Source organism: Burkholderia sp. RF2-non_BP3, from assembly GCF_001522185.1.
Taxonomy (GTDB): Bacteria; Pseudomonadota; Gammaproteobacteria; order Burkholderiales; family Burkholderiaceae; genus Burkholderia; species Burkholderia diffusa.
Genome location: NZ_LOSU01000015.1, coordinates 1 through 57,671 on the forward strand (window position 1 = coordinate 1; position 57,671 = coordinate 57,671).

Annotated in this window: 46 protein-coding genes (1 of these 46 running past the window's edge); 25 read left to right on the top strand and 21 right to left on the bottom strand. The window is 68.5% G+C overall.

The window, feature by feature from the left end:
• Nucleotides 1-111: 111 nt before the first annotated feature.
• Together WS45_RS06435 and WS45_RS06440 are read right to left on the bottom strand one after the other, a co-directional pair.
• Entirely contained in the window at nt 112-279 is a 168-nt protein-coding gene (locus WS45_RS06435) for a DUF1427 family protein (RefSeq protein ID WP_059534375.1), read from the bottom strand.
• A 169-nt stretch (nt 280-448) separates the two neighbouring features.
• Nucleotides 449-1,135 carry a hydrolase gene (locus tag WS45_RS06440; RefSeq protein WP_059534377.1) on the bottom strand — a complete coding sequence of 229 codons (687 nt, stop codon included), beginning with the start codon at nt 1,133-1,135 and terminating at the stop codon, nt 449-451.
• A 308-nt stretch (nt 1,136-1,443) separates the two neighbouring features.
• Here WS45_RS06440 and WS45_RS06445 point away from each other — a divergent pair, with 308 nt between their 5' ends.
• On the top strand, nt 1,444-1,725 hold the full coding sequence (locus WS45_RS06445) for a XapX domain-containing protein (protein WP_059698890.1): 282 nt from the start codon (nt 1,444-1,446) through the stop codon (nt 1,723-1,725).
• Nucleotides 1,726-1,878: 153 nt separating this feature from the next.
• Entirely contained in the window at nt 1,879-2,787 is a 909-nt protein-coding gene (locus WS45_RS06450; RefSeq protein ID WP_059698892.1) for a LysR family transcriptional regulator, read from the top strand.
• 28 nt (nt 2,788-2,815) lie between these two features.
• Here the strand turns inward: WS45_RS06450 and WS45_RS06455 are convergent, their stop codons facing one another.
• Nucleotides 2,816-4,279: a mechanosensitive ion channel family protein gene (locus WS45_RS06455; RefSeq protein ID WP_059698894.1), complete on the bottom strand. Its 1,464-nt coding sequence runs from the start codon at nt 4,277-4,279 to the stop codon at nt 2,816-2,818.
• Nucleotides 4,280-4,452: 173 nt separating this feature from the next.
• Nucleotides 4,453-6,246: an ATP-binding protein gene (locus tag WS45_RS06460; RefSeq protein ID WP_059698896.1), complete on the bottom strand. Its 1,794-nt coding sequence runs from the start codon at nt 6,244-6,246 to the stop codon at nt 4,453-4,455.
• A gap of 497 nt (nt 6,247-6,743) precedes the next feature.
• Between WS45_RS06460 and WS45_RS06465 the strand changes: the two genes are divergently transcribed.
• Nucleotides 6,744-7,385 carry an HD domain-containing protein gene (locus tag WS45_RS06465; protein ID WP_059698898.1) on the top strand — a complete coding sequence of 214 codons (642 nt, stop codon included), beginning with the start codon at nt 6,744-6,746 and terminating at the stop codon, nt 7,383-7,385.
• A 29-nt stretch (nt 7,386-7,414) separates the two neighbouring features.
• On the opposite strand, the gene WS45_RS06470 is transcribed toward WS45_RS06465, so the two are convergent.
• Nucleotides 7,415-7,840 (bottom strand): DUF3331 domain-containing protein, encoded by a 426-nt coding sequence (locus tag WS45_RS06470; protein WP_059698900.1) that lies wholly within the window; start codon nt 7,838-7,840, stop codon nt 7,415-7,417.
• A gap of 557 nt (nt 7,841-8,397) precedes the next feature.
• Here WS45_RS06470 and WS45_RS06475 point away from each other — a divergent pair.
• A complete protein-coding gene (locus WS45_RS06475; RefSeq protein WP_179949138.1) occupies nt 8,398-9,219 on the top strand; it encodes an alpha/beta fold hydrolase in 822 nt (273 codons plus the stop codon).
• Between the two features lie 128 nt (nt 9,220-9,347).
• Here WS45_RS06475 and WS45_RS06480 read toward each other — a convergent pair whose 3' ends face one another.
• Complete coding sequence (locus tag WS45_RS06480; RefSeq protein WP_059698978.1) at nt 9,348-10,928, bottom strand: MFS transporter; 1,581 nt, start codon at nt 10,926-10,928, stop codon at nt 9,348-9,350.
• A gap of 44 nt (nt 10,929-10,972) precedes the next feature.
• Here WS45_RS06480 and WS45_RS06485 point away from each other — a divergent pair, with 44 nt between their 5' ends.
• Both WS45_RS06485 and WS45_RS06490 read left to right on the top strand, forming a co-directional pair.
• A complete protein-coding gene (locus tag WS45_RS06485; RefSeq protein ID WP_082721859.1) occupies nt 10,973-12,040 on the top strand; it encodes an HlyD family secretion protein in 1,068 nt (355 codons plus the stop codon).
• Nucleotides 12,037-13,461, top strand: coding sequence for an efflux transporter outer membrane subunit (locus WS45_RS06490; RefSeq protein ID WP_059698902.1), 1,425 nt, complete (start codon nt 12,037-12,039; stop codon nt 13,459-13,461). Before WS45_RS06485 ends, WS45_RS06490 begins: the two co-directional genes overlap by 4 nt.
• 74 nt (nt 13,462-13,535) lie before the next feature.
• Here WS45_RS06490 and WS45_RS06495 read toward each other — a convergent pair whose 3' ends face one another.
• From WS45_RS06495 to WS45_RS06505, 3 genes are all read right to left on the bottom strand, one after another.
• Entirely contained in the window at nt 13,536-14,192 is a 657-nt protein-coding gene (locus WS45_RS06495; RefSeq protein WP_257129939.1) for a response regulator transcription factor, read from the bottom strand.
• 118 nt (nt 14,193-14,310) lie between these two features.
• On the bottom strand, nt 14,311-14,682 hold the full coding sequence (locus WS45_RS06500) for a response regulator transcription factor (RefSeq protein WP_059534390.1): 372 nt from the start codon (nt 14,680-14,682) through the stop codon (nt 14,311-14,313).
• 55 nt (nt 14,683-14,737) lie between these two features.
• Complete coding sequence (locus WS45_RS06505) at nt 14,738-16,225, bottom strand: winged helix-turn-helix domain-containing protein (RefSeq protein WP_059698904.1); 1,488 nt, start codon at nt 16,223-16,225, stop codon at nt 14,738-14,740.
• Nucleotides 16,226-16,571: 346 nt separating this feature from the next.
• On the opposite strand from WS45_RS06505, the gene WS45_RS06510 reads away from it, so the two are divergent.
• Nucleotides 16,572-21,656 carry a trifunctional serine/threonine-protein kinase/ATP-binding protein/sensor histidine kinase gene (locus tag WS45_RS06510; RefSeq protein ID WP_059698907.1) on the top strand — a complete coding sequence of 1,695 codons (5,085 nt, stop codon included), beginning with the start codon at nt 16,572-16,574 and terminating at the stop codon, nt 21,654-21,656.
• Nucleotides 21,657-21,694: 38 nt separating this feature from the next.
• Here the strand turns inward: WS45_RS06510 and WS45_RS06515 are convergent, their stop codons facing one another.
• Nucleotides 21,695-22,960, bottom strand: coding sequence for an NAD(P)/FAD-dependent oxidoreductase (locus tag WS45_RS06515; RefSeq protein WP_059698908.1), 1,266 nt, complete (start codon nt 22,958-22,960; stop codon nt 21,695-21,697).
• Between the two features lie 205 nt (nt 22,961-23,165).
• Here WS45_RS06515 and WS45_RS06520 point away from each other — a divergent pair, with 205 nt between their 5' ends.
• The 14 genes from WS45_RS06520 to WS45_RS06580 all read left to right on the top strand — a co-directional run bounded on the left by WS45_RS06520 (nt 23,166) and on the right by WS45_RS06580 (nt 38,157).
• The gene (locus tag WS45_RS06520) at nt 23,166-23,438 is read left to right on the top strand and encodes a ubiquitin carboxyl-terminal hydrolase 14 (protein WP_059698910.1); all 273 of its coding nucleotides are present in this window, start codon (nt 23,166-23,168) and stop codon (nt 23,436-23,438) included.
• A gap of 134 nt (nt 23,439-23,572) precedes the next feature.
• Nucleotides 23,573-24,055 (top strand): VOC family protein, encoded by a 483-nt coding sequence (locus WS45_RS06525; RefSeq protein ID WP_059698913.1) that lies wholly within the window; start codon nt 23,573-23,575, stop codon nt 24,053-24,055.
• 1 nt (nt 24,056) lies between these two features.
• Nucleotides 24,057-25,283 (top strand): FAD binding domain-containing protein, encoded by a 1,227-nt coding sequence (locus WS45_RS06530; RefSeq protein ID WP_059698915.1) that lies wholly within the window; start codon nt 24,057-24,059, stop codon nt 25,281-25,283.
• A gap of 90 nt (nt 25,284-25,373) precedes the next feature.
• Nucleotides 25,374-25,733, top strand: coding sequence for a DUF485 domain-containing protein (locus WS45_RS06535; protein WP_059698917.1), 360 nt, complete (start codon nt 25,374-25,376; stop codon nt 25,731-25,733).
• Nucleotides 25,730-27,409 (top strand): cation/acetate symporter ActP, encoded by a 1,680-nt coding sequence (gene actP, locus WS45_RS06540; protein WP_059698920.1) that lies wholly within the window; start codon nt 25,730-25,732, stop codon nt 27,407-27,409. Before WS45_RS06535 ends, actP begins: the two co-directional genes overlap by 4 nt.
• Nucleotides 27,406-28,551: an amidohydrolase family protein gene (locus WS45_RS06545; RefSeq protein ID WP_082721861.1), complete on the top strand. Its 1,146-nt coding sequence runs from the start codon at nt 27,406-27,408 to the stop codon at nt 28,549-28,551. The genes actP and WS45_RS06545 overlap by 4 nt, the downstream gene beginning before the upstream one ends.
• 167 nt (nt 28,552-28,718) lie before the next feature.
• Nucleotides 28,719-29,843 (top strand): FAD binding domain-containing protein, encoded by a 1,125-nt coding sequence (locus WS45_RS06550; RefSeq protein ID WP_059534500.1) that lies wholly within the window; start codon nt 28,719-28,721, stop codon nt 29,841-29,843.
• Nucleotide 29,844: 1 nt separating this feature from the next.
• Nucleotides 29,845-29,997 carry a hypothetical protein gene (locus WS45_RS35585; RefSeq protein WP_179950358.1) on the top strand — a complete coding sequence of 51 codons (153 nt, stop codon included), beginning with the start codon at nt 29,845-29,847 and terminating at the stop codon, nt 29,995-29,997.
• Nucleotides 29,998-30,295: 298 nt separating this feature from the next.
• A complete protein-coding gene (locus tag WS45_RS06555; protein ID WP_059698981.1) occupies nt 30,296-31,576 on the top strand; it encodes a cytochrome c in 1,281 nt (426 codons plus the stop codon).
• Entirely contained in the window at nt 31,573-32,073 is a 501-nt protein-coding gene (locus WS45_RS06560) for a (2Fe-2S)-binding protein (protein WP_059534405.1), read from the top strand. Before WS45_RS06555 ends, WS45_RS06560 begins: the two co-directional genes overlap by 4 nt.
• Complete coding sequence (locus WS45_RS06565; protein ID WP_059698922.1) at nt 32,073-34,334, top strand: xanthine dehydrogenase family protein molybdopterin-binding subunit; 2,262 nt, start codon at nt 32,073-32,075, stop codon at nt 34,332-34,334. The genes WS45_RS06560 and WS45_RS06565 overlap by 1 nt, the downstream gene beginning before the upstream one ends.
• A 70-nt stretch (nt 34,335-34,404) precedes the next feature.
• Nucleotides 34,405-35,322, top strand: coding sequence for a LysR family transcriptional regulator (locus WS45_RS06570; RefSeq protein WP_059690260.1), 918 nt, complete (start codon nt 34,405-34,407; stop codon nt 35,320-35,322).
• Nucleotides 35,323-35,665: 343 nt separating this feature from the next.
• Nucleotides 35,666-36,883: an MFS transporter gene (locus WS45_RS06575; protein WP_059534411.1), complete on the top strand. Its 1,218-nt coding sequence runs from the start codon at nt 35,666-35,668 to the stop codon at nt 36,881-36,883.
• Nucleotides 36,884-37,044: 161 nt separating this feature from the next.
• Nucleotides 37,045-38,157, top strand: coding sequence for an alkene reductase (locus tag WS45_RS06580; protein WP_059698924.1), 1,113 nt, complete (start codon nt 37,045-37,047; stop codon nt 38,155-38,157).
• 77 nt (nt 38,158-38,234) lie between these two features.
• On the opposite strand, the gene WS45_RS06585 is transcribed toward WS45_RS06580, so the two are convergent.
• The 3 genes from WS45_RS06585 to WS45_RS06595 form a co-directional block, all read right to left on the bottom strand.
• Nucleotides 38,235-38,906 (bottom strand): hypothetical protein, encoded by a 672-nt coding sequence (locus tag WS45_RS06585; RefSeq protein ID WP_059698926.1) that lies wholly within the window; start codon nt 38,904-38,906, stop codon nt 38,235-38,237.
• Between the two features lie 95 nt (nt 38,907-39,001).
• Nucleotides 39,002-40,882, bottom strand: a complete 1,881-nt coding sequence (locus WS45_RS06590; protein WP_059698928.1) for an amidohydrolase — start codon at nt 40,880-40,882, stop codon at nt 39,002-39,004.
• A 120-nt stretch (nt 40,883-41,002) separates the two neighbouring features.
• Nucleotides 41,003-43,894: an ATP-binding protein gene (locus tag WS45_RS06595; RefSeq protein WP_059698983.1), complete on the bottom strand. Its 2,892-nt coding sequence runs from the start codon at nt 43,892-43,894 to the stop codon at nt 41,003-41,005.
• A gap of 417 nt (nt 43,895-44,311) precedes the next feature.
• Between WS45_RS06595 and WS45_RS06600 the strand changes: the two genes are divergently transcribed.
• Nucleotides 44,312-45,220, top strand: coding sequence for a helix-turn-helix domain-containing protein (locus WS45_RS06600; protein WP_059698930.1), 909 nt, complete (start codon nt 44,312-44,314; stop codon nt 45,218-45,220).
• 272 nt (nt 45,221-45,492) lie between these two features.
• On the opposite strand, the gene WS45_RS06605 is transcribed toward WS45_RS06600, so the two are convergent.
• Nucleotides 45,493-46,143: a DsbA family oxidoreductase gene (locus WS45_RS06605; RefSeq protein ID WP_059698932.1), complete on the bottom strand. Its 651-nt coding sequence runs from the start codon at nt 46,141-46,143 to the stop codon at nt 45,493-45,495.
• Nucleotides 46,144-46,247: 104 nt separating this feature from the next.
• On the opposite strand from WS45_RS06605, the gene WS45_RS06610 reads away from it, so the two are divergent.
• Entirely contained in the window at nt 46,248-47,153 is a 906-nt protein-coding gene (locus WS45_RS06610; RefSeq protein WP_059534422.1) for a LysR family transcriptional regulator, read from the top strand.
• A gap of 18 nt (nt 47,154-47,171) precedes the next feature.
• On the opposite strand, the gene WS45_RS06615 is transcribed toward WS45_RS06610, so the two are convergent.
• From WS45_RS06615 to WS45_RS06625, 3 genes are read right to left on the bottom strand one after another with little or no spacing between them, the layout of a single operon-like run.
• Nucleotides 47,172-48,614, bottom strand: a complete 1,443-nt coding sequence (locus WS45_RS06615) for an alginate export family protein (protein WP_059698985.1) — start codon at nt 48,612-48,614, stop codon at nt 47,172-47,174.
• 14 nt (nt 48,615-48,628) lie between these two features.
• Nucleotides 48,629-49,570, bottom strand: a complete 942-nt coding sequence (locus tag WS45_RS06620) for a hypothetical protein (protein ID WP_059534424.1) — start codon at nt 49,568-49,570, stop codon at nt 48,629-48,631.
• Nucleotides 49,571-49,619: 49 nt separating this feature from the next.
• Nucleotides 49,620-50,345, bottom strand: a complete 726-nt coding sequence (locus tag WS45_RS06625) for a YoaK family protein (protein WP_059534426.1) — start codon at nt 50,343-50,345, stop codon at nt 49,620-49,622.
• 366 nt (nt 50,346-50,711) lie between these two features.
• Between WS45_RS06625 and WS45_RS06630 the strand changes: the two genes are divergently transcribed.
• Both WS45_RS06630 and WS45_RS06635 read left to right on the top strand, forming a co-directional pair.
• Nucleotides 50,712-51,431, top strand: a complete 720-nt coding sequence (locus tag WS45_RS06630; RefSeq protein WP_059698935.1) for a TetR/AcrR family transcriptional regulator — start codon at nt 50,712-50,714, stop codon at nt 51,429-51,431.
• Nucleotides 51,432-51,721: 290 nt separating this feature from the next.
• Nucleotides 51,722-52,864 (top strand): FAD binding domain-containing protein, encoded by a 1,143-nt coding sequence (locus WS45_RS06635; RefSeq protein WP_059698937.1) that lies wholly within the window; start codon nt 51,722-51,724, stop codon nt 52,862-52,864.
• Nucleotides 52,865-52,887: 23 nt separating this feature from the next.
• On the opposite strand, the gene WS45_RS06640 is transcribed toward WS45_RS06635, so the two are convergent.
• From WS45_RS06640 to cblC, 4 genes are all read right to left on the bottom strand, one after another.
• Nucleotides 52,888-54,057 carry a CfaE/CblD family pilus tip adhesin gene (locus WS45_RS06640; protein WP_059698939.1) on the bottom strand — a complete coding sequence of 390 codons (1,170 nt, stop codon included), beginning with the start codon at nt 54,055-54,057 and terminating at the stop codon, nt 52,888-52,890.
• Nucleotides 54,058-54,333: 276 nt separating this feature from the next.
• Entirely contained in the window at nt 54,334-54,516 is a 183-nt protein-coding gene (locus WS45_RS36050) for a CS1 type fimbrial major subunit (RefSeq protein ID WP_059698941.1), read from the bottom strand.
• Nucleotides 54,516-55,682, bottom strand: a complete 1,167-nt coding sequence (locus WS45_RS06650) for a CfaE/CblD family pilus tip adhesin (RefSeq protein ID WP_059698944.1) — start codon at nt 55,680-55,682, stop codon at nt 54,516-54,518. The genes WS45_RS36050 and WS45_RS06650 overlap by 1 nt, the downstream gene beginning before the upstream one ends.
• 75 nt (nt 55,683-55,757) lie before the next feature.
• A protein-coding gene (cblC, locus tag WS45_RS06655; RefSeq protein ID WP_059698946.1) for a cable pilus usher protein CblC crosses the window boundary here: on the bottom strand, nt 55,758-57,671 show its 3' portion. Its footprint extends 789 nt past the window's final position; 1,914 of the gene's 2,703 nt are visible here — the last part of the coding sequence; the start codon falls outside the window, past its right edge; it ends in the stop codon at nt 55,758-55,760.

Sequence of the window (57,671 nt, forward strand, 5' to 3'; positions counted from 1 at the left end):
GCGACGGAGGTCGCGACGGGGTTCGTGCGGTCGAGGGTCGTGAATCTTCCGTTATGGAGGATCAGATCCGGTTGGGTCCCGGTTGCGGTCATGTGCATCACCTCGCTTCGATCAGAAGCCAAAGAGCTGTTTGAGGGTGGGGATGGCCTGCACGCCGATCACCATGCCGAGCAACCCGACCAGAGCAATCAGCGGCGGCGCGGGAGAGCGGACCTTGATTGCGCTGTAGATGACACCGATCAGCACGCCCGCACCAAGGGAAACCAGATAAGGTTCCATACGATCAATCTCCCGGACAAGTTGAAATGCAGGCCCTATGTCCTGGCAAACGCCGGGCGGACGGCATCGTGAATCATCACGGTTCGCCGTCCGCGTCGACGTATCGCCGAAGCGGCGCGTCCAGATCGGACACGCCGCTTCGGCAGCGACAGTCGAGGACTGTCCGCGCTTACTTCGCCGGGACGGCCGGGATCGACTCGTGCGGCGTCGCGGTGCGCTGCGCGGCCTTGTGGACCATCGTGTACGCGTAGTCGACGCCCATGCCGTACGCGCCCGAATGCTCCTTCGCGATCGCCATCACGGCGTCGTACGTCTCGCGGTGCGCCCAGTCACGCTGCCATTCGAGCAGCACTTGCTGCCAGGTGACCGGCACGACGCCCGCCTGCACCATCCGCTGCATCGCGAAGTCGTGCGCGGCCTGCGTCGTGCCGCCCGATGCGTCGGCGACCATGTAGATTTCGTAGTCGCCTTCGAGCATCGCGCAGAGCGCGAACGTCGTGTTGCAGACTTCCGTCCACAGGCCCGACACGACCACCTTCTTGCGGCCGTTCGCGGCCAGCGCGTCGCGCACCTTCTGGTCGTCCCACGAGTTCATCGACGTGCGTTCGAGCGTCTTCTGGTTCGGGAACACGTCGAGCAGTTCGGGATAGGTGTGACCCGAGAAGCTGTCGCTTTCGACGGTCGTGATCGTGGTCGGGATGTTGAATACCTTCGCGGCCTTCGCGAGACCGACGACGTTGTTCTTCAGCGTCTGGCGATCGATCGACTGAACGCCGAACGCCATCTGCGGCTGCTGGTCGATGAAGATCAGCTGGCTGTTGTGCGGAGTGAGTACTTCAAGCTTCGGGTTGCTCATGGCGGTGATGTCCTTTGACGCGGAGAAAAATGAGGCTCGCCTCGCCGACGAATCCGCGAGGCGTCCGATGCGCTGTGTCGGGAGGTTCGACAGCCGGCCCGCATCATTCAATACGCAAATTCGCGATCGCGCCAATTAATCGTTCTGATCATCGCGATCCTCGAAATTCAGGCTTAAGAGATCTGAATCTGGTTGAATCGACACGCGACGAACGCACAGACCTGATAGGCTGAACCGAGACTTTCGGATCGACGCCAGATCGGTAGTTATCCAGATTTTTCACCCGGTCGTCACTCCATTCCAATTCCATGAAACCGTACACTGCTTCGCTTTTCGCCGGCATGCTCGCCGGCATCGTCTACGCGCTGATCGGCGTGCAATCGCCGGCGCCGCCGACCGTCGCCCTGATTGGCCTGCTCGGCATTCTGGCCGGCGAACAGATTCTTCCCGTCGCGCGGCGGATGGTCGGCGGAATCCGCCTCGGAACCGCGTGGAGCGACGCGAAGTGCAGCCAGCACATGTTCGGCGCGCTGCCGGGCGCCCACGCGTCCGACGCTGCCGCGAAGCGCCGCGAATCGACACCGACCTGACCGGCATGCGCTGACCGGATGCGGCAACGCGTGTCGGCGCGCACGCTTGCGCGTTCCCGGCATGTCGGGCGATGCCTCGCCCGATCCGTATTGGATTCGGTGCCGCTTGACGCTAACATGACAGCCCGATGCCCTTCCCCCGTGGAATTCGCCATGAAGCTGTCCTTCGAAGCGCTCGAAGCACTGGACGCGATCGACCGCACCGGTACGTTCGCCGAAGCCGCGGAACTGCTGCACCGCGTACCGTCCGCGCTGACTTACCTCGTACAAAAGCTCGAGAGCGACCTCGACGTCGCCTTGTTCGACCGCAGCGGACGCCGGGCGCGGCTCACGCACGCGGGCCGCGTCGTCGTCGAGGAAGGCCGTCGGCTTCTGCATGCCGCCGAGCAGCTCGAACGCAAGGCGCAGCGCGCGCAGCAAGGCTGGGAAACCGAGGTCCGCATCTGCGTCGACGAGATCCTGCCCTTCGAGGCGATGTGGCCGTACGTGCATGCGTTCTACGATCTCGAGATGGACACGCGGCTGCGACTCTCCACCGAAGTGCTCGGCGGCACCTGGGATGCGCTGATTTCGCGCCGCGCCGATCTGGTCGTCGGCGCGTCGGGCGAACCGCCGGAGCTGCCCGACATCGTGACGCGGCCGATCGGCACGCTCAGGCACGTGTTCGCGGTCGCCCCCGACCATCCGCTCGCGGCGCTGCCGGAACCGTTGTCGATGGCGTCGGTCGTCGAGCATCGCGGCGCGGTGATCTCCGATACCTCCCGCGAACTGCAGCCGCGTTCGGTCGCCGTCGATGCCGGGCAACCGTATCTCGCGGTGCCGACGCTCGCCGCGAAACTGGCCGCGCAATGCGAGGGACTCGCGGTGGGCACGCTCCCCGACTGCATCGCGGCACGCGCGATCGCCCAGGGCAGACTCGTCGCGCGCGAGGTGACCGGCATGCGCGACACGACCCATTGCTACATCGCGTGGCGCGGCGACGAAGCCGGACGCGCACTGCACTGGTGGGTCGAGCAACTCGATCGCCCCGACCTCGTCGACCGGTTCACCGCGCTTGCCTGAATCCGCGGCCGCACGCCATGAAACCGCGTCAACCGAACGCATCGTGCAGGCGCTTCATCTCCTTCTCGAGCCACTCGATCAGATTGAACGACGCGTGAGCCTTCGCGGCCGGCGGGATCAGCATCCTTTCCTCGGTCGCGATGTGCTCGGTCAGCGATTCGCACATCAGCCTTCCCAGTTCAGGCTTCCTGGCGATCAGCGGCGACAGGTCGCGGCTGCTCAATTGATAGGCCGTCACGGCGGTCACCGCGTAGACGCTCGCATGAAGCCGCGTGCCGGCGAGCACGACGGACTGGCCGATCGCGTCGCCGGGCGCCATGCGCCTGACTTCGATGTCGCCGGCCGCGCCCGGCACGAACACCGACGCGACGCCGCTGCCGACGATGGTCAGCAGCCGCGCATCGGCATTCGACGCGTAGATCACCTCGCCCTTGTGGAACACGCGTGACGCCAGCGCGTCGGCCAGCACCGCCAGATCCGCGTCGTCGAGCTGCCGGAAGAGTTCGACCGCGCGCAACAGGCGCTGCCCCCGCGAAACCGCGCGATGCTCCGCGACGGTCCCGGCAAGCGGGCGCAACGCGACGTCCGCGGCGGCCAGGTGCCGATGGGTCAGATCGTAGAGGCGGTTGCGGACCTCGATCTTCTTCTGCAACGTGTCGACGTAACAGATGAGCTCGTATTCGATCGAGTTGGTCCTGAACGCCTTGACGACCGAGACCGGCGCGGGGCGCGTCAGCACGTCGAGCGAACTCGCGGCGGCGCGATCGAGCGCATCGACGACCACGGCGGGCCGCACGCCGGGATCGATCTCGATCGTCAGCGTCACGCCGTGCACGCTCGCGGGCTCGCTCAGGTTGACGATCGTCGCCTTGGCCGCCGCGCTGTTCGGCACGACGACCAGATTGCCGAGGCCGTTGATCATCTTGGTCGCGCGCCAGTTGCTTTCGACGATGCGACCTTCGAGCTCGCCGATCGACACCGTGTCGCCGAGGCGAAACGGCTGCGTGGTATTCAGGACGAGGCCCGAGAACACGTCGTTCAGCGTGTTCTGGAGCGCGAGGCCGAGGATGACCGCCACGGCGCCCGACGTCGCGACCACCCCGCTCAGCGGCAACCCGAGGACGTAGCCCAGCGCCGCGACGGCCGCGGCACCGAACACGGCGCCCGCCGCGATGTCATGAAACAGCCGCTGGTTGCGCCACGCACGCGGCAACAGCAGATGATCGAGCAGCAGACTGAACACCAGCGCGCACTGCAGCCACCACGCGACGGCGATCGCCTGGATCGCAAGGCGGTCGAGGCGGTCGGGCGACGACGGCACCGCGAGCGGGCTCACGCCGGTCGAGAACAGCGCATAAGTCAGCGCGGCGAACGACGCGCAGCGCCAGATCGCCTTCGTCGTCGAACGGCCGGCCCCAAGCAGCCGCCAGGCAATCAGGTCGGCAAGAACGATCGGCGCGCCGTAGGCGACCGTGTCGGACAGGTTCGGCATGCTGGAATGGGCTGAGGGCGCGCTTCGCGACGGGCGGGGACCCTGCGCCGGCAGTCAGTGGCGTCGCGACAGCGATGAGCGGACAGTCCCCGCGCATGCAATATAGACGCGCCGGCCGGCCAGGTCCTGTATTCGGTCTGAAATGTTCTGAATGTGCCGTCGGCACACGGGCACTACGCGTCGCGCGGCGACACCTCGGCCTCGCCCGCCTCGAACCCGAGCGCATGCACGGCCGACCATGCGTCGTGCGCGATCTGCGTCGGCCGCGACGTATGGGCGAGCGCGGCCGCATACGCGGCCAGCAGCCGCACGCGCGCGTCGGCGTGCTCCGGTGTGTCGTCGAGATCGCGCATCGCGTCGAGCGCCGTGCGCGCCCGTTCGCGACATTCGTCCACGAGCGACAGGTCGAACAAGCACGGAACCGCGACCGCCGCCAGCGCGATGCCGACCTGCACGTCGCCGTTCGGCGAAAACGCCCAGTCGAGCGCCGCGCGCAGATTGCCGAGCTCGCGCCGGATCACGTCGAGCCGCGATTCGGCGAGCTGCCCGCCATCGTCGATGGGCGCGAGCCTGAACAGCGTGTGGAAGTAGTTCGCATGCGCAAGCGCCGCGGCCGCGCATTCGCCGTTGTTCTCGAGCTGCTGCAGCGCATAGGCGCGCGTCGTCGTCAGCAGCCGGTAGCGCGGCGTGCCGTGCGCGCCCTCCAGGCTCAGCAGCGATTTCGACACCAGGCCGGCGATCGTGTCGAGCAGGTCCGCGCCCGCCAGCCCCTTCGTGCCGACGATCTCCCGCACCGCGTCGATCGAGAAGCCGTCCCGGAACACGCCGAGCCAGCGCAACAGCAAACGCTCCGCGTCGCCGAGCAGGCGGTAGCTCCAGTCATACATCGCCTGCAGCGTCTGATGACGCGGCAACGCCGTGCGAAAACCGCCGGTCAGCAACCGGAAATGATCGTCGAGATGCGCGGCGAGCACGTCGATGCCGAGCACGGCCGCGCGGGCCGCGGCCAGTTCGATCGCGAGCGGCAGGCCGTCGAGACGCCGGCAGACCGACGCCATCAGCGTCAGGCTGCGTTCGTCGAGCGGAAAGCGCGGGTCGGCGGCGCGGGCGCGCGCCGAAAACAGCTGCACGGCGCTCGCGTCCACGATCGCGCGTTCGTCCGCGCCCTCGTCGGGCACCTCGAGCGGCAAAACCGGACACAGTCGCTCGCCCTGGATGCGCAGCGCCTCGCGGCTCGTCGCGAGCACGCGAATGCCGGCATCCGCCTCGGTCAGCGCGGTCGCGATCCGCGCCGCGGCGTCCAGCAGATGTTCGCAATTGTCGAGCACCAGCAACATCCGCCGATGCGCGACGCTGGCGAGCACCGCCTCGAGCGTCAGCGATCCCGCCGGCTGCGCGAGCTCGAATGCGCCGGCCAGCGCGTCGGGCACGAACTGCGGGCACGCCACCGTGGCGAGCGACACGAACGCGGCGCCGTCCGGAAAGCTCGCCTCGGCGCGCATGGCCGCTTCCAGCGCAACCCGCGTCTTGCCGATGCCGCCGGCGCCGACCAGCGTCACGACGCGTGCGGTGTCGAGCGCGGCCAGGACCTCGGCGACCGTCTGTTCCCGGCCGATGAGTTCCGTCGGCGCCTGCGCGAGCCGCGACGTCGCGGGACGCACGGGCGCCGCGCGCTCGGCTTGCCCGCCCACCAGCCGGTAGCCGCGCCCCGGCACCGTGACGATCAGGTTCCGGTCGCCGCCCAGCGCCTTGCGCAACGCGGCGACATGCACCTGCAGGTTGTTTTCCTCCACGACCGTGTGCGGCCACACGCGCTGCATGATCTCGTCCTTCGACACCAATGCGCCGTTCGCCCGAATCAGGAGTTCGAGAATTTCGAATGCGCGACTGCCGATTCTCAGCAGTTTGCCGTTCGAGCGAATTTCACGTCTGTCGAGAAAGACGTGAAGCGTTCCAATCCGGATCATGTGAATTCTTAATCGTTTCCATTCGTCGATGCCCTGTCGAAAATGACACCGCTACCGTGCCAATGCTACGGCATTCGCTTCGAACAATGATTCAAATTATCAGAACACAATGCACAAATTTTTTGAATCGATGAAATTCACGAACGCCGCCGACGGGACGGCCTTTGTTCTCGCACCCGCGCAGGATCGCGCATCACGGCGTCCGGCTGCACCGTCGATACGCGAAATAGTGATTTACCGATGAATTCTTTTCGGGCTGCAAAACCCGGTTATTCCGGCTTCGCTTTGGCAACCCGTCGTTTGCCGTGGCGAATCGAATGAATTGCGTTAATGTTCCGGAAAAGATGACTCGCGGCATTTTGGTGAAACCGATTCCCATCCCGCCGATCGGGCGATTTTTCCTTTCAGAATGATTCAGGCCGCGCTCAAGACAATCGGCGGCGCGGCGCGAGACGATGGGCACCGGACAACCACCGTCACGCCGCGAGGAGGCGACCATGGGCCACCGCATCGCCGGCATCCTGATTCCCGACAGCGCGATCGCGCGCGAAGCGGCCGCGATCGCGCGGGCCGGCGAGCCTGAACTCCTGTTCCGGCATGCGATGCGCGTGTTCGCCTTTGCATCGGTCATCGGCACGCGTCGCGGCATCGCCTTCGATTCCGAGCTCCTGTACGTCGCCGCGCTATTCCACGACATCGGACTGGCCGAAGGCCACCGCGACTCGCACCGGCGCTACGAAATCGACGGCGCGAACGTCGCGCGCGGCTTCCTCGACGGATACGGCGTTGCCGCCGAAGACGCAGCCGAGGTATGGCGCGCGATCGCGCTGCACACGTCCTTCGGCCTTCATCCTCACATGACGCCGCTGACCGCATTGCTCGGCGCCGGCATCGAGACGGATCTCTTCGCGCGCCATCTCGACGAGGTGAGCTGCGCCGAACGCAACGAGATCGCGAACGCCTGGCCGCGCGGCCCGTGCTTCAAGGAGCTGTTCCTCGAGGCGCTCGCCGCGGGCACCGCGCATCGCCCCGAGACCGCGTTCGGCAACGTATGCGCCGACGCGCTCGAGCGTTGCGACCCGGACTATCGTCGGACGAATTTCTGCGGCCTGGTGCTCGGGTCGAAATGGGCGGACTGAGCGCGGCCGTCAGGCCGTGCCCGCCGCGGTCATGAACGGGGCAGCCTGACGATGAACCGGTCCAGCTCGGACGCGAGGATCGCCTCCCGATAGTTCGCGGGACGCTTGGCGCCGCGCCATTGCGGTTTGTAGATCGCGTCGCCGGTGCGAATCGTCGTGCCGGTCAGCGCGCAGCGTCCGGCGCTGCGCGACTTGGCGCTGATCCAGCGCTGCTCGTCGTAGCGGCAGCGCGTCGGATCGCTCCACGATATCAACACCGACGAATCGGTCTGCCGCTCGACCGCGACGATCGCGCACCGGCGACGCGCATCGCCGCTCGACGCGGGCGGCGCCTCGTCGCGATGGCGGCGGCGCGCGGCGTCCGCGTCGCGAAGCTGCGACAACGCGTTGCGACTCACTGCGGGCGACGGGTCGAGCAGTGTCATCACGTGTTCCCAGCGATTGAAGGCGTTCATGGCAACGTATCCAGGCAAATGGCGACGGGCCGGACGCATCACACCCGGGCACATCGCGGTCGTCATCCGCCGCCGCGAACTGGCACGATCCGCGACACGATGACCTGACCTTGACGATAGCGGGCCGCCGCTAAAGAGTCTTGATGCCCGGCTTAATTTTTCTGACCGGTGCATTCATGCGTTGCGCGACACGCGCCGCGGCCGCATTCATGACAATTCAGCGCGATTTCAGTACAGGACGCGGGGCCGCGCGATAGGCTCCTGTCCGCATTCGTTCGCTACGTTGCGCGCCCGCGGGCGCGAACGCGAACGCATGCCGGCTGCCGGCGCGATCGCCGCAGGCGGGCAGATCCGACCCAACCAACCAGCGCGGCACCGTTCCACCGCACGTTCAAGGAGTTCCCATGCGTCCCGCAGATATCGACGCCGTTCCCTCGGCGCGTCGCCGAGACATGTTGCTGGCCGGCGCGACCGCCGTTGCCGCCGCCACGCTGCCGGCCGCCGCTGCCGCCGCCGCGCCCAAACACGCCGCTTCCGCCCATCAAGGAGCCCATGCGATGAACACGATCACCACGAAAGACGGTACCCAGATTTACTTCAAGGACTGGGGCAGCGGCCGCCCGGTCGTCTTCTCGCACGGCTGGCCGCTGTGCGCCGATGCGTGGGACGCGCAGATGCTGTTCCTCGTGCAGCACGGCTTCCGCGTGATCGCGCACGACCGGCGCGGTCATGGCCGCTCGAGCCAGCCGTCGCAAGGCAACGACATGGACACGTATGCGGACGATCTGGCGGCGCTGATGAATGCGCTGGACCTGCGCGAAGCCACGCTCGTCGGCCACTCCACCGGCGGCGGCGAAGTCGCGCACTACATCGGGCGCCACGGCACGAAGCGCGTGTCGAAGGCCGTGCTGATCGGCGCGGTGCCGCCGCAGATGGTGAAATCGGCCTCCAATCCGGGCGGCCTGCCGATGGAGGTATTCGACGGCATCCGCAAGAACGTCGCCGAGAACCGTTCGCAGTTCTACAAGGATCTCGCCGTGCCGTTCTTCGGCTACAACCGCCCGAACGCCAAGGCGTCGCAAGGCACGATCGACGCATTCTGGGCGCAGGGCATGATGGGCGGCGTGCATGGCCAGTATCTGTGCGTCAAGGAATTCTCCGAGGTCGACTACACCGAGGACCTGAAGAAGATCGACGTCCCGACGCTGATCCTGCACGGCGACGACGACCAGATCGTGCCGATCGACGATTCGGCGCGGTTGTCCGCGAAGATCGTGAAGCACGCGCAACTGAAGGTGATTCCCGGCGGATCGCACGGGATGTGCGTCGTCAATGCCGACCTGATCAACGCCGAACTGCTCGCGTTCCTGAAGGCGTAAGCGTCGCGGCACGGCGCGCCCGGCCATTGCGCCGGCGCGCTTCAGCAAGATTCAGGATTTTTCAGGCCGGCACCATCTCGTTGCGGCGAGCGCGATCGCCAAGATCGTCGCTGCGTGATGGCGGGTGCTTACGGCGCGCGCGCCGGCCTGAGCAGCATGCCGATCATCACCCCTGCAACCGCGACCGCCATCGCGACCCGGAAATTGTCGGCCAGCGCGAGCGTGGTCGCCTGGACCCGGACCGCCCGGTCGAGCAGCGCATAGGCCGCCTGGTCGCCTGCCGCGAAGGTGGCGCCGTGCGACACGAGCGACGCCGCGCCGGCCCGCAGGCGGTCGAGCGTTTGCGGATCCGACAGCGTGACATGCAGACCGACGAGATTCGAATGGGTAGCTTCCATGATGCGCTGGATCACCGCGATCGACGTCGTGCCGAGCTGCCCGCTCAGCAGGCGCGTCGTCTGCACGACGGCGCCGAACGTCAGCGCGTGCTCGACCGTCACGTGCTTGCCGAAGAAGTAGATGACGGACGTGAGCGCCATCGTCTGCCCGAGCGCCTGGAGCAACTGCGACGGGATGAAGTCGGGTTCGGCCCAGGCGGACGTGAGACGCGCGCCGAGCGCGAACGCAACCGCCACCATCAGGAAGCCGGCCACGATCATCCGGCGCGGATCGACACGCTGCAGCAGCCACGCGACGCACGGCGCGAACAGCAGTTGCGGAATCGCGATCCAGCGCAGCGTATCGCCGATCTGCAGCGGACGCAGTCCGTAGGTGCTCGCGAGAAACACCGACGGGATGAAGCTCGTATTGAGCACGGTGAAGCGCACGAGGCCGACGAGCACGATCAGCCATGCGATGTTGGGCCGCGCGAGGTAGCCGAGATCGATCCCGGCGCGCCGGGACGTGAGCTCGTGAATCAGGAACGCGGCAACCATCAGGATGCCGATACACAGCAGCGCGACGATCAACGGCGACTGGAACCAGAACAGCCGTTCGCCCTGGTCGAGCGCGATGCACAGGCACGTGAATCCGCCGGCGCCGAGCAGCATGCCGCGCGTGTCCATACCGGACGCGAAACGCTTGATCGGCTCGTTCGACAGCGACAGCAGCAGGCAGACGATGAACGGAAGCGTCAGCAGCGCGTTTTGCCAGAACAGCCAGCGCCAGCTCAAATGTTCGCTGTACCAACCTTCGAGCGTCGCGGACAGGTTCAGCGACATCTCGAGGTTCATCGCATACGCGGCGATGCCGAACGGAATGAGCCGCGGCGGCAGCGTGCGGACGACGAAGCCGACGGTCAGCGGCACGAACACGCCGGACGCGAAGCCGGCGAGGCTCTGGAACACGATGAACGTGCCGAAGTTCGTGCACAGCGGCAGCACGCTTTCGACGACGAGAAACACCGACGCGCCCGCCAGCAGCACGCGGCGCGTGCCGAACACGAAGGCCGCCGCGATCGCGAGCGGGCCGACGAACATCTGCGATGCGGTGAACGCCGTGTTGATCCACGCGCCTTCGTCGAACCCGACGCCGAGCGCGCCGCGCACGTCGGCGAGCCCGAGCGACGTGATGCGCGACGTCAGCGTCGCGATGATCGCGCCGAGCAGCACGGACGCGATCGCGGCGATCGAGCGAAACGTCGGTATGTCGGTGGCCGGCGCGGCGGCCGGCCCCGGTGTCGCGCCGCCGGGGGCGAACGTGGTGTTCATCGTCGAGTGGTTTCCACACATGAGGCTCGCGCAAGCATAGCGCGATGCGAAAAAAATCGTCTGTTCGATGGAGTATCCCGACCGTGACCCCGAACCCGCCGGACGCATCGTCCCCGCCCGCCGCGCGCTCACGCACGTGGCCGATCGTCCTGATCGCCGGTTGCGCGCTGCTGCTCGTCGCGCTGCTCGTCTACGAATTCGATGCGCATGAGCGCGGCACCGACGACGCCTACGTGACAGGGCACCTGCACGTGATCTCGCCGCGCGTGGCGGGCACGGTCGAGCGCGTGCTGGTGGACGACAACCGCTTCGTGCACGCGGGCGAGCCGCTCGTCCGGCTCGACCCGCGCGACTTCGACGTGCGCGTCGCGCTGCAGCGGGCGCGCGTCGCGCAAGCACACGCCGACGCGAGCCGTGCGAAGGCGCTGGTCGAGCAAGCCGAGGCGACGCGCGTGTCGGCGCACGCGGACGCCGAGAAGGCCGAACTCGATTACGCACGCGCACGCGAGCTGACCCGCGAAACGCCGCGTGGGTTGTCGCAGCAGGAATTCGATGCCGCCAACGCGGCGCGCACGTCCGCCCGCGCGCGCGTCGCCGCGGCCGACGCGCAGCAGCGCGGCGCGCAGGCCGCGTGGCAGGCCGCCACCGCCGTGTCGAACCAGAACGACGCCGAGCTGCGCGACGCGGAGCTTCAGTTGCAATACACGACGGTCGTCGCGCCGTCGGACGGCTACGTCGGCAAGAAGACCGTCGAGACCGGCGAACACGTCGCGCCCGGCCAGGCGCTGCTGACGCTCGTCGAGCCGCACCCATGGGTGGTCGCGAATTTCCGCGAGACCCAGCTGCGGCACGTGCGCACCGGCGACGTCGTGCAGTTGCGCTTCGACGCGCTGCCGGAGCGGACCTTCAGCGGACACGTCGACAGCCTGTCGCCCGCGACCGGCGGGCAGTTTGCCCTGTTGCCGCCCGACAATGCGACCGGCAACTTCACGAAGGTCACGCAGCGGGTGCCCGTCAAGATCGTGCTCGACGGTCAGGCGTCGAGCGAACCGCGCATCCGGCCAGGCCTGTCGGTCGTCGTCACGCTGCAGCGCGAGCGCACTCGGCCATGATCCGCCTCGCCGCCTTGTTCGCCGCCGGCCTGCTCAGCGCGTGCACGATCGCGCCGCGGCCGATCGCACCCGTGCCGGTCGGATCCGACCGGTTTCGTCACGCGGATGCGGCGCGCGAACCCGCAACGCCGCTCGCCGAATGGCCCGCGTGGTTCGACGCACCGCCGCTCGTCGCGCTCGTCGATGCCGCGCTCGCCGGCAATCCCGACATCCGCGCCGCCGCGGCGCGCGTCGATCAGGCGCAGGCGCTGCTCGGCGTGCGCGAAGCCGCGTTGGCACCCACCGTCGGCGTCGCGCCGTCGTTCAGCCGCGCGCGCGTGTCGGGCACGGTCGACAACGCATTGCCGAAACGCACGATGCACAACTGGTCGGTGCCGTTCAACGCGAGCTACGAAGTCGATCTGTGGGGGCGCCTGCGCGGCGATGCCGAGATCGGCCGGCAGAACGTGCTGCAGGCGGATGCCGATCGCGCGGCGGTGCGCCTGCGCGTCGCGACCGACGTCGCGGCCGACTACCTGACGCTCCATTTCGTCGAACAGGATCTCGCGACGCTCGCGCGCGCGATCGAGCTGCGGCGCACCGCGCTCGACGTGATCGCCGCGCGCGTGCGGGCCGGCGCGGCGAGCGATCTCGACGCGCTGCGCGCATCGGCCGATCTCGATACGGCACGCGCCGATCTCGCGGACAGCAGGCGGCTGCGCGAAAACCTCGTCGACGCGCTCGCCGTGCTGACCGGCGTGTCGCCGACCGCATTCGCCGTCGCACCGACCGCATCGGCCGTTCGCGTACCGGACGTGCCGCCCGGCCTGCCGTCGACCCTGCTCGCGCAACGGCCGGACGTCTACGCGGCCGCGCGCCGTGTCGACGCGGCATCGCTCGACATCGGCGTCGCCCGCACCGCGTGGCTGCCGACGTTGACGCTGACCGCGCAGGGCGGTTTCGCCAGCCGCGATCTCGGCACGTTTCTCGATCGCAACAGTTCGCTGTGGGGACTCGGCGCGAGCGTCGCCGAAACGCTGTTCGACGGCGGCAAGCGCGACGCCGCGGTGGCCGCCGCGACGGCGGGCGCCGACGTCGCCGACGCGAACTATCGCGCGACCGCGCTCGGCGCGCTGCGCGAGGTTCAGGATGCGCTCAACGACATCGCCGCGCAGAAGGAGCGGATCGTGCGCTACGACGGCGCGGCGCGCGCCACCGAGGCGGCGGCGCGGTTGTCGCTGAGCCGTTACGCGCACGGCTACGTCAGCTATCTGGAAGTCATCGACGCGGACCGCGATGCATTGAGCGCGCAGCGCCAGCTGATTCACAGCCGTCAGGCGCTGGCCATCGCGACGGTCGGTCTCGTGCGCGCGCTGGGCGGTGGGTGGACGCCGCCGGCGTCGGCGCCGGCGGGCGACGCGCATCGCGCCGGGCTGTTCTGAAAATGCCTGAACGTGCGTTCCGCCATCGCTGGCGCACGCCGATGCCGTCGCGTCGAACGCCCCGACGCGCCCGCTCAGTCGCCCGCGCCGGCCGGACGCACGCCGAGCGCCTCGGCCTGGCGCACGAGATCCGGCAGCGTGCGGACCTGCATCTTCTTCATCACCTGCGCACGATGCACCTTCACCGTGATTTCCTGCAGTCCGAGATTCGACGCGATCTGCTTGTTCATCAGGCCCGCGATCACCTGGCTCATGACTTCGCGTTCGCGCGGCGTCAACGACGCATAGGCCTGCCGCACCGCATCCAGCGCGCGCTCGCGCGCGAGGCGTTCGCCGTCGCGGGCCAGCGCGCGGCCGACGGCATCGAGCATCGTCTCGTCGTCGAACGGCTTCGTCAGGAAATCGAGCGCGCCGCCCTTCATGGCCTTTACGGTGGTGGGTACGTCGCCGTAACCCGTCATGAACAGGATCGGCACGTTCAGGCCCGCGCGCACCGCTTCCTCCTGAACGGCGAGCCCGCTCTCGTCGGCAAGGCGCACGTCGAGGATCAGGCAGCTCGGCACGTCGGGCCGCTCGAAGGCGAGGAACGCGCGCGACGTCGCGAACGTCTCGACGCGAAATCCCGCCGAGCGCAACAGCGCGCTCAGTGCGCGCCGCAGCGTGTCGTCGTCGTCGACCACATAGACGATGGGCGCGGGATCGCCCGCGCCCTGGTTGCGGTTCGAAGTCATATCCGGCGTGCTCGCCATCGCATTCCCTGTGTAGTCATCCGCTTCATTATCGAATGATAAACCGAGAAAAATCCGGGCGGCTACGCCTGAACGCGCGACGTGGCGGCCGGTGGGCCGCTCACGCGGGCGGTGCGCCGGATGCGACCTGATCGATCAGGTTGAGCATGTCGTCAGACGGAAACGGCTTGCGCAGGAACGCGACCGCGCCTTGCGCGAGCGCACGGCGGACCGACTCGTCGTCGCCGTGCGCCGACATCAGGATGACCGGAAGCGCCGCGTTGCGCTGTGCCAGCAGGCGCTGGACGTCGAGACCGCCCATCCCTTTCATCTTCAGGTCGAGCAGCACGCACGCCGCGTCGTCCAGCGGGCCGGCCGCGAGGAATTCCTCGCCCGACGCGAACGGCAATGCGGTATGGCCCGCCGATTTCAGCAGGCTGGCAAGACTCTTTCGGACCGACGCATCGTCATCGATGATGCAAACAAGGGCCATGAAATAAGAACCGGAAAATTGTGTCTATCGAGAACATCGCCGTGCGCCCCGGAGGTCACGCCCACGCCCCGGCAAGCAGCATGGGTTGCGCCGACGCGTCGGCCGGCGCGGGGTGCGGCGTGTCCGCGATCGTGTCGGCCGCGAACGACGCGCACCGCGCATGGAGGCGCCCGGCCTCGCCCGACTCCGCCAGTTTCTCGAGCGCATACGCACGCACGACCTCGAGCAGCGAGTAACGCTTCGACAGCCCGACGGAATGGACGACCAGAAGCGATTTCGATGCAAGGCCGACGAGCGCGTCGAGCACCTCCTCCGCACCCAGTTCGTCGCAGGCGGCGAGCGCGCAGGCCGCGTCGAGCCGGAACGCATCCGGAAACACCGCGAGACGGCACAGCACCGTGCGCTCCATGTCGTCGAGCAACCGATAACTCCACTCGATGGTGGCCCTGAGGGTCTGCTGCCGCGGGTGGGCCGTGCGCAGGCCGCCGGACAGCGACAGCACGGACTTGTCGAGATCCGCCGCCAGACCCTGGATGCCGAGCGACGCGACACGGGCCGCCCCGAGCTCGAGCGCGAGCGGCAGGCCGCTCAGGCGGCGGCAGATGGTCGCGATCGCGTCGAGGGTCTTCGCATCGCACGGAAGGTCCGTCCCCATCGCACGCGCGCGCGCCAGGAACATCCGGACCGCGCCGCTCGCGACGATATCGCCGGCGTTCGCGCCGGCCGGCGGCACCGACAGCGGACCGACGCGATAGACCCGCTCGCCCGCGACACGCAACGGCTCCCGGCTCGTCACGACGAGTATCGCGCCAGGATTCGCGTCCGCGATCGCCTCGCTCAGATCCGCCAGATCGTCGACGTACGGCTCGGCATTGTCGAATACCAGCACGACGCGCTGCTCGCCGATCGCCCGCACGACATCGGCTGGCCCCGCGGTGGCGCCGCCCGGCAGGTCGAGCGCGCCCAGCACCGCGGATGCCGGCGTCGCGCCGGCCTGCAGGCCGGCCAGATCGACCCGGGCCATCTCGATCCCGCGCGCCACCGACCAGGCCGTCGCGACCTCCAGCGCCAGATGCGTCTTGCCGACGCCGCCGGGGCCGACCAGCGTGACGAGCGCCTCGCGCTCGAGCAGCTCGTGCAGCTCGGCCGCTTCCGTCTCACGACCAATCATCGGACATTTGCGCGGCGCGGCGCTCGTGCGGGCCGCGCCCGCCGATTCGAACGCGATCGGCCGACGATCGTCATGCGTCCGGTCGGCCGGCGGCGCGAGCCGGTAGCCGCGCCCCGATTCGGTCCGGATCCACCCGTGCTTGCCGCCGAACAGCTTGCGCAGCGTCGAGATGTGGACCTGGATGTTGTTCTCGACCACGATCGTGTGCGGCCACACGGCCTGCATGATCTCGTCCTTCGACACGAGCCGGCCGGCCGCCTTCACCAGCAGCTCGAGGATCTCGAATGCCCGGGCGCCGATATACCGGGGCTGCCCGTCGACGCAGACCTCGCGGCATTCAAGGGAAACCGTCACCTGCCCGAACGTGTACATGATCCGCACTCGCTTATGCTGCGTGGCACCTTGCGCCGCCTCGCGAGACGACGCGCTTCTGGGTTGCCCGTCCGGCCGTGCCAAGGCAGGCCGGAAGGCTCGACCGTATCGTAGGTCGCAACCGGCGCCGCGAACATTATCCATAGGTTTAGTCCGGCATGGGCCGGTCGCCGGGGCGCAGGGGGCCTGCAAAATCCGCCGGGCTGTCGGACAATGCACGGGTCGCCGCCCGGACGCGCGCGACCGAGCCCGGCCGATCCCGCATCGCGAGCCGTTTCCGACCTGCTCCACCCAGCCTGCCCCAACCGTGAATCAGCCCTTGCGTGACCCGGACGACTTGAATCGAATGGATGCCGACTGGCTCGCGCGCGCCCGCCTGTCGAACGTGGTGCGCTCGGGCGACGTCCTGACGTTCGACCTGACCGACGCCGCAACGGGGGATGTGTGGTCGGCATGCCAGACCGGCTGGGTATCCGATCAGCGCTGCCGGCAGTTCGAGCAGGAGTACGCATTGGCCGGGCTCCTGGACCCGGCGCGGGCGCTCACGCCGACGGCGCTGATCCGCGCGGCCGACGGCCCGGTGCTCGTCTATCCGCGCCTGGACGTGCGTGCGTTCGACACGCTGACGGACGGGCAACTGCCGCTCGACGTCTTCCTCGAAACCGCGATCGGCGCCGCACGCGCGCTCGGCGAACTGCATCGGCACGGCTGGCTGCACGGCGATCTCCAGCCGGCCAGTTTCGTCGTCGCACCGGACGGCACGGTCATGCTCCGCGCGTTCGCTCATGCCCGGGAGCGCGGCACGAAAAAAGCGGCGGCGGGCACGATGCGCACGGATTTCGCCGCATACGCGGCGCCGGAAGTCTCGGAAGGCGCATCCGTCGACGAGCGTGCCGACCTGTACGCGTTCGGCATCACGCTGTTCCGCCTGCTGACCGGCGCGATGCCTTACAAGGCCGCGTCGACGTCCGATTGGGTCCACGCGCACGTCGCGATACAGCCGTCGCCGCCCGCGGCGTTTCGCGGCGACGTGCCCGCCATCCTGAACGATCTGATCCTGAAGCTGATCGCCAAGGAGCCCGCCGATCGCTACCCGTCCTGTGAAACGGTGCAGCACGATCTCGAGCGGATCCTGCACGACTGGCGGGCAGCGGGCCGCGTCGAGCCCTTCGCGCTCGGCGGCCGCGATCCGTTCGCGGGTCTGCACGCGCCCGACCTGCCGGTCGGCCGCGACGCTGAAATTCACCTGCTCGAGGGGAGTCTGGACGCCGTCATGCGCACCGGCGAGACGGCCGTCGTCCTGATCGACGGGCCGGCCGGCGTCGGCAAGACCGCGCTCGCCGAACACTTCATCCGCCACGCGCGCGCGGCATCCGGCACGGCCTGGTGCACGTCGGCCAAGATCGATCAGTTCCAGCCCGCGCGGCCGTATGCGCCCGTGCTGCAGGCGTTGCGCGCACTGTTCGGCAGCGCGCTGGCCAGGCGCGACGACGAAATCGCGGTGATCGCCGCGCGGCTGCGCGACCGCGTGGGCCGTCAGGCCAGCGTCCTTTCCGCGATCTTTCCGGAAACCGCGTGGCTCCTCGATGTCGAGCCCGTCGCGTTCGACCACACCGATGCGATTCCGGCATTTCATCTCTGCCGGATCGTCGTGAATGCATTCCGCGCGTTCGCGGCGCCGGCCGAACCGCTCGTCATGACGCTGGACGACATCCAGTGGGCCGATGACGCGACGCTCGCTTTTCTCGCTTCCATCGTGCTCGATCCGCCGGCGCATTTCTGCATCGTCGCCGGTTACCGGAGCGGGCCGCAGCACGACTACCCGCCGGCGTTCCGTCGCTTCCTTCAGCAGATCGATCGCGGCCGCCTGTCGTCGTTGACGCTCGCGCCGCTCGGCGCGCCCGACGTCACGCGCATGCTGTCCGGCATGCTCGGGGAAGCGCCGGACCGTTTGGCCGGGCTCGGCGACATCGTGCATCGCAGGACGGGCGGCAATCCCTTCCACATCCAGCAGCTGCTGCGCACGCTGATCGACGAGCAACTGCTCGGCTACGATCCGGTGCGGCGAACGTGGCAATGGAACGCGGGCGAAATCGACGCGCACCACCAGACCGAGAATGTCGTAAGCCTGCTCGCGATCCGGATGCAGCGCTTGCCGCATGAATCGAGAACGCTGCTGGCGCTGATGGCCTGTATCGGCATCGACACCGACGAAGCGCTGTTGCGCGCCGCCGCCGGCAAAACGCTGGCCGAACTCCGCTTCTGGCTGGACCCGGCGCGCCAGATGGGCCTCGTGTCGCTCTCCGGCGACCGCTGGCGCTTCACGCACGACCGCATCCTCGAGGCCGTCTACGCGCTCACGGGGAGCCCGGTGCGCGCGCTGCGCCACGCCCGGATCGCCGCCGCGATGCTGGCACGCGCGAACGCGCCGTCGCCCGAATCCTTGCTGGCGCTCGCTGCCCAGATCGAACTGGCGAAGGACGTGCCGCTCGACGACGCGCTCGCGCTCAAGTTCGCGGGCGCGCTGACCGACGCCGCGGCGGCCGCCGCCACGGCCGCCGCGCGCGATCGCGCGTTGTCGTTTCTGGCGCTGGCGCAATCGTTGCTCGGCCCGCATGCGTGGTCGCGACACTACGGTCTCGCAAGCCGGATCGGCATACTCCGTAGCGGCCTGCTGCTCGCGATCGGCGAAACCGCGCAGGCGTCCGACGCGATCGACATGCTGATGGCGCGGACGCGCACGCCCGCCGACCGGGCCGAGGCGCATCGGCTGAAGGCCGCGCAGCTCACGGTCGAGTCGCATTACCGGCAAGCCATCGACGTCGCGCTGGCCGGGCTGGCGCTCCTCGGCGTCGAGCTGCCCGCCGAGCCGGCCGAGGCCGATCTCGCGGCGGCCTGCGAGGCCGTGCACACGGCGCTCGACGGCCGCGCCATCGCCGATCTGATCGACCTGCCCGTGATGACCGACACGCGCGTCGAAGCCGCGATGGCGCTGCTGACCGCGCTCGAAGCCGCGATGTTCTATCCGAGCGGCGGGCTGATGCTGCTGCATTTCGCGACGATGGTGCGGCTGACGCTGCACCACGGTGTCACCGCCGCGTCGGTGCAGGGGCTCGCGTGGTATGGCGTCAGCATCGCCGAGCATCACGACGCGTATGAAGACGGCTTCGAATTCGCCAAGGTCGCGCTCGCGCTGGTCGATCGCCACGGCTTCGAGCGCTATCGCTCCGCCACGCTGATCGCGCTCGACCAGGTGAGCGTCTGGACGCAGCCGCTGTCCTACGCACTCGAACGCGCACGCGATGCGAAAGCGGCGGGCAATGCGAGCGCCGAGCTGCGCTGGATGTGCTACAGCTGCAATCACATCGTCAGCGATCTGCTGTCGATGGGTGAAGCGCTGCCCACGATCCGCGACGAAATCGACCCGCTACTGGAAATCGCGCGCGGCACGCACTACGACGACATCGTCGACCTCGTCTCCACCCAATCGGAATTCATCGACGCGCTGCAGTTCGGCCAAGACCGGCGGATCGGCACGTGGCGGGCCCGCGCGTCGACCCGGACCCCGATGTCGGTCCTGGCGTTCTGGACCGACGTGCTCGTCGGCCAGGCGGCGTTCATCTTCGGCGATGCGGCGACGGCGCGCGCATCGCTTGAGGCGGCCGCATCGAGTGCGTGGTCGACGCCCGCGCACATCATGCTTGCCGATTTCCACCTGTTCAGCGTGCTGGCCGGCATCGCGGCCGACGACGGCGCAACGCCGCCCGATCGCCTGCTCGAGCGCTTCGCGCCGCAGCGCGCCAGGTTCGCGGCGTGGAGCGAGCGAAATCCGGGTACGTTTCTCAACAAGCTTGCGCTGATCGACGCCGAATTCGCGCGCGTGCGCGGCGAGCAAGTCATCGCAATGCAGCAGTACGAAACATCGGCCGGCCTCGCGGCGGAACGCGGTTTCGTGCACGAACAGGCGCTCGCGCACGAACGGGCCGCGGAGCATGCCGCGTCGCTCGGGCTCGCCGGCCACGCCCGCCATCAGTTGCGGCTCGCCCATGCGTGCTACCGGCGCTGGGGCGCGACCGGCAAGACCCTGGCGATGGAGGCGCAGCATCCGTTCCTCGTGATGGATCCGTCGCCGGGCGGCCCGGCCGCGCCCGCGTGCGAGGATCTCGATTTCGCGCTCGCGATGCGCGTGGCCCACTCGCTGTCCGAGGAAATCGTGCTGGAGCGCCTGATCCAGACGCTGATGCGCAACATGCTCGTGTACGCCGGCGCACGCCATGGCCTGCTGCTGCTCGCGCGGCGCGACCGGCTGACCATCGAGGCGGTGGCGCGCATCGCGGGCAGCGACGTGATCGTCGACATCGCCCGCGGCGAACCGACCGAACAGGACGTGCCGCTGTCGATCCTGAACACCGTCGCGCGGACCCGCAAGCCGATCGTGCTCGCGAATGCGCAGCGCGACGGCGTTCCCGATCACGTCGACAGCCTGCGCGCGCACCCGACGCGCTCGTTGTTCTGCCTGCCGTTATTGAAACAGGGCGCGCTGATCGGCGTGCTGTATCTCGAGAATGCACTGAGCAACGGCGTGTTCTCGCCGCGGCGCATCGCGATGCTGGAAGTGCTCGCCCCGCAGGCGGCCAACGCGCTCGAATCCGCGCGGCTCTACGCGGAACTGATCGACGAGAACGTTCGCCGGGTCAAGACCGAGGCCGAGCTGCGGCACGCGCGCACCGAACTCGCGCGCACCGCGCACATGACGGTGATGGGCGAACTGGCCGCATCGATCGCGCACGAGATCAATCAGCCGCTGACGAGCATCGTGTCGAGCGTCGGCGCGTGCCTGCGCTGGTTGCGCGGCCCGCAACCCGATCTCGGCGAGGCGCTCGCGAGTCTCGAGGACATCCGTGCGTCCGGCGTGCGTGCGGCCGACATCGTCCGCGCGTTGCGATCGCTCGCGCGCCAGGCGCCGCCCGCGCTTGCGCCCGTCGCGATCGACGACCTGATTCGCGACATGCTGCGTCTCACCGAGACGGAAATCGACGCGAAGCATGTGGTGCTGCGCGTCGACCTGCACTGCGACGGCGTGCACGCGATGGCCGACCGCACCCAGATCCAGCAGGTGATCCTGAACCTCGTCACCAATGCACTCGACGCGATGGACGGACTCATCGCGCCGCGCGAACTCGAAATCACATCGCAGGTCGGCGACGGCCACGCGGTCGTCTGCATCGCCGATCGCGGCGCCGGCATCGACGCGGACATCGCGAACCAGATCTTCGACCCGTTCTTCACGACGAAATCGCACGGCATGGGGATGGGCCTCGCGATCTGCCGCTCGATCATCGAAGCGCATGGCGGCACGCTCGAGGCCGCGCCACGCGACGGGCACGGTACCGTCATGACGTTCCGGCTGCCGGTGTCGACGCCTGGCTGATATCGGCGTCGAATGCATGGGCACCGCGCGGTTCAGGTTCAGCGCTGGCGGTGCGCGTCCTCGCTCAGGAATCGATGGACGAAGGTCACGGCCATCGCCCCCTCGCCGACCGCCGACGCCACCCGCTTGACCGAACCCGACCGGACGTCGCCCGCCGCGAACGAACCCGGTACGCTCGTTTCCAGAAAGTACGGCCGGCGCTCGAGCGGCCACACGCGCTCGAATGCCGGACAGTCGTAAAGATCGCTGCCGGTGACCAGATAGCCGCCCTCGTTGCGGATGATGTTCGTATCCCGTGCCCATTCGGTGTTCGGCGCACCGCCGATGCAGACGAACAGGTGCGTGGCCGGCAGCACTTCACGCGCGCCGTCTTCCGTGCGCAGCACGATCGCCTCGAGCCGATCGTCGCCCTGCAGCGCGTCGACGGTCGTGCCGTAGCGGACGGTCACGTTCGGCATGCGCTCGATCCGGTCGATCAGATAGCGCGACAGCGTCGCCGCGAGCGACGCACCGCGGACGATCATCGTGACTTCGCGTGCGTGCCGTGCGAAGTTCATCACGGCCTGGCCGGCCGAATTTCCGCCGCCGACGATGAACACGTGCCTGCCTTCGCACATCGATGCTTCGCTCGATCCCGCGCCGTAGAACAGGCCTGCGTTGAGAAACCGCTGTTCGTCCGGCAAACCGAGGCTGCGGTACTCGATGCCGGTCGCACAGATATTCGCGCGCGCGGTCAGGATCGAGCCATCGGCCAGGTCGACGCGAATCTTGCCGTCGACGAACGTCGCATGCACGCCCTCGCGCATCATCAGCAGCTCGACGCCGAACTTGACCGCCTGCTGGCGCGCACGCTCGGTCAGTTCGGCGCCCGGTATGCCGTCCGGGAAGCCCATGTAGTTCTCGATCAGCGAACTGGTCCCCGCCTGTCCGCCGACCGCATCGCGCTCGATCACGACGGCCCGCAGCCCTTCCGACGCCGCATAGACGGCGGCCGACAAGCCCGCCGGGCCGGCGCCGTAGATCGACACGTCGTACTCGACGAAGCGCGGCCGGGCGACCCAGCCGAGCTTGGCGGCGATCTCCGGCAGCGTCGGCTGGTAGAGGCACGTGCCGTCCGGAAAGACGACGGCCGGCAGCCGGATGTCGCGCAGCGGCGCGATGCCCAGCTCGCGCATGCAGTCGGTGTCGGACGTCAGTTCGCACCACGCGTACTCGACCACGCCGCGCTTCAGGAAGTCGCGAATTGCATAGGCCTCCTTGCTGTTCGGCAAACCGATGACCTTGACCTGCTGAGACTGCGTCATGAAACCTCCCGGTGACCGCGGTGCCGCATTTCCTGTCGGCCGCACTTGCGACTGTACGTCGTCATCGCCTTCACGCCGCCGCGCTTCATAAGAATTAAGGTCCGCTCGCACCGCGACCGTCCACAATGAAGCCTGTCCACCTCCGCTCGCAGCTTCGCGCCGGCCGCGCCGCGAGCGCTCTGCGGCGCCGGCATCGGAGCGAAAGATGGCCACGACCTGCACTCACCTCAGCGAAGCACGCGTGCTGAACACCGACAAGGACTACTGCGAGGAATGCGTGAAATCCGGCAGCCGGTGGGTACATCTGCGCCTGTGCCTGAGCTGCGGGCAGGTCGGTTGTTGCGACTCGTCGCCGAATCGCCATGCGAGCCGGCATTTCCACGAAACCGGCCATCCGCTCGCCCGTTCGATCGAGCCGGGCGAGCGCTGGGTGTGGTGCTACGCGGACGACGTCATGGCCGGCGAGATCGCGTCGTAACGCATCGCGCGCCGGCATCCGGCACCTTTTCCGACCGCGGGTAAACACCGCTCGATCGCGGCTTTGTCCTGCCGATCTTTTCCACTAGAATTTATCGAACGATAACTTATCGCCCGATAAACACGAGGTGTTCCATGCCTGTATCCAGACTCGCGCACTACTCGATCCGCACGCTCGATCTCGAAAAATCGTGCCGGTTCTATGAACGCGTGCTCGGCTTCAAACGCGGCTATCGCCCGCCGTTCGACTTTCCGGGCGCGTGGCTCTACAAGGGCGGCGACGAAGCCGACTACGGAATCGTTCACATCATCGGCGTCGATCCGGCCAACCCGGACGGGCTCGCGGCCTATCTCGGCGACAAGGCGCTGCCGGCCACCGGCACGGGCACCGTCGACCACATCGCGTTCCTCGCGACCGGCGTCGAGGCGACGTGGCATACGCTGCGCGCCGAGAACATCCCGTGGCGCGACCGCACGGTGCCGAGCCTCGGGCTGCACCAGGTCTTCATCGAGGATCCGTCCGGCGTGACGATCGAACTCAACTTCCCTGCCGCCGAGGTCGAGGGCCTGGCGCTTCCCGACGCGGCCGCAGCGGCGCGCGCATCCATCGGAGACTGACATGAACGACGTCACTTCAACCCACCGCAAGGCCGTCATCGTCGGCGGCTCGCTGGGCGGCCTGTTCGCCGCGAACCTCCTGCTGCGCAACGGCTGGGACGTGGACGTGTACGAGCGGGTTCCCGAGGCGCTGTCGGGCCGCGGCGCCGGCATCGTCACCCATCCGGAACTGTTCGACGTGATGCGCGCCGCGGGCGTGCGCATCGACGAATCGATCGGCGTCAAGGTCGAGTCGCGCATCACGCTGTCGCAGGACGGCGCCGTGGCGTCGGCGCGCCGGCTGCCGCAGACGCTCACCGCGTGGAGCAAGATGTATCACGTGCTGCGCGCGGCGCTGCCCGATCAGCACTATCACCCGGGCGCCGTCGTGACCGACGTCTCGGACGGCCCGGCGCACGCGGCCGTCACGCTGTCCGACGGCTCGGTCGTGCACGCCGACCTCGTCGTCGCGGCCGACGGATTCCGCTCCGCGATTCGCGAACGGCTCGTGCCGGACGCACGGCTTCAATACGCGGGCTACGTCGCGTGGCGCGGGCTGGTCGACGAAGCCGCGCTGTCGGACGCGACCCACGCGACCCTGTTCGACAAGTTCGCATTCGGCCTGCCGCCGCGCGAACAGATCCTCGGCTATCCGGTCGCCGGCCAGGGCAACAGCACGCTGCCCGGCGAGCGCCGCTACAACTTCGTCTGGTATCGCGCGACGCGCGAGGACACCGACCTCTCGAACCTGCTGACCGACGAGACCGGCAAGCTGTGGGCGGGCGGCATTCCGCCGACGCTGATCCGGCGCAACGTCCTCGCCGATCTCGAGGACGCGGCCCACGCACTGCTCGCGCCGCAGTTCGCGGAAGTCGTGTCGCGCGCGACGCAGCCGCTGTTCCAGCCGATCTACGACCTCGAAGTGCCACGCATGGCGTTCGGCCGGATCGTGCTGCTCGGCGATGCCGCGTTCGTCGCGCGGCCGCATTGCGGAATGGGCGTCACGAAGGCCGCCGGCGATGCGCTCGCGCTCGTCGCGTCACTCGCCACGCGCGCCGACACGCTCGACGCATTGAGCGAATACAGCGAAACGCGCACGGCGTTCGGCGTCGCGATCGTGCAGCACGCGCGCCATCTCGGCGCCTACATGCAGGCGCAACTGAAAAACGACACCGAGCGCGAAATGGCCGAGCGCTATCGAACGCCGGAAGTCGTGATGCGGGAAACCGCCGTGCCGCCGCACGTCTGAGCCCGGCAACGGCGGGCACCGCACACAACACGCACGACACGCGCGACGCCCGCACCGCCGCCACGACATTCGACCCATCGAGGAGACACCGTGAACCACACGCTTCCGGCCACCGCCGGCACCGCGCCCGATCCGGACTCGCCGGCGCAGGCCCCGCATCCGCTGCTGCGCGATGCCCGTTTTCGCACGCTCGTCAGGCGCAGAAGGCTGCTCGCCTGGTCGCTGACGCTCGTCATGCTCGCCCTCTATTTCGCGTTCATTTTGACGCTGGCGTTTTCGCCAACGCTGCTCGGCCAGCCAATCGTGCCGGGCCGGCCGACGCCTTGGGGCATCCCGGTCGGCTTCGGCATGTTCGTCGTCACGTTCGCGCTGGTCGCGCTGTACGTGTTCCAGGCCAACTCGGTCCACGACGCGCTCGTCGCGTCCATTCGCGACGGAGACGCACAATGAAACGCCTGCTCCTCGCATCGATCGCCGCCGTCGGCACGGCGCCGGCGTTCGCGGCCGGCCCCGCGGCGCTCGCGCACGGTCACAACCCGGTCGCGATCGGCATGTTCCTGCTGTTCGTCGCGTCGACACTCGTCATCACGCGCTGGGCCGCGCGCAAGAACCACAGCGTGGCCGACCACTACGCGGCCGGCGGCCGGATCACCGCGCTGCAGAACGGCTGGGCGATCGCCGGCGACTACATGTCGGCGGCGTCGCTGCTCGGCATCTCCGCGCTGGTGTTCACGAGCGGCTACGACGGCCTGATCTATTCGGTCGGCTTTCTCGCGAGCTGGCCGATCATCCTGTTCCTGATCGCCGAGCCGCTGCGCAATCTCGGCAAGTACACGCTCGCCGACGTCGTGTCCTATCGCCTGCGGCAACGGCCGATCCGCGCCTTCGCTGCGTCGAGCTCGATCGTCATCGTGCTGCTGTATCTGGTGTCGCAGATGGTCGGCGCGGGCAAGCTGGTCGAGCTGCTGTTCGGTCTCGACTACACGGTCGCGGTGCTGGTCGTCGGCGTGCTGATGGTCGTCTACGTCTTCTTCGGCGGGATGCTCGCGACCACCTGGATCCAGATCGTCAAGGCCGTGCTGCTGCTCGCCGGCGCGGCGTTCATGGCGTTCATGGTGCTCGGCCGTTTCGGCTTCAGTCTCGACGCGCTGTTCGCGCAGGCCGTGAGCGTGCATCCCAAGCATGCGGCGATCCTGCGTCCGGGCGGCCTGGTCTCCGATCCGGTCTCGGCCGTGTCGCTCGGCCTCGCGCTGATCTTCGGCACGGCGGGCCTGCCGCACATTCTGATGCGCTTCTTCACGGTCGGCGACGTCAAGGCGGCCCGCAAGAGCATCCTGCATGCAACCGGCATCGTCGGCATCGGCTACATGCTGATCGTGATCATCGGCTTCGGCACCATCGCGCTGGTCGCGCCGGACCGGCAGTACCACGATGCGTCCGGCGCCGTGACGGGCGGCGCCAACATGGTGGCGATCCATCTCGCGCATGCGGTCGGCGGCAACGTGTTCCTCGGCTTCATCTGCGCGGTCGCGTTCTCGACCATCCTGGCCGTGGTCGCCGGACTCACGCTCGCGGGTTCATCGGCGATCTCGCACGACCTCTACGCGAACGTGCTGCGCCGCGGGCGCGCGTCCGACCGCGAGGAAATGCGCGTGGCGCGCGCGACGACCGTGGTGCTCGGCGTGCTCGCGATCCTGCTCGGCATCGCGTTCGAGAAGCAGAACATCGCGTTCATCGTCAGCCTCACGTTCTCGATCGCGGCGAGCTCGAACTTCCCGGTGCTGCTGCTCTCGATCTACTGGCGCGGGCTGACGACGCGCGGCGCGGTACTGGGCGGCCTGCTCGGACTCGCCACCGCCGTCGCGCTCACGGTGCTGAGCCCGACCGTGTGGGTGACGGTGCTCGGTCATGCGCATGCGGTCTATCCGTACGAATACCCGGCACTGTTCTCGATGGCGGCGGCGTTCGCCGGCGTCGTCCTGTTCTCCGTCACCGATCGCTCGGCCCGTGCGCGACATGAGCGCGCGCAGTTCGACACCCAGCTCGTCGCGTGCGAAACGGGCATCACAACGGGCATCACGCAACGCGGCGGAGCCGCACGATTCGAGGAGTCGATATCCGCATGAGACACGCCACGTTGACCTGCACCTGCTGCCCGTCGCCGGTCCGGCGACGCCTGCTCGGCGCGTTTGCCGCGCTCGCCGGCACGGCCGTGGCCGGCCGTTCGGCATCGGCCGCCGAAACCGCGAACGCCCCGGCCGCCTCGACCGCCCCGTCGCTGCCGAGGCCGCGCGCGATCGACATCCACGCGCACTACTACCCCGAAAGCTTTTGCGATCTGGTCGGCGGCGAGGGCAAGCGCTTCGGCGGGTCGTTCACGTGCGACGACGCATCGTTCACGTTCCGCACGCCCGCCGGCGGCCTCGGGCCGCTGCCGATGAAGTTCATCGACGTCGACGCGCGGCTCAGGGACATGGATGCGTCCGGCGTCGACGTTCAGGCGCTGTCGCTCAGCGTGCCGATGGCGTATTGGGGCGACCGGCCGTTCAATGCGAAGCTCGCGCGCGACTGGAATTCGGCCGCGTCGCGCGTCTATCAGCGGCATCCGGCACGATTCGTCGTGCTCGCGACGCTGCCGATGCTGAACGCGACCGACGCGATCGACGAACTCGAACGCGCTGCGCAGCTGCCCGGCGTGCGCGGCGTGTACATGGGCACCAACATCGACAACCGCGATCTCGACGATCCGTTGTTCGCGCCGGTCTTCGCGCGCATCGCGCAACTGAACCTGCCTGTGTTCCTGCATCCGCAGCAAACGGTCGGCGGCGCGCGGCTCGGCGATTTCTACCTGAGCAACCTGCTCGGCAATCCGTTCGATACGGCGATCGCGGCCGCGCACCTGATCCTCGGCGGCGTGCTCGATCGTCATCCGGACCTGCACTTCACGTTGCCGCATGCGGGCGGTGCGTTGCCGATCGTCGCGGGACGCCTCGACGCGGGCTGGACCGTGCGCCCCGAAACGCGCCGGCTCGCGCAGAAGCCGAGCAGCTATCTGCGGCGCTTCAGCTACGACACGGTGTCCCATTCCGGGCCCGTGCTGGACTTCCTGATCGCGAACGTCGGCGTCGACCGGCTCGTGCTCGGCAGCGACTACTGCTTCGACATGGGCTACGAACAGCCCGTCCGCTTTCTCGATCGCGTCGACCTGACGGCGGAACAGCGTTCGATGATCCTCGGCGGCAATGCGGGCAGGCTGCTGCGCATCTAGCGCGCGGGCCGGCCGGCGAAAACGCATGCGACCGGCCGCGCCTGCACGGTCGGCGCAGCCCGCCGACGCACATGGCATCATCCGGCGAACCGTCGGCACCACGCGCGTCGGCACGCGGGCGGGCAAGCGGCCGACGATGCCGTCTTTCGAACATGGAGTCACGCACGATGAAAATAATCATTGCCGGCGGGTCGATCGCCGGTCTCGCGGCCGCGCTGACGCTCGACTGCATCGGGCACGACGTAACGGTCTACGAGCGCTCGCCGTCGCCGCTACGCGGTCAGGGCGGCGGCGTGGCCGTGCTGCGCCGGATGATGGCGTTCCTCGAACAGCATGGCCGTCATTGCCGGCAGATGATCAGCGTGCCGACGCATCGGCGGCGCTGGATCGATCGCGACGGCAGCGTCACGCGCGACGAACCCGAAATGCTGCCGTTCTCGTCGTGGGACGCCGTGTACCGCTCGCTGTGCGAGACGCTGCCGCCCGGACGCATCCGTTACGGCCGCGCGGTCAGCGGCTTCGAGCAGGATGCCGACGGCGTCGACGTACACCTGGGCGACGAACGCATCCGCGCGGACGTGCTGATTGCGGCCGACGGAGCAGGCTCGACCCTGCGCACGCGCCTGTTTCCCGGCTACGCGCCGTCGTTCGCGGGCTATCTCGCGTGGCGCGGCATCGTCGACGAAGCCGAGTTCGACGCCGCCGCGATTGCGCCATTGGTCGAGAACATGACGCTTCACAAGGCGCCGGGCGAGCTGTTCATGGCGTTCCTGATTCCCGCGCTCGACGGCTCGCTCGCGCCGGGCGCGCGCCGTTTCAACTGGCTGTGGTATCGCAACGAAGCCGACCGCACGGCGCTGCGCCGCCACCTGACCGATCGTGACGGCAACGTCCATCATGCATCGGTGCATCCGGGGATGCTTGCGGACGAGACCGTCGGCGCGCTGCGGCAACTGGCGGAAGAACGATTGCCGGCATCGTTGTCGCAGCTGGTGCTCGCGACGCGCGCGCCGTTCAACCAGGCGATCGTCGACGCGCTGAGCCCCGGCTTCGTCGACGGCCGCGTGGCGCTGATCGGCGATGCGGCCTGCACCGTGCGCCCGCATACGGCCTCCGGCACATCGAAAGCGGCGAGCGATGCGGTGTCGCTCGCCGAGGCGCTGCCGGCCGACGCGGCCGACGTCGTCGAACGTCTCGCGCGATGGTCGGTGCGACGGCGCGAGGAAGTGACCGCGTTGCTCGAGAAGGGGCCGCAACTCGCGGCCGCGTTCGGCCTCGGCACACCGCTTTGACATGCTGGCCGGCGATGACGGAATCGATGTCGCCAACGCCGACACGATGGTCCGCCATGCGCCGCGGCGCACGACGGAACCGCACGCGATGCCCGGCGCCTGCGTTCAGAACGTTTCAGCGCCGTTTCAGGTAACGGCGCCGCCCGCCGCGTAGACTGCCCCCATCATCCGCCGCACGGGCCACGGCCCGCGCGCAATCCCACCTTCTGGAACGACGACATGAACTCCGCCGCGAATCGCCATCGCCGGCCCGGCTCGTCATGGCCGAACCGGTCGGCCATGCGCCATCGCCATCCGTCGGCCCCGGCCGCAACCGCCGCTGCCGGCACGCGCCGGCACGCCTGTCACGGCAAGCGGATCCGCGCCGCATCGCGCGTACCGCACGGCCGACGCCCTTTCCATTGCCTCGCCAACTGCACGACGCCGAACGAACCGGCTCGCCGGGAGCGCGCATGAAGCACAAACGTCTCTGGTTCGGCGCGGCAGGTGTCGCGGTCGTCGGCCTCGCGGTCGCGATCGGCATCATGTTCCGGCCGTCGATCGCGCCGATCGATCCGCCCGCGCGCGCGTCGTTCGATCCGCAGCTCATTCGCGCAGGCGCGCGCGTCGTCGCGCTCGGCGACTGCGTCGTCTGTCACACCGCGAAGGACGGCAAGCCGTTCGCCGGCGGCCTGCCGCTCGCGACGCCGTTCGGCACGATCTACGCGACCAACATCACGCCGGATGCCGACACGGGCATCGGCCGCTGGTCGCAGGCGGCATTCGCGCGCGCGCTGCGCAGCGGCATCGCCCGCGACGGCCATCCGCTGTATCCGGCCTTTCCGTACATCCATTTCACGCGCATGTCCGACCAGGACATCGCGGCGGCGTACGCGTATCTGATGACGCGCGAACCGGTCCAGACGAAGACGCCGGCGAACGACCTGATCTTCCCGCTCAACTTCCGGGCGCTGGTCGCGTTCTGGAACGTGCTGTTCCTGCGCGAGGGTGCATACCAGCCCGACCCGTCGCAATCCGCGCAATGGAATCGCGGCAAGGCGCTCGTCGACGGCCTCGGGCACTGCGCGTCGTGCCATTCGCCGCTCAATGCGATCGGCGGCGAACAGGCCGGCAAGGCGTTCGACGGCGGCATCGTCGACGGCTGGGAAGCGCCGCCGCTCAACACGCTCGGTCACGCGGTCCGGCCGTGGACGCAGGCGCAACTGGTCACGTACCTGCGCACCGGCCGCGCGAGCGAGCATGGCGCGGCCGCCGGACCGATGCTGCCGGTCACGCGCGATCTCGCGACGGTGCCGGTGGAGGACGTCGAGGCGATCGCCGCGTACATCCTGTCCATCCAGAAGCCGGCCGCCGCCCGTCCGGCAACGGCCGGCGCGGGACACGGCCCGACGACGCCCGCCGGACAGCGCGGCGCGGTGCTGTTCCAGGCGTCGTGCGCGCAGTGCCACGGGCCGGCGTCGCCGATGCAGTCGATCGACGAACGGCCGACGCTCGCGTTCAGCACGGCGATCGCCGCCGACACGCCGCGCAACGCGATCCAGATGATGTTCAACGGTATCGGCTGGCACGGCGAGGACACGCTGAACTACATGCCGTCCTATATCGACCAGTACGACGACGGGCAGATCGCGGATCTCGCCGCCTATCTCCGCGAAACATATTCCGATCGCGCCGCATGGACCGGCGTCGACACCCTCGCCGCGAAGCTCAGAAAGGAGGACCGCGCGCAATGATCGCCCTCACCGTGAATGGCGTGCGACACACGCTCGACATCGATCCCTCGACGCCGCTCCTGTACGCGCTGCGCAACGACCTGCACCTGCACGGCGCGAAGTTCGGCTGCGGCCTCGGGCAATGCGGCGCGTGCACCGTGATCGTCGACGACAAGCCGATGTTCTCGTGCCTGATCCCGGTCGCCGCGCTCGGCGAGCGTCGCGTCAGGACCCTGGAAAGCCTCGGCACCGCCGAGCATCCCGGCAAGCTGCAGCAGGCGTTCATCGATCATCAGGCGGCGCAGTGCGGTTACTGCATCGCGGGCATGATCATGCGCGCGCAGGCGCTGCTCGAACGCAACCCGAAGCCGACCGAACGCGAGCTGCGCGCCCACATGGAACCGAACCTGTGCCGTTGCGGCACCCACATGCGGATCCTGGCGGCCGTACGCCAGGTCGCGGGGATGCCCGAGCCGGAACCGTCCGCCGCGCCCGTCATGATCAATAAGGAAATCTGATGAACGCACCCGACGACATCGACGAAGGCCGCCGGCACTTCATGGTTTCCGGCGCGCTCTTCGTCGCGTTCACCCTCGCGCCCGCCGCGCGCGCGCTCGCCGAGGTCGTGATCGCGGACGAAGGCGCCGCCGTCCACGTCGCCAAGGCCACCGAAACGCTGGCCGGCAGCCTGAAGACCAACCCGCTGCTGGACGCGTGGATCAAGATCGCGCCCGATGGCAAGGTCACCGTGTTTACCGGCAAGGTCGAGCTCGGCACCGGCGTGCGCACCGCCTTGCTGCAGGTGGCCGCCGAGGAGCTGAACATGAAGCCCTCGCTGATCACGTTCCTGACCGCCGACACCGGCGCGTCGCCCGACGAAGGCCTGACGGCCGGCAGCCACACGATGGCGGACAGCGGCTCCGCGCTGCTGAACGCCGCCGCGCAGGTGCGCGGCCTGCTGGTCGACGGCGCGGCGAAGCAGTTCGGCGTCGATCCGCGCACGCTGACCGTCGCCGACGCCGTCATCAAGGCGCCGGACGGCCGCACGATGCGCTACGCCGACGCGGTGCGCACCGTCGACCTGCACCGCAACGCCACGCCGACGTCGCCGCTGAAACCGCCGGCCACGTTCGCCGTGATCGGCACGTCGCTGCCGCGCGTGGACATTCCGAACAAGGTCACGGGCGGCGTCAGCTACGTGCAGGACATGACGCTGCCCGGCATGCTGCATGCGCGGGCCGTGATGCCGCCGGTGTACGACGCGAAACTGCTGTCGTTCGACGAAGCTGCGATCCTGAAGATGCCGGGCGTCGTGCGGATCGTGCGCAACGGCAGCATGCTCGCCGTCGTCGCCCAGGGCGAATGGCAGGCGGTGCTCGCGCAGCGCGCGCTGGCCGCCGGTTGTCGCTGGTCCGGCGGCCGGCCGCTGCCCGACCGCGAGACGGTCCACGCGGACCTGAAGCGGATCGCGACCCAGCGCATCGAGATCGCCAACACGCACGCGCCGAGCGCGCCGGCGACGAAGACGCTCTCCGCCACGTTCCTGAAGAACTATCTGCTGCACGGCTCGATCGGGCCATCGTGTTCGGTCGCTCATCTCGAGAACGGCACGCTGACCGTGTGGACCCACTCGCAAGGCGTTTATCCGCTGCGCGACGCGCTCGCGGAAATGCTGTCGATGCCGAAGGCGAACGTGCGCTGCATCCACACCGAGGGCTCCGGCTGCTACGGGCACAACGGCGCGGACGACGCGGCCGCGCATGCCGCGCTGATCGCGGCCGCGATGCCCGGCAAGCCGATCCGCGTGCAGTGGATGCGCGAGCAGGAACATACGTGGGACCACTTCACGCCGGCGATGGTCACCGAGCTCAGCGCATCGCTCGATGCGGGCGGCCGCATCGTCGACTGGAACTACGCGCTGTGGAGCAGTTCGCACAACGAGCGCATCGTCAACGCCGGCCGGCTTCTGCCCGCCCGCATGCTCGAGCCGCCGTTCGTGTCCGCGCCGTCGACGCCGATGCTGCAGCCCGAGGGCGGCGGCGATCGCAATGCGATCCCGCTGTACGCGCTGCCGAACATGCACATCGTCAACAACTTCTCGCCGACGATGCCGCTGCAGACTTCCGCGATGCGCTCGCTCGGCGCGCACACGAACGTCTGGGCCATCGAAAGCTTCATGGACGAGCTGGCGCACGCCGCCGGCGTCGATCCGGTCGAATTCCGCCTGCGCCACATGGAGGATCACCGCGCGCGCCAGGTGATCCAGCTCGCCGCGACCAGATTCGGCTGGCCGCGGCCGCCGCGTGCACGCAATCGCGGCGTCGGCTTCGCGTTCGGCAAATACAAGAACCTGATGGGCTACGTCGCGATCGCGGTCGAGGTCACGGTCGTGCCGGAGACGGGTCACGTGACGCTCGACCGCGCGGAAGTCGCCGTCGACGCCGGCCAGATCGTGTCGCCCGACGGCATCCGCAACCAGATCGAGGGCGGCATCGTGCAGGCCGCGAGCTGGACGCTGTACGAGGCGTTGAAATACGATACGCAGCGCATTCGCAGTTTCGACTGGAGCAGCTATCCGATCCTGCGTTTCCCGGCCGCGCCGCAGAGCGTGAAGGTGCACCTGATCAATCGTCCCGGCGCGCCGTTTCTCGGCGCGGCCGAGGCGTCGATGGGGCCGACCGCCGGCGCGCTGGCCAACGCGATCTTCGACGCGACCGGGCAGCGCATGCGCGAAATGCCGTTCGCCGGCGATTCGCTCAGGAAACGCATCGACGCATAGCCGCGGATCACAACCGATCGCGCCGGCACGCACCGGCGCCGACAATCGACAGGCTGGAGATTTCTGAACGATGGATACCTTGCTTTCGATGCGCGTGTTCACGCGCATCGTCGAGACGGGCAGCTTCACGCGCGCGTCGGACACGACCGGACTCACGACGCCGCGCGTGTCCGCGCTGCTGAGCACGCTCGAACGGCATCTCGGCTGCCGGCTGCTGAACCGCACGACGCGCCGCATCTCGCTGACCGAGGACGGGCAGGCCTATTACGAACGCTGCGTCGGCGTGCTGCGCGAGATCGACGACATGGAAGCGGCCGTCTCGCAGGCGCGCAACGTGCCGCGCGGCCGCCTGAAGGTGAACCTGCCGCCGGCCATGGCGAAGCAGATCATGGTGCCCGCGCTGCCGGAGTTTCTCGCCGCCAATCCGGGCATCTCGGTCGAACTCGGCGTGACCGACCGGCAGATCGATCTGATCGGCGAAGGCGTCGATTGCGTCGTGCGCATCGGCGCGCTCGACGATTCGGGCATGGTCGCGAAACGGATCGGCAGCCTCACCACCTGCACCTGCGCGGCGCCCGCCTATCTCGAACGATGCGGCGCCCCCGAAACGGTGGACGACCTGGCGCAACACGTCGCGGTCAGCCACATCTCGGCCGATACGGGCCGGCCGCGTCCGTGGGATTTCGTCGTCGACGGCGAACCGCGCATCGTGCAGATGTGCGGCACGGTCGCGGTGAACGACGCCGACACCTACATCGAATGCGGCCTCGCGGGGATCGGCCTGATCAAGACGTCGCTGTACCTGGTCGAGCCGTACCTGAAATCGGGGCGTCTGCGCGAGGTGCTGACCGATTTCAACCCGCCGCCCCGGCCGATCTCGATCCTGTATCCGCCCAACCGGCATACGCCGGTCAAGCTCAAGCTCTTCGTCGAATGGCTCGCGGGCCTGTTCGCGGAGATTCCGACGCTGCAGGGCAAGCGCGGCTGACAGCGACACCCTCGTCGCGCGCCGCATGAATCAAATGATTTAAAGCGGCGTTTCAGGACAATTCAGTCCGCGCGATCCAGACTGGTTTCATGGGCTTCGCGAGCCGCGATATCCGCGCCGGAGGCCCGCTTCACGCTCGCGCGGCAGCGCCCGCGCGTGATTCCACGCGCGATCCGCCCCCTTTGCGCGCCACGCAATGCTCGATTGCGCAGCGGGCGTATTCCCTTGTTATCGATCGATCAATAATCTTGACGGCAATGCGGCGACTGTCGTTTCGCCGCATCGACAATCGCACCGCCCGCCCGAAGAACGGGCTCCCGACATCTCTTTCAAGGAGTCGATCATGTCAGCAGAATCCACCCCGCTCGCTGCCCACGGGCACGCGACCAAGCTCACGCAGGGCCTCATCCTGCTGTTCGCGTTCAGTTGCGGCGCGATCGTCGCGAACCTGTACTACGCGCAGCCGATCACCGAACTCATCGCGCCCAGCCTGCACATGTCCGGCGAAACCGCGAGCCTCATCGTGTCGCTGACGCAGATCGGCTACGCATTCGGCCTGTTCTTCATCGTGCCGCTCGGCGATCTGCTCGAGAACCGCAAGCTGATGATCACGACCGCCGTCGTGTCGATCGCGAGCCTCGCGGCCGCGGCGATGGTGCATACGCCCGGGCCGTTCCTCGCGATCTCGCTGCTGATCGGCTTCAGCTCGGTCGCCGTGCAGATCCTCGTGCCGCTCGCCGCGCACCTGGCGCCCGATCATTCGCGCGGCCGCGTGGTCGGCACGATCATGAGCGGGCTGCTGCTCGGCATCCTGCTCGCGCGTCCGCTGTCGAGCGTGGTGGCCGACGCGTTCGGCTGGCGCTTCGTGTTCGCGGCCGCCGCCGTGCTGATGACGCTCGTGACGGCCGTGCTCGCGCTGACGATCCCGTCGCGCCAGCCCGATCATCGCGCGACCTATTTCGAACTGATCGGCTCGCTGCTGCATCTCGTGCGCACGATGCCGGTGCTGCGCCATCGCGCGTTCTACCAGGGCCTGATGTTCGCGTCGTTCAGCCTGTTCTGGACCGCCGTGCCGGTCGAGCTCACGCGTCACTACGGCCTGTCGCAATCGGCCATCGGCCTGTTCGCGCTGGTCGGCGCGATCGGCGCGACGTCGGCGCCCGTCGCCGGCCGCCTCGCGGATGCCGGCCACACGGTGCGGGCCACGCTGATCGCACTGGTCGCAGGCGCCTTGTCGTATGCGGTCGCGCTCGTCCATGGCGCCGGGCTGTACGGCCTCGTCGTCACCGGCATCGTGCTCGACTTCGCGGTGCAGATGAACATGGTGCTCGGCCAGCGCGAGATCTATGCGCTGCATGCGGCGAGCCGCAACCGCCTGAACGCGCTGTACATGACGAGCATCTTCGTCGGCGGCGCCATCGGCTCCGCGCTCGCCAGCCCGCTGTACGAGCATGGCGGCTGGCCGCTCGTCGCCGCCGTCGCCGGCGTGTTCCCGATCGTCGCGCTCGCCCACTACCTCGTGATCGGGCGACCGCACGCGGAACGCCACGCACAGGCCTGAACCGGCGCCGGCACCGGTTCGCGCGCGAATGGCGCTCGGGCCTCTCGCGCAACGGAACGCTGCCGGCACGTCATCTCCGACTTCCCGCAGGGCCAGCCGCCGCACCGGCCGCAGCCGGACGATTCGCGGCGGCGCCCTGCCCCACGCACAAGGAATCCATCATGTCCACCTTGCTCAGCCACTACGATCTGCGCGGCCTGCCGCTTCCCAACCGTATCGTGATGGGCCCGATGACGCGTTCTCGCGCGCCGTCGCGCGGCCTGCCGACCGCGCTCATGACCGAGTACTACGCCCAGCGCGCGTCCGCCGGCCTGATCGTCACCGAAGCGACCAACGTCAGCCCGGCCTCCGCGGCATTCGAACTCACGCCGGGGCTCGTCACCGACGAGCAGGCGGCCGGCTGGAAGCAGGTCACCGACGCGGTCCATGCCAACGGCGGTCGCATCTTCGCGCAGCTGTGGCACGGCGGCCGGGTCAGTTCGCTGACGCTGCTCGGCGGCGCGGCGCCGCTGTCGCCGTCCGGCGTCAACGACGATCTCGAACAGTTGCAGGTGTGGGCGCAGTTGCAGAACGGCTACTACACGAAGATTCATGCGACGCCGTCGCGCGCGATGACGACCGACGAGGTCGCCGCGACGGTCGAGGAATTTCGCCAGGCGGCACTTCGGGCGAAGGCGGCCGGCTTCGACGGCGTCGAGATTCACGCGGCCAACGGCTACCTGCCGCACCAGTTCCTGTCGTCGACGCTGAACCGCCGCGACGACCGCTACGGCGGCTCGCTCGCGAACCGCGCGCGCTTCCTCGAGGAAATCGTCGACGCCGTCGGCGGCGTGCTGCCGCTCGATCGCGTGGGCGTGCGCATCTCGCCGTACGCGAAGTACAACAACGTGCGCGACGCGGATCCGGATGCGACCTACGCCTACGTCGGGCGCATGCTCGACGAAGCCGGCGTCGCCTACGTGCACGCCGCGGACACCAACGGCTGGAGCGGCGAGCCCGACCTGCCGCGCATCATCGCCAACACGCGCGACGCGTACCGCGGCACGCTGATCGTCAACGGCGGCATCGCGCCGGACGCCGCGAATGCGCTGATCGACGCGGGCGATGCCGATCTCGTCGCGTTCGCGCGCGCATACATCGCGAACCCGGACCTCGTCGAGCGGATCGCCGCGAATGCGCCGCTCGCCGCGCCGAAGACGGTCGGCTGGTACGGCGGCGACCGCGCGGGATACGTCGACTACGCGCGTCACGACGCGGCGGGCCTGACCGCCTGACCGTCAGCGCACTGCGCCGGCGGCAGCCCCCGCTGCCGCCGCGACCGGCCCGATCATCAGGATCGCGAAGAATGTGCTCAGGCGTCCTGCCAGCGCGAACCGAGCACACGGCCGCAGAAATTCGGCCGGCGAAAATCCGGATCGGCCCGATCGAGCACATCCGCGCTCCACGTGCCGAACGTCGACGCCGGCCGATGCGCGACACCGCGCGCGAGCGCGTCGAGGAACGCATCGCCGAATCCTTCGCCGCGCGGGTAGGCGGCGAGCAGCGCGCGACGCTCGTCCGCCGAATATGCGTCGAAGCCGGTCGCCATCAGGTCGGTCGACACGGCGAACGCCAGCGCACGCGCGAGCGGCGACATGCGCGCGGCCACGCCGGGCGTCGTATGCAGCGCGATCGCGCACCACACCTCGTCGCGCAGCTGCTGCGAAATCTGGTGGCGCGACAGGAACGCCTGCGCGGCATCGGCGCTGTCGATCTCGTAGCGTTCGGTCGAGCGGGAGTAGGCCGGGCTCAAGCCCATGTTCGCGTACATCGCGGCCACGTACAGCGCATCGGCATCGAGCGTCTCGCCGGCACGGCGCGCGGCGAGCGACGCGAGGACGAACACCCGGCATGCATGATCGGCGATCACGCGCGGCAGCGACGCGCATGCGGCCTCGACGGCTTCGATCGTCATCGGCGTCCGGGGAATGCGAACGCCGGCAACTTCGTCGTCGGCCCGTGCACACGTGTGCGCAGCACTCATCTCGTCTCCTTCTGCCCGTTGCCGGGGCACAAAATTATCCATTCGCCGCGCGGTACGCACCGGCACCGCCATTCCGCCCGCCGACCCATGCCGTCCTAAAAGGCGGCACCGTGGCAGACCAATCCTTCGCACTGCTCGACGACCTCCCGCGCGGCCGCCTGCAGGCGCTGCGCGAAACGGCCCGCATGACCGCGCGCGGCGCGCGCATCCGGGTGGCCGTCGGCCGCCGCGCGCTTCGGCATCGCGGCCGTCCAGCCACGCCGCGCGAAGCCGCCGAACTCGACCACCGGCGACCACGCGGGGCTGACCGGCAGCGGCGGCGGCGCCAGCGTTTCGAACTCGTCGTCGGCGTGCACGACCTTGCCGTCGACGACCGTCAGCACCGACGCCAGCGACTTGATCTGCGACTCGTCGATCGTGAAATAGTCGTCCGTCAGCACCGCGAAATCCGCATACTGGCCCGGCACGAGCGCGCCCTTGCGATCGTCTTCGTTCGAGAACCACGCGCTGCCCACCGTGTAGCGGCGTAGCGCCTCCATGCGGCTGAGCCGGTTGCATTCGGGATAGAGCGCCGTGCCGCCGACGGTGCGCCCGGACACCATCCAGTACAGCGACAGGAACGGGTTGTAGCTCGCGATGCGCGTCGCATCGGTGCCCGCGCCGACCGGCAGCCCGGCCGCCAGCATCGCGCGGATCGGCGGCGTGCGCGCGGCCGCTTCCGCGCCGTAGCGCGCGATGAAATACTCGCCCTGGTACGCCATCCGGTGCTGAACGGTCACGCCTCCGCCCAGCGCGGCGATGCGCGCGATGTTCGCATCCGAGATCGTCTCGCAGTGGTCGAGGAACCAGCGCAGTCCGTCGAACGGCACCTCGCGGTGCACGGCTTCGAGCACGTTCAGGAAACGGCCGATCGATTCGTCGTACGTCGCGTGCAGCCGGAACGGCCAGCGGTGCCGCACCAGCAGCCGCACCACGGCGGCCAGTTCCGTCTCGAGCGCTTCCGGCAGATCGGGGCGCGGCTCGAGAAAATTGCCGAAATCGGCCGCGGAATACACGAGCAGTTCGCCCGCGCCGTTCATGCGCAGGAACGCGTCGCCGTCGCCGGGTTTCGCCAGCGTCACCCACTGCGCGTAGTCGTCGATCTCGCTCCCGGCGTGCTGCACGAACAGGCTGTACGCGATGCGCACCGTCATTTCACCGCGCTGCGCGAGCGCCATGATCGCGCCGTAGTCGTCCGGATAGGACTGGAAATCGCCGCCGGCATCGATCGCGCTCGTCACGCCGAGGCGGTTCAGTTCGCGCATGAACTGCCGCATCGAATTCATCTGCTCGTCGTGGTCCAGTTTCGGGCCGCGCTCGAGCGCCGCGTGCAGGACACCCATGTCCGGGCGCGCGATCAGCATGCCGGTCGGCCTGCCGAGGCGATCGCGCTGGATCTCGCCGCCGGGTGGATCGCCCGTGTCGCGGCCGTAGCCGATCGCACGCAGCGCGGCCGCGTTCAGCAGCGCACTGTCACCGAGGTGCAGGATGAAGACCGGCGTGTCGGGCGCGATCGCGTTGAGCTCGGCCACCGTCGGCCCGCGCTTTTCCGCGAACTGGAATTCGGTCCAGCCGCCGACCACGCGCACCCAGTGCGGCGCCGGCGTGCGCAGCACCTGGCGACGCAGCATGCACAGCGCGTCGGCCAGCGTCGGCACGCCGTCCCAGCGCAGTTCCAGGTTGAAGTTCAGGCCGCCGCGAATCGCGTGCAGGTGCGAATCGTTCAGCCCCGGGATCACGGTGCGGCCGTTCAGGTCGATGCGCAGCGTGCCGTCGCGCGCATGGCGCATCACGTCGTGCCCGCTGCCCGTTGCGAGAATCCGGCCGTCCTTGACCGCGAGCGCGGTCACGAACGACTGCCGCGCGTCCTGCGTCGCGATCTTGCCGTTGTATACGATGAGGTCCGCCGCTTCGGCGGATGCCGTCGTCTCGAGCACCGTCAGGCCCCCCCGTGTGCGCCGAAAGCCGGCATGCGGCCGCACGCGGCGTGCATCCGGTTTGACGATCCACCGACCATCCCTTCCTCCTTGAACATTGAACGATCGGCCCGCGCGCCGTCACGCCGCCGACTGCATCGCATCCGCCGCCTCGCGTCGCGCGCGCGTCGAGCCGGTCGACGCGCTGGTCTCCTGGCGAACGAAGTTCTGCAGACGCGCCAGCCGCCGGACGTCGAACGCGCGCGACTGCGGGTCGATCTGCCCCGACAGGTCGGCCACCAGCGACGATGCCTGCGCGATGCGCCCGCGCTCGATCAGGTGATCGGCCAGGTCCAGCGTGCCGCGCAGCGCCCACATCGCGGCGCCTTGCGCGTTCGCCGTCTGGATCGCCGTCAACAGGTGATGCTGCCCGTCCGCTTCGCACGCGGCCGCGCGATCCGGATCGGCGGCGCGGGCCTGTTCGAGCGTCGCCAGCCCGCGCGCGCGCAGCAGTTCGGGCACGAACAGATGCTCGCCGTGCGCGCGGCAGCGCGCGAGCGTCGCGTCGAGCTTCGTGCATGCGTCGGCCGCGCGGCCGGTGCGCGTCAGCCCTTCCGCGTAGGCGACGACCAGCGGCGCGAGCAGCCGCCGGAACCCGCTCGCTTCGATGCGCCGCAGCGCGGGCTCGAGCCGCGCGAGGCCGGCGCCGGGATGGCCTGCCTGCATGTCTAACCGCCCGGCGAGACATTCGGCATGGCTGCGCCAGATGTCGAAGCCGTTCGCGTCGGCGGTCGCGCGCAGCGTCGCGAGATAGTCGGAGATCGCATCGTGATCGCCGTAGCGCAACGCGATCGGCACGGCTGCGGCACCGAGCACGACGCACAACGCCAGCCCCGAGCCGCTGCGGCGCGCGCGTTCGACCGCCTGCGCCGACAGCCGCATCGCGTAATCCGGATCGCCCTGGATCCAGACGAGCCGCATCAGCATCGTCCGGCCGAGCGTCGCGACATCGATGCCCAGCGCGGCTTCGGCGCACGGCGGTTCACCGGCGTCGGCCAGCTCGGCCGTCGCCGCCTCGAGCCGCTCGCGCGCCTGCGCATGCTCGCCGAAGTAATGCAGCGAAGTCGCGACCATCGCACTCGCCAGCAGCCGTTGCGACGGGTCGCCCCGCCGCTGCGCGGCCCGCTCGAAGCGCGTCGCATAGCGCAGCGATTCATGAATGTCGGAGCGCGTCAGCATGGTGTTCCACAGCCCGACCAGCGCGCGCGCGTCGAACGCGTCGTCGCCGACCCGGCCCGCGAGGCCGAGCGTCCTGTCCCACATCGCGGCGGCCGTGTGCGTATCGCCGTCGGTATGCAGCAGTGCAGCCGCATAGGCCGCGCGCAGGCGCATCTCGCGCGTGGCGTCGACGGCCTCCGGCGCGCCGGCGTCGAGCGCGTCGAGTGTGCGTCGCGCGGGTAGCGAACATTCGCGCATGCGCGCCGGATCGAGCAACGCCTGCGCCAGCCCGTCGATTTCCGCGGCCTGCGGCCCGGCCGCCGCGCGTTCGCGAAGCGGCGCCACGTCTGCGTCGGGACGCAGGCCCGCGGCGTGCGCGGGCTGTGCCTGGGCCAGTATTCGCGCTTCCGCCTGCTCGTGTTCGTAACGCGCATGACGGGCGGCGACCGCGTCGAATTCGCCCTCGTTGTGCAGTTTCTCGAGCGCGTACGCGCGGGTCGATTCGGTCAGCCGGTAGCGCGCCTGCGCGCCGTTGAATTCGACGGCGACCAGCGACTTCGCAACCAGCTCGCCGAGCAGCGCGACCATTTCGGCGGCCGGCATGCCCGGGTCCATCGCGACGTCGCGCGCGGCATCGAACGTAAACGGGCCGATGAAGCAGGCCATGCGGCGAAACAGCGACCGGGCGGCCGCATCCAGCAGCACGTAGCTCCAGTCGAACGTGGCCCGCAGCGTCTGGTGACGCGGCAAGGCCGACCGCAGCCCGCCCGTCAGCAGGTTCAGCCTGTCGTCGAGACGCGCCGCGACGACCTCGAGCCCGAGCGTCGCGACGCGCGCGGCCGCGAGCTCGATGGCGAGCGGCAACCCGTCGAGGCGCCGGCAGATATCGCCGATCAACCGGAGGCCGGCCGCATCGACCACGCAATCGGGCGTGGCGGCGCGAATCCGCGCCAGAAACAGCTCGACGGCGGAATGGCGCACGATCTCGTCGACGGATGCGCGCCCGTCCGGCACCGCCAGCGGGCTCACGCGAAACACGGCTTCGACCGAAATATGAAGCGGCTCGCGACTCGTCACGAGCACGCGCAGCGCCGCGCTGTGCGACGTCAGCGTTTCGACGAGGTCGGCCACCAGATCGACGACGTGCTCCGCGTTGTCGAGCACGAGCAGGCCGCGCGACGCGGCGAATGCATCGCCGATCCGCTCGACGGCAGGCACGCCGTCCGCGTCGAGCCCGAGTTCGGTGCCGATCGCGCGCAGCACGTCGTCGCGCGTCGTCGCACACGCCAGTTCGACGAACAGCACGCGCTCGCCCGAGCGCGCGCGCAATTCATGCGCGACGCGCGCGGCGAGGCTCGTCTTGCCGATGCCGCCCGCGCCGACGAGCGTGACGACCGGCACCCGTTCGAGCATGTCGACGATCTGCCCGATCTCGGTTTGACGCCCGACGAGCGGCACCGGATGGGCGGTTGCTTCGGTATCGTGCGCCACGTCGGGCGCGGGCGGCGCCACGGTGTGCGCGACCGGCGGATGCGCGATCAGCAGGTAGCCTCGGCCCGGCACGGTCTTGATCAGGTCGCGGTTCGGGCCCAGCGCCTTGCGCAGCGTCGCGACGTGCACTTGCAGCCGGTTCTCCTCGACGATCAGGCCCGGCCATACCGCGTCCATGATGTCGTCCTTCGACACGAGGGATCCGTTCGCGCGATGCAGTACTTCCAGTATGTCGAGCGCGCGCGCGCCAATCCGCAGCGACGCGCCGTGATGGCGAATGTCGCGCTGCTCGAAATCCACCGACAAATTCCCGATCTGGATCATGGCCGCCTCCAGGTTCCCCACGATGACCGCCATGTGAACGCACGGTTCACCGGGGCGGAAGCCCGCACCGGGCCTGCGCGGCACGCGGGGCACGAAATGTCAAAAAGTGGGCCGAGTCTAAACGCCGCATAAAGAAAAATCTTGAATGAAAATGCACTCGCGCCCGCCGCGACGGCACGCGGCTGGCACCCGTGCGGCGGGAACCCGAATGGGGCAGTATCATTCGGCCCACGGTCTCCGCAGGCCGTTCGCGCGACGGCGAAATCGTTCGCGTGCTGGCACAATGAACCGGCCCGGCCGGCGCATTTTTCATCAGCAAGCGGACATTTATTCAAGTTACAGTGGGCCTGTCGGGCGCGCCGTATAAACTGCGCGCAAGAATGCTCGCGCGCCGTACCCCTCGAAGGACGCTCCAACATGTCAGATGCCCTCGTCGCGCCCGCCGCGGCGCCACCGAAAGACACGCTCGGATGCATGTCGAGCCTGCTTTCCAAGGATATTGAAAGGTCGGCCGGCGGCCTGACGCTCCATCGCAAATGCATGCGCGACGAACAATTCGAGCGCATCGAGATGGCCGCCAGCGATCGCGGCTTCCTGATCGGCGTATCGCTGAACGGCGGGCATCGGCGCACGATCTATGGCGGCACGGGCAAATCCGAGCGACGGTTTCAGCACAACTCCATCTACATCCGCGACTTTTCCCGGAATTTCCGCGCCGACCTGTACGGCAAGTTCGACTTCATGCTGATCGAGCTGTCGCACAGCTACCTCGGCCATCTCGGCCGCGAGCACGACGGCACCGAAATCGCCGGCCTGACCTGCGCGCCCGACGTGCAGGACGCGGTGCTCGGCCACCTCGCGCACGCGGTCGCCGACAGCCTCGACGTGCCGGGTGCGCTGAACACGCTGTTCGTCGAGCAGATGGGCGTCGCGATCGGCACGCATCTTGCGTGCCAGTACGGCAGTGCGCATGCGCGCGACCTGCAGCGCAAGGGCCTGCTGTCGCCGGCCAAGACGGCGCTCGCCAAGGAACTGCTGATGGAGAAGGCGAACCTCGGCGTATCGATCGAGGAAGTCGCGAACGAATGCGATCTGTCGCGCGGATATTTCATCCGCGCGTTCTCGCGCACGACGGGGCGCACGCCGCATCAATGGCTGCTGGAGCAGCGCGTGATGCGCGCCCGCGAGCTGATCGAGACGACCGACATGACGCTCGCGGAAATCGCGGCCGCGTGCGGCTTCGCCGACCAGAGTCACCTGAACCGCCTCTTCGCGCGCATCGTCGGCCATCCGCCCGGCGCGTGGCGGCGCGGCATATCGCGCTGACGCCGTCGGCCGCCCCGGCGGCCGACCCGCCCAAGGCAACCAGGCCGACACACCATGCGGCGAGCATGCATGGCGCCGGAGCGCAACGCGCGCATGCGCCGGTTCAGTGTGTTCATGTCCGAGTTCCACGGTTGCGTGTCGACGTCGCGCGGCGCCTGCCGCTCCGGCAGACGAAATGCGCGCGACATGGAGCGTACCGTTCGGTTTCGCAATAATCCTGAGCCGAATATGAAACGTTCTGAAAATCGACGCGCCGCGGCTGCGGGCCGGATTCATGCGACGTGATGATGCGCGCGATGCGCGGCGAGCAACGCATCGCGAAACACGGCGGCCGGCTGCGCGCCGCTGACGACCGTGGATCCGATCCGCGTCGACGGCACCGACGCGACGCCTGCGCGCACCGCATCGGCCTCGAGCGCGATCACCGCGTCGAGCCCTTCGTCAGAGGCGAGGAACGCCCGCACCGCGTCGCCGGCCAGACCGGCACCCGCCGCAAGCTCCACCAGCACGTCCGCATCGCCGATGTCGCGGCCGTCGCGGAAGTACGCGGCGAACAGCGCATCGACGAGCGCGGACGCGCCGCCGCGCTGCTGCGCGAACCAGACGAGCCGGTGCGCGAGCCGGGTGTTCGGCGTGCGCGCGATCCGCGCATGATCGAACACGAGGCCCGCCGCGCGGCCGGCGTCGGCCACCTGCGCGTCGAGTGCCTGCGAGCGCGCCCAGCTGCCGAACTTCGCGCTGCGGTACGCCTTGCGCTCCATGCCCGCGGCCGGCATCGTCGGGTTCAGTTCGAACGGCACGAACCGGACCTTCACGTCGCCAGCGAGCCCGGCTTCGTCGATCGCCTCCGCGAGCCTGCGCTCGGCGATCCAGCACCACGGGCAGATGAGGTCGTAGGTGATCGTGACTTCGACGGAATTCATTGCGCTCTCCTGTTGATTGCAGTCTCGAAGATAGCGCTTGCCGACCGGCGATAGAATGCGAGCGGCACGCAACGCATCGTTGCGGCATGCACAAAGGCAACGACATGGACAAATTCTCCGCGCTGCGCGCGTTCGTGGAAGTAGCGGAAGCCGGTGGCTTCTCGAGCGCGGGGCGGCGTCTCGATCTCGCGGCCTCGTCGGTGGTGCGCGCGGTGGATGCGCTCGAGGCATCGCTCGGCACCGTGCTGCTGAACCGCACGACGCGCCAGGTCACGCTGTCCGATGCCGGCTCCGTGTACTACGCGCGGGCCAAGCGGCTGCTGGAGGAACTCGCGGAAGCCGACGCGCTCGTCTCCGATCGCGGCGACGAACCGTCCGGACCGCTGCGCGTGTCGGTGCCCGTCGCGTACGGCGTGCGTCGCATCGCGCCGCACATCGGGGCCTTCCTCGCGCGCTACCCGAAGCTCGATCTCGACCTGCAGCTCACCGACGAACGCGTCGATCTCGTCGCCGGCCGGATCGACGTCGCGATCCGGCTTGGCGAGGCGGCGCCGTCCGCGGAGGTCGTCGCGCGGCAGCTCGGCACCTTCCAGCGCTTCGTCGTCGCGAGCCACGACTACCTCGATGCGCACGGTGCGCCGGGTAGCCCGGCCGAACTGGTCGACCATCAGTGCCTGCGCTTTCACTTCGGCGGCGACCAGCAGGCGTGGTCGTTCGCCGATGCGCACGGCACGACGAAAGTGCTGGTCGCCGGACGGCTGAAGTCGAACCACAGCGAAGTGTTGCGCGATGCCGCGCTCGACGGCGCCGGCATCGCGCTGCTGCCCGACTGGCTGGTCGACGGCGACGTCCAGTCGGGCCGTCTGCGCAGGCTGTTCGAAGCGTACGACGTCATGCCCGATGCGGCGCGCTCGGTCGTCACCGCGCTGTATCTGCCGAATCAGCGCGGCTCGAAGCGCGTCACGGCGTTCATCGACTTCGTCGAGACGCTCGCCGGCGCGCAGCACTAAGCCGCGCGCCGCGCCGCGTCACCAGCCGAACTTCGCCTCCACGCCGACATAGTCGGCATTGCGCGCGCCCAGCGCGCGAATCGAATCGGCGAGCTGGAAGTGCACCGCCTCGACCGCCAGCGCCGTGTTCGCGTTGACGAGCCAGTCCACGCGGGCCTGCGCGTACATGCCGGTCCACGCGCCGCCCTTGCCGGCCGTGCCGGGCACGGCCTGCATCCCTTGCCCGTAGATCGCGTCGGCCGTCGTCGCGCGCCACTGGAAACCGACCGCGGTCAGCATCGTCACGTTCCCGGCCGGCTTGAACGTCAGCGACGGCTTCACGTGAATCAGGTTGCTGTAGCCCGTGTAACCGGCCAGCGTGAAGTAATAGCCGTTCGGGAACAGCGGGTTGAAGGTGCCCATGCGTCCGTCGCCGGGATGCTTGTCGCCCGACGCGCCGTCGACCTGGATGCCGATGCGCGGCGTGCCCGGCGTCTTCGCGAACGTGTAGCCGCCCAGCGCGCCGAACGCCCATGCACCGATCGTGTCCTGGCCGATGTGCCCGGTCTGCAGCATTGCTTCGGCATCCCAATCGAATCCGGAAGACTTTCCCGCGTAGCGCATGTCGAACACGTCGCGCCGCTCGGTGCCGGCCCCCGCGATGTAGCGCGCGTTGTCGCGCGTATAACGCGACCAGTAGCCCGACAGTTCGCCCGGCCCCACCGCGTTGTGCTCGATCCGCACGCCGTCGAATCTGAGGTGCCGGTTCGACACGTCGTCGAACACCGCGTCGTTGCGATACTGGACGGGGCGCGTCACATAGCCGATCAGCCGCCAGTTGCCGATTTCATAATCCGCCCACAGCGCGTCGAACGCCTGGCGCACGTTGGGCCCGTCGCGCACCGACACGAACCGCTGCAAGTCGTACGCCATTTCCTGCCGGCCGACGCGCGCCTTGAACGTGCCGCCGCCCAACTGGTCGACGTACGCGACGAACGCCTGCTCGATGTCGAGCTGATCCTTGTCGACCGGGCCGACCGTGTCCTTGCCGTACGGCCGCGCATCGACGAACTGGACGAACGCCTGGAAATGCCCGGCATAGCGCAGATCCGCGTGCACCGTCGCGCGCTGGATCACGTAGTTGTCGTCGTGGGCGGCGCCGAGCCCGAACAGCGGCGCGTTGTTCAGCTCGAAGCGCTCGCGCAGGTTCGCGCCGAGCGACAGGTAAGTCGACGGGTCGCCGCCCAGCGGGATGTACTTCAGCCCGTCGAGCGGCTTGCGCGGCACGCACGGATTCGCGAGCACCGACCAGTCTTCCTGCCAGCGGTTGAACAGCACCGCGGGACGCTTCGCGGTGCACGTCGCGGCGGCGGTCGAGGCCGGCGCCGCGGTTTCCTCGGCGCCGGCCGCCGTCCCGGCGTACGTCGCGACGCCGCCCGCCAGCACGGCGGCCGGCAACACGCCCCGCCACGTCCGCCTCATCGACCGCCGTTCCATCACTTCGACCGCGCGTGGATCTCGGCGACGTAGCCGCCCGGGAACTGCACGAGCGCCGCATCGCGCCCGTCCGACGTGAAGGTCGGCACCAGCACCGTCACGCCGGCGGCCTTCGCCTTCTCCAGCGTGGCCGCAAGGTCCGCCACTTCGTAGCCCGTCATTTCGCGCCCGAACGGATAAGGCAGATGGCCGTCGGTGGCCAGCACGGTCATCTTGCCGAAGCCCGACTCGATGCGGATGCGGCGGTACGTGTCGTTCGGCCGGCCGATCTCGATGCCCGGCGCCTTGCGCACGTCGGACACGACCTTGCCGCGCGAGAACGCGACGAAGTCGTGCACCAGCTTGCTCGCGCTTTCCGGCGACACGTACACGCGGTTTTCCGGCACGGTCTGCAGCGGATCGTAGTGCGGCGCCTGGGTGTGCCAGTACAGCTGCATGTTCACGCCGCCCGGCCAGCGGATGATCGCGTCGCGGCCGATCGGATCGGGGAACGTGTCGACGACCACGTCCGCGCCGTGCGCGCGCGCCGACTTCATCGCGACGTCCATGTCGGTGACGAGGTAGCCGGTGCGCTCCTCGCAGAACGGATACGGGATCGGCGTCTTGAAGCCGAACACCGAGATCGTGCCCGACGGCGTGAACACGAGCTGCGACATCGTCTGGCTCGGCGTCGGCGTGACCTGGAACACGCCCTGCTGCGACTTCTTGCCGCCGAACGTGGCGACGAAGCTGTCGGTGAAGCGGTCGAAGTCTTCCGGCGCGACGCACACGTGCGTCGTGTCGTATTGCGGGCCGACCGAGACGGCCGGCACCTTCGCCGACGAGGTCTCGAGCAGACGCGTCTCGTCCGCGTGGGCCGGCGCGGTCGCCAGCAATGCGCCGAGCACGGCCGTCGACGCGGCCGTCATCCGCAATACCTGTCGCAACTTCAGTGCAATCATCGAAATTCTCCTTGAAAGTGGCAAGCGCTGCCGTGCGGCGCGCGTGGATTCAGCGTGATGCCGGCCCGTCGTCGGGCCGGCCGGATCGATAGGCGAGGAAGCACAAGGTCGCGAGCGGCAGCGCCAGCGCCCAGAAGGCGGCGAATACGTACGCCGCGGCCCCCGCGCCCGCGCCGATCGCGAAGGCCGCGACCGGCGGCAGCGTGCGCCGCAGCCGTACGCGCGCGGCGTCGCGTTCGGCCGGCGCGGCAAGCGGCACGAGCCAGTCGAACGCGTCGATCACCGCCTGCGTGACGTTGCCCGTCATCACCGTGTTGGCGACGACCGAGCGGGCCGTCAGCCGGCCGTGCGCATTCTGGACACCCATTGCCGCGGCGCCGAGCAGACCGCACAGGATCGTGCGCGGCGCATCGGCGTCGGCGATCGGCGACGCCATCACGCCGGCCAGCATGAACCCGGCCAGCAGCACGGCCTGAAGCGCATAGAGCGAACGCGCGCGCGGGCCGTGGCCCAGCGAACGCATCCGGTGGTCGAGCACGCGCGCGCCGACGATGCCGGCGATGAAGGCCGGAAACGCGAGCCATTTGATCGCGAGCCCTTGCCCGACGCCGGCCAGCCCCGAGCCGATCAGGATGAAGTTGCCGGTGACGTGCGCGGTAAACAGGCCGAACAGCGCGACGAAGCCGAGCGTGTCGACGTAGCCGGCGATCGACGCGAGAAACACGTCCTCGCCGCGCACGTGATCGGGCGCCGCGGCCGCGGTTACCGTCGGCATGACTCGGCCTCCTGGATGGCGACGGTGGCGCCGGCGCACGCGATGCGTGCGTCCGGCGAGATCAGATCACGCATGTTCCGCTCCGGTTGTGCCGAACGGCCCGGCGGTGCCGACTGGCGTCCGGTCCAAACGGCTGTTCGGAAGCAAGACTAGTTAAGGCGCGTCTTAATGTCATGGCGATGGGCCTGAATTTTCCTGAACAGGACGCCCGGACGCCCGGCCGGATGGCGCGCTCGACGCGACGCGAGGCGCTTGCGCGACGGGTCCCGCATCGCGTCGACAGGCACGCCGCGCGCGGTCCTCGCGGTCCGATCGTGTTATTTTTCGATCGATAGCTTAAGCGCGCACGCGATCAGGAGCCGATGCATGACCGAAAGAAAACGCAGCACGCCAGCCCGCGAGCGCGGGACGGCCGCCGACGGCAACGCCGTCACGCCGGGCCGGCGCCTCGCGCCGGAAGCGCGCGAGCGGCAGATCGTCGAGAAGGCGATCGAGCACTTCGCGACGCATGGCTTTTCCGGCAGCACGCGCGAGCTTGCGCGGCAGATCGGCGTCACCCAGCCGCTGCTGTACCGGTATTTCCCGAGCAAGGAGGCGCTGATCGATCGCGTGTACGACGAGGTCTACACGTGGAGCCCCGACTGGGAAAAAATGATCGCGGATCGCACGGTCCCGCTGCAGGAGCGGCTCGTCGCGTTCTACCGCGCGTACGCGCAAACCATTCTGCGGCGCGAATGGATCCGCACCTTCATCTTCGCGGGGCTCAGCCGCGAGGGCTTCAACACGCGCTATCTGTCGCGGCTGCGCGAACGCGTGTTCCTGCCGGTGCTGCGCGAGCTGCGCCACGAATACGACATCGCCACGCCGGCGACGGAGGCCCAGCGCAACGCGGAAATCGAGCTCGTCTGGAGCCTGCACGCGAGCATCTTCTATTTCGGCGTTCGCAAGTGGGTCTACGGGCTGCCGGTGCCCGACGATCTCGACACCGAAATCGAACGGCTGGTCGACGCGTTTCTCCACGGCACGCCTGCTACGCTGAAGCAACTCGCGTCCGGCGCGAGCGCGCGGCGACGCCGCCGCGTGTAGCGCGGCCCCGCGCGCCGCCCGCCGAATTCAGAACAATTCAACCGGCGTGCCGGTCGCTTCGCCTATCCTCGAAAGGCATTTGCGCCCGCGTCCGGGCGCGTGCGGCCGGACCGCATGGTGACCGTCACATGACCCCGCCGACGCCGGCAGCGGGCCGGCCGTCGGCCGAGACACGCGCAACATGGCGCGCGAAGAACAGCCGGCGCGCGTGAACGCGTTGCAGGCGTGTTTCCCGAAGCATCGGGAAAGTTGAGTCGCCGCGCGCGACAAATCATCGAGGGAAGGGAATCATGAGCGACGTTTCGGGCCCGTCGGCGATCGTCATCGGCGGATCGGTGGGCGGGCTGTTCACGGCGACCGCGCTGCGCGCGGCCGGATGGCGCGTCAAGGTATTCGAGCAATCGCCGAACGACCTCGACAGCCGCGGCGGCGGCATCGTACTGCAGCCGCCGATCGAGCGCGCGTTCGCATTCGGCGGCGTGCCGGTGCCGCGCGATGCGGGCGTCGATTCGGTCGACCGGATCTATCTCGACGAGCACGACCGGATCGTGCAGCGCCTTTACATGCCGCAAACGCAGACCGCGTGGAACGTGATCTACACCGCGCTGAAGCGCGCGCTGCCCGCCGGCGTCGTGCACGCCGGCGTATCGTTCGAGCGGTTCGAACAGGACGGCGCGCGCGTGATCGCGCATTTCGCGGACGGCCGCGTCGAGCATGCCGACCTGCTGGTCGGCGCGGACGGCGGCCGCTCGGCCGTGCGCGCCCAACTGCTGCCCGACGCGCGGCCGGCGTATGCGGGCTACGTCGCGTGGCGCGGGCTCGTCGACGAGCACACGCTTCCCGACACGGTGCTGCGGGTGCTGCGCGATCGGTTCACGTTCCAGCAAGGCAACGCGCATCTGTTCCTGACTTACCTGGTGCCCGGCCGCGATGGCGCGATCGAGCCGGGCAAACGGCGCGTGAACTGGGTCTGGTACCGGCGGCTCGAGCAGGATCGCGTGCCGTCGCTGTTTCTCGCGCAGGACGGCACGCAGCGCGACGGCTCGCTGCCGCCCGGCGCGATGCGCGACGACAACCGGCTCGAACTCGTGAACGCCGGCCGCCGGTTGCTCGCGCCGACGCTCGCCGCGCTCGTCGACGCGACCCGGGCGCCATTCGCGCAGGCGATCCTCGATCTCGCGGTCGAGCGCATGGCGTTCGGCCGCGCGGTGCTGCTCGGCGACGCGGCCTGCCTCGTGCGACCGCATACGGCCGCCGGGGTCGCGAAGGCGGCGGAGAATGCGGTCGGTCTTGCCGAAGCGCTGCGCGGCGGCGTGCACGCAAGTGGATTCGACGCCGCGCTGTCGCGGTGGGAAGCCGCCCAACTCGCGACCAATGCTTCGCTGTCCGAACTCGGCATCTCGCTCGGCACGCGGATCATGGGACGGGTGTGACCGGCGGCACGATACGGCCGGGCTTACAGACTCGCCGACGACGGTGTGAACGTGATCGTCAGCTTGTTGCGGTACTTTCCGGGGTGCTTCGACACCGACTGGAATTCGGGCGTCGCCAATGTCAGCGGCGTCGGCATGCAGACGACCGGAGCCGAAATGCCGGGCAGCGAGACCGTCCGCCCCGCGCTGTTGTTCACACCCTGAAGCCGAACAGTCTCATTGTTCGGCAGCACGATTTTCTTGCCGGCATACGTGAGACTCGCGTTGTAATCGATGCGCGACGCATATGCGCCGCTCTTGTCCGACTCCAGCAGCACGGAATAGCTGCCCTTATCGCGCCGGTCAATCGTGAGGCCGTCGCTCGCGGTAACGTCAAACCATGTGCTCTGCGAGTTGTAACCGTCGTACAGGCACATGTCGACGTTGGACGTGCCGCTCAGCCGGCTGCCGTTCGGCAGCGCGCGCAGCTTGAGGTCGACGACGGGCGTCGCATTCGCAAACTCCGGCAGGTAGACCTGGATGTTGTTCTTGTCGGTGACGTTCAGCTTGATTGACGCCGTGAACGTGGCGATCTTCGGATCGACTCCCCCGACGTCCCACTGTCTCAGATTCAATCGAAGGTTCGCCGTCCAGAATCCGCCCGTGGGGATTTTCTTGAGTTCTTCAGCGGGGATCGTGACAGAAAGCGCCCTTCCGTCCCAGGTGATTGTGGTGGAACAATCCTTTACGTAGGCGCTTGCAGCGACCTGGATGGGCACTGGCGAGATTGAAACGATTTCGGAGACAGCTTTGCCGCTGCAATCAAGGTGGCGAGTGTGATGGTTCGCTCCGCGAAGATTCAGCTCCGCCGTGGCGCCAGTCTTTTTTTCCCTGAACTTCAGCTTGATCGCGGTCGACTCTCCCGACGCAAACCATACAGGGGCGGTCGGACAAGCGCCGGTAGCTGAATCGGTAGCGGACTCGCATGTCCACGAATTTCGTCCCCATTTTGGGGCGTCGTTCGTATCGTAGCCGCCTGATGCCTTGTCGAAGATCTTTACCGCCGCCTGCGCCGTCCCTCGATCCAGCGTGGCGTCCACCGTATCATTGCGGTCCGCTGGCGCCTGGAGCGCCGCCGATGCATCCACCGTGATCGCCCCTACCGCAGCGGCGAGCACAACGGCTCGCCAGTGAAATTTGTTCGCTCGTGTCATTTGAATCGCAGTCTCCTCGTGTCCGGGGTGTCCGTCAGCGCCCCTGCGCGACGGCCACTACCGTGGCTGCACTTCATGCGACGAGAAGCAATGCATCGCGCGCTTGCTCCTCGAAAAGCGATGCCGTTTCAGCGGCACCTCGATCATCGAAGCGGATCAACGTCCAACCTGACGCAGGAGGATCAGTCCGCCCGCACCGACGACATTAGACAGCGCTGCTGCGGCAGCTTCTGCACGCGCGCCTGTCAGGCACGCCCGCCAGCGAAACGCTCGGGTTTAGCCACCCGATGCAGCGCTTTGCGTGACGATCACGCTGACGACGCCCCGGTAGTTGCCGGAAGCCGCGACGGTCTCGACAGTCTTCTGAGCGACCGACAACGGCAGCACGTTCGAACCCTGCACCAGTTCACCCGGGAACGGATCGGCTGCCTTCAGCGTCGCCGTGGGCGCAGAGCGCACTAGAGACTCGCCGACGACGGCGTAAACGTGATCGTCAGCTTGTTGCTGTACTTGCCCGGACGCTTCCACACCGACTGGAATTCCGGCGTCTCGAGTGTCAGCGGCGTCGGCGTGCAGACGACCGGCACCGAAATGCCCGGCAGCGATACCGAGCGACCCGCGCTGTTGTTCACACCTTGAAGTCGCACCGTCTCGTTGTTCGGCAGCACGATTTTCTTGCCCGCGTACGTCAAGCTCACGTTGTAATCGATGCGCGATTCGTACGCGCCGCTCTTGTCCTTATCGAGCAGCACCGAATACTGGCCCTTGTCGCGGCGATCGACCGTGAGACCGTCGCTCGCCGACACGTCGAACCACGTGCTCTGCGAGTTGTAGCCGTCGTACAGGCACATGTCGACGTTCGACGTGCCCGACATCCGGCTGCCGTTCGGCAGCTTGCGCAGCTTGAGGTCCACGGTGGGTGTCGCGCTCGTGAATTCCGGCAGATAGACCTGGATGTTGTTCTTGTCGGTCACGTCCAGCCTGATTGACGCCTTGAACGTGGCGATCTTCGGGTTGACTCCCCCGACGTCCCACTGTCGCAAGTTCAGCTGAAGGTTCGCCTTCCAGGTTCCGCCGGACGGGAGCTTCTTCAGTTCCGCGGAGGGAATCTTGACGAAGAGCTTGCGACCGTCCCAGCCTATGGTGTTGCAAATGCCCACGGTAGCGCCCTGCGCCATCTCGATCGGCTCTCTGGAGATCGACACGACTTCGGGACCAGGGTTGCCGCTGCAATCCAAGTGACGGCTATACCCATTTTGTCCATGCAGATTCAGTACGGCCGTGGCGCCGGTTGTTTCTTCCTTGAAGGAAAGCCGGATCGAGGTCGAATCGCCCTCCACGATCCAAATCGGCTCGGTCGCGCACGCACCGGTCGCCGTGTCGGTAGACGACTGGCACGTCCACGAATTTCGCCCCCACTTCATGTAGTTGGTCGTGTCGTAGCCGCCCGACGCGCCGTTGAATACCACGACGTCCGCCGTCGGCGCGCCGCGATCCAGCGTGGCTCCCACAGTATCGTTGCGATTGGCGGGCGCCTCGGAGGCCGCCGACGCATCGAGCGAGATTGCGCCCAGCATGGCCGCCAAGACGATTTCCCGATAGCGAATTCGATTGATCAGAAGCATTTGAGTAGCTGTTTCCTTATCGTTTCGGCAAAGCAAGCGGCAGCGTGAGGAGCCTGCCGGCACAGGTCGTGCGCGTCATTGCTCCGCGTCGGTCACGCCTGTCGTCCGCGCCCGCATCGACATCACATAGCGATGCTCCAGCAGCTTGCGCACGCGGGCCTGCTTGCGCAGCGATTCCGGCAGTGCATCCGGCCCGGCCACTTCGCAACGCACCTTGCCCACCATCATCAGCACGTCCTGCTTGCGCTTCACGTGCAGCGGGCATCGCATCAGCGTCGGCCCGTCCACGACGAACAGTTCGCTTTCCTTATGGTCGAGTTCGGCAATGAATCCGCCCTGACTGTCGATCAACGGCATCGCGCCGTTGAGAATCACGCTGTCCGACAGCGGCATGCCACCCTTCGAGAAGGCCTGGCCGACGTACGTGTACGTCACCTTCGCGTCGACGTTGCGCAGTGCGAGCTGCCCCGGCACCATGAACAGCGTGCGCTTGCCGAGCCCCTCGGTCACGCTCGTCGCACCCGCGGACGCATGCGCGCCCGCGTCGTTCACTTCGGTCGTCACCGGCGTGAAGGCCGACACCGGCAACAGCGCGCGCTGCCCGAAACCCACCTTGATCCGCGCGCTCGAATCGCTGCGCACCTCGGCTGCCATGCCGCTCGCATCGTCGCGCTTGCCGACCCTGACGGCGAACCCCGCCAGCGGATCCGACTGCGACGCGGATGCGCCGAGGAACACGCCCTGGCGCGCCACCGCGAACGACGACGAATAGCTCGCCGTCACCGACGGATTATTGCCGCCGCTGTCACGGCTGTAGCTGTTCGCGACCGACGCGGCGACGTCGCCGTAGCGCCCCTTCCAGCGGCCCTGCACGGTGCCGGTCAGGCTGTCGGTGCCGTAGCCCGACACGCCGAGCGCGACTTCCCGGTAGGCGTCGCCCTGCCAGTTCCAGTTGCGGTCGAGCGTGTAGTTCGTCGTCGTGCTGTTGCGATCCGCGCGAACGTCGACGCCCGCCGACGTGTAAGCGGACGCGCGCCCGGGCTGCCTCGCGGGTTCGGCCATCGACAGCGTCACACCGACGTAGCCGCCGTACTCGCTGCGGGCACCGGTGCTGCGATTCGCGTACGCGCCGACGCGCAGGTTCGTGCTGACCTTGCGCCATGTGAAGGATCGCGACAGCGACGCCTGAAGCGCGCGCGACACCTGATCGCCTTCACGGAACACAGGCGTCGCCCACGGACGGTCCGGTGTGTCGGGCTGCCAGTTCTGCGACCGCCCGACGCTCTTGTTGTACGTATAGCCGAGCATTGCCGACCAGTTGCCCATCGGAAACGACACGGTCGCGTTCAGCATGTCGTAGCAGCCGATGTCGCGATACGACACCGCCGGACCATTGCACGCCGCGCCGCGCATCTGGTAACGGTACACGCTCCACGACACGCCGTCGGCGAACGAAATCTGCTGGGTGTTGCCGCGCGAGCCGTCGTTGCCCACGAAAAACGAACCGCCGGCCGAGAGCACGCCCAGCGGAAACGCGTGTCGCCACTCCAGCGCCGTTTCGTTGTACACGTGCCGGCCGACGCTCGCGATACCGCTCGTCAGCGCCATTTCACGCAACAGCGGAATCCGCACGCCGGCTGCCGCCGCCATGCCGTCCGGCGCGTCCCGGTCGGACGGGCGGCCGGCCTGCGCGAACCATTGTCGCGTGCGCGAATTGACACCGCCGCCCGTCTTCGTGAACGGCGTCGTTTGCGTGCGCACCTGCACGCCGTTCTCGAACACGCGCAGCGTCAGCGGATACGTGCCTTCCGGAAAGCGGGACGTATCGAGCGCATTGACGCCGGCCTTCATGTAGAACGTGCCCAGCAGTTCCTGACCGCGGTACGCGTCGATACGCGAATCGCGCGGTAGCAGCAGCGTGACCGGTGTGCCCTGCTGCGCAACTTCGGGGTTCACATAAGCCAGCGTCGTGCCGACGCGCACGCCGTC

What these genes read in the sequence shown, in the direction of transcription:
- WS45_RS06560 (WP_059534405.1), top strand. Translation starts at nt 31,573, where the DNA reads ATGATCGCCCTCACCGTGAATGGCGTGCGACACACGCTCGACATCGAT.
- WS45_RS06600 (WP_059698930.1), top strand. Translation starts at nt 44,312, where the DNA reads ATGTCAGATGCCCTCGTCGCGCCCGCCGCGGCGCCACCGAAAGACACG.
- WS45_RS06530 (WP_059698915.1), top strand. Translation starts at nt 24,057, where the DNA reads ATGAACGACGTCACTTCAACCCACCGCAAGGCCGTCATCGTCGGCGGC.
- WS45_RS06450 (WP_059698892.1), top strand. Translation starts at nt 1,879, where the DNA reads ATGAAGCTGTCCTTCGAAGCGCTCGAAGCACTGGACGCGATCGACCGC.
- WS45_RS06505 (WP_059698904.1), bottom strand. Translation starts at nt 16,225, where the DNA reads ATGTACACGTTCGGGCAGGTGACGGTTTCCCTTGAATGCCGCGAGGTC.
- WS45_RS35585 (WP_179950358.1), top strand. Translation starts at nt 29,845, where the DNA reads ATGCTGGCCGGCGATGACGGAATCGATGTCGCCAACGCCGACACGATG.
- WS45_RS06440 (WP_059534377.1), bottom strand. Translation starts at nt 1,135, where the DNA reads ATGAGCAACCCGAAGCTTGAAGTACTCACTCCGCACAACAGCCAGCTG.
- WS45_RS06595 (WP_059698983.1), bottom strand. Translation starts at nt 43,894, where the DNA reads ATGATCCAGATCGGGAATTTGTCGGTGGATTTCGAGCAGCGCGACATT.
- WS45_RS06555 (WP_059698981.1), top strand. Translation starts at nt 30,296, where the DNA reads ATGAAGCACAAACGTCTCTGGTTCGGCGCGGCAGGTGTCGCGGTCGTC.
- WS45_RS06510 (WP_059698907.1), top strand. Translation starts at nt 16,572, where the DNA reads ATGGATGCCGACTGGCTCGCGCGCGCCCGCCTGTCGAACGTGGTGCGC.
- WS45_RS06435 (WP_059534375.1), bottom strand. Translation starts at nt 279, where the DNA reads ATGGAACCTTATCTGGTTTCCCTTGGTGCGGGCGTGCTGATCGGTGTC.
- WS45_RS06465 (WP_059698898.1), top strand. Translation starts at nt 6,744, where the DNA reads ATGGGCCACCGCATCGCCGGCATCCTGATTCCCGACAGCGCGATCGCG.
- WS45_RS06485 (WP_082721859.1), top strand. Translation starts at nt 10,973, where the DNA reads ATGCGAAAAAAATCGTCTGTTCGATGGAGTATCCCGACCGTGACCCCG.
- WS45_RS06500 (WP_059534390.1), bottom strand. Translation starts at nt 14,682, where the DNA reads ATGGCCCTTGTTTGCATCATCGATGACGATGCGTCGGTCCGAAAGAGT.
- WS45_RS06610 (WP_059534422.1), top strand. Translation starts at nt 46,248, where the DNA reads ATGGACAAATTCTCCGCGCTGCGCGCGTTCGTGGAAGTAGCGGAAGCC.
- WS45_RS06605 (WP_059698932.1), bottom strand. Translation starts at nt 46,143, where the DNA reads ATGAATTCCGTCGAAGTCACGATCACCTACGACCTCATCTGCCCGTGG.
- WS45_RS06570 (WP_059690260.1), top strand. Translation starts at nt 34,405, where the DNA reads ATGGATACCTTGCTTTCGATGCGCGTGTTCACGCGCATCGTCGAGACG.
- WS45_RS06580 (WP_059698924.1), top strand. Translation starts at nt 37,045, where the DNA reads ATGTCCACCTTGCTCAGCCACTACGATCTGCGCGGCCTGCCGCTTCCC.
- actP (WP_059698920.1), top strand. Translation starts at nt 25,730, where the DNA reads ATGAAACGCCTGCTCCTCGCATCGATCGCCGCCGTCGGCACGGCGCCG.
- WS45_RS06550 (WP_059534500.1), top strand. Translation starts at nt 28,719, where the DNA reads ATGAAAATAATCATTGCCGGCGGGTCGATCGCCGGTCTCGCGGCCGCG.
- WS45_RS06620 (WP_059534424.1), bottom strand. Translation starts at nt 49,570, where the DNA reads ATGATTGCACTGAAGTTGCGACAGGTATTGCGGATGACGGCCGCGTCG.
- WS45_RS06575 (WP_059534411.1), top strand. Translation starts at nt 35,666, where the DNA reads ATGTCAGCAGAATCCACCCCGCTCGCTGCCCACGGGCACGCGACCAAG.
- WS45_RS06625 (WP_059534426.1), bottom strand. Translation starts at nt 50,345, where the DNA reads ATGCCGACGGTAACCGCGGCCGCGGCGCCCGATCACGTGCGCGGCGAG.
- WS45_RS06470 (WP_059698900.1), bottom strand. Translation starts at nt 7,840, where the DNA reads ATGAACGCCTTCAATCGCTGGGAACACGTGATGACACTGCTCGACCCG.
- WS45_RS06640 (WP_059698939.1), bottom strand. Translation starts at nt 54,057, where the DNA reads ATGACACGAGCGAACAAATTTCACTGGCGAGCCGTTGTGCTCGCCGCT.
- WS45_RS06480 (WP_059698978.1), bottom strand. Translation starts at nt 10,928, where the DNA reads ATGAACACCACGTTCGCCCCCGGCGGCGCGACACCGGGGCCGGCCGCC.
- WS45_RS06460 (WP_059698896.1), bottom strand. Translation starts at nt 6,246, where the DNA reads ATGATCCGGATTGGAACGCTTCACGTCTTTCTCGACAGACGTGAAATT.
- WS45_RS06495 (WP_257129939.1), bottom strand. Translation starts at nt 14,192, where the DNA reads ATGACTTCGAACCGCAACCAGGGCGCGGGCGATCCCGCGCCCATCGTC.
- WS45_RS06520 (WP_059698910.1), top strand. Translation starts at nt 23,166, where the DNA reads ATGGCCACGACCTGCACTCACCTCAGCGAAGCACGCGTGCTGAACACC.
- WS45_RS06545 (WP_082721861.1), top strand. Translation starts at nt 27,406, where the DNA reads ATGAGACACGCCACGTTGACCTGCACCTGCTGCCCGTCGCCGGTCCGG.
- WS45_RS06615 (WP_059698985.1), bottom strand. Translation starts at nt 48,614, where the DNA reads ATGAGGCGGACGTGGCGGGGCGTGTTGCCGGCCGCCGTGCTGGCGGGC.
- WS45_RS06525 (WP_059698913.1), top strand. Translation starts at nt 23,573, where the DNA reads ATGCCTGTATCCAGACTCGCGCACTACTCGATCCGCACGCTCGATCTC.
- WS45_RS06630 (WP_059698935.1), top strand. Translation starts at nt 50,712, where the DNA reads ATGACCGAAAGAAAACGCAGCACGCCAGCCCGCGAGCGCGGGACGGCC.
- WS45_RS06445 (WP_059698890.1), top strand. Translation starts at nt 1,444, where the DNA reads ATGAAACCGTACACTGCTTCGCTTTTCGCCGGCATGCTCGCCGGCATC.
- WS45_RS06565 (WP_059698922.1), top strand. Translation starts at nt 32,073, where the DNA reads ATGAACGCACCCGACGACATCGACGAAGGCCGCCGGCACTTCATGGTT.
- WS45_RS06650 (WP_059698944.1), bottom strand. Translation starts at nt 55,682, where the DNA reads ATGCTTCTGATCAATCGAATTCGCTATCGGGAAATCGTCTTGGCGGCC.
- WS45_RS06490 (WP_059698902.1), top strand. Translation starts at nt 12,037, where the DNA reads ATGATCCGCCTCGCCGCCTTGTTCGCCGCCGGCCTGCTCAGCGCGTGC.
- WS45_RS06455 (WP_059698894.1), bottom strand. Translation starts at nt 4,279, where the DNA reads ATGCCGAACCTGTCCGACACGGTCGCCTACGGCGCGCCGATCGTTCTT.
- WS45_RS06515 (WP_059698908.1), bottom strand. Translation starts at nt 22,960, where the DNA reads ATGACGCAGTCTCAGCAGGTCAAGGTCATCGGTTTGCCGAACAGCAAG.
- WS45_RS06475 (WP_179949138.1), top strand. Translation starts at nt 8,398, where the DNA reads ATGAACACGATCACCACGAAAGACGGTACCCAGATTTACTTCAAGGAC.
- WS45_RS06635 (WP_059698937.1), top strand. Translation starts at nt 51,722, where the DNA reads ATGAGCGACGTTTCGGGCCCGTCGGCGATCGTCATCGGCGGATCGGTG.
- WS45_RS06585 (WP_059698926.1), bottom strand. Translation starts at nt 38,906, where the DNA reads ATGAGTGCTGCGCACACGTGTGCACGGGCCGACGACGAAGTTGCCGGC.